Origin of the sequence: Planctomonas sp. JC2975 (genome assembly GCF_012985205.1) — a bacterium.
Lineage (GTDB): Bacteria > Actinomycetota > Actinomycetes > Actinomycetales > Microbacteriaceae > Humibacter.
Window position 1 is genome coordinate 115,038 of the sequence record NZ_JABEKS010000002.1, and the last position, 57,671, is coordinate 172,708.

A 57,671-nucleotide genomic window follows, 5' to 3' on the forward strand; every position below is an offset into this window, starting at 1 on the left:
CAGACGGACGGTTCGTGCCGATCGACGAGCAAGACCCGCAGCTGTGGAACCGCGAGCTGATCGCGAGCGGGGAGCGGCACCTGCTCACGGCGAGCAGACTGGCGATCAGCGGGGCCGGAGACCTGCGCCGGGTCGGACGGTTCCAACTCGAGGCAGCGATCCAGTCCGCGTACGACGATCGTGCGCGCACCGGAGACGTGGATCGTCGGATGCTCGTGACCCTGCACCGCGCGCTGGTGGCCGCCCAGCCCACTCTCGGCGCCAGGGTCGCGCTTGCCGCGGCGATCGGCGAGGCCGACGGCGAGGCAACGGGCCTTGCGGAGCTGGACGCCATCGAGGACCCGGCGCTGACTCGGTTCCAGCCGACGTGGGCGACACGTGCGCACTTGCTGGCCGGTGCGGGACGCAGGGAGGAGGCGGATGCCGCCTACCGACGCGCCATCGACCTCACGGTCGATCCCGTGATGCGCGCGCACCTCGTGCGCCGTCGGGCTCAGGTCGGCGGAGGATGATGGGCTCGCGCCGGCGCCAGCCCCGTCAGGCTCGCCCGAAGTCGTCCTCGAGTCGCACGATGTCGTCTTCACCGAGGTAGTCGCCCAGCTGGACCTCGACGATGACCAGAGGCACGTCCTGATCGTTGACGATGCGATGCGGTTGCCCGACGGCGATGGTGATGGTCTGGCCGAGCTCGGCGGTGACCGTCTCGCCGTCGATGACGGCCGATGCTGTCCCCGCTGCCACGACCGAGACCTCTGCCCGGTGCTCGTGCGTCTGATACGACAGCCGTGAGCGGGGACTCACCTCGATCCGCTTCACCTTGAAGGCGGGGCCCTCATCGAGGATGGTCCAGCTTCCCGACGGACGCTGGTCGGATTCTCCGATCACGCGTGCTCCTTCGGTCCGGTCGACTCGTCAACACTAGGGGCGCGCGGACCCGTCCAGTGCAGGTGTCGCTTTGTCTCCGGCGCGTCCCCGCCAGGCTCCTTGGAAGCCCACCGGGCGAATCCTAGGCTTGCACCACCCGGCAGGGGCGTCCGAGGAGGTGCGATGCCGTCGAGCGACGACGCGGTGATCGATCCAGGACCCCAGGCGGAGACCGCGGGGCCGGTGCCGGAGCGGATCGATCGTGCACTCGTCGCGGATTCGGGCACGGCCGCCGAGGTCCTCCATGCCTGGTGGCTCTCGGAGGTCGGCGACCTCGTCGGGTTCGAGGCGCGGACGCGATCCGGTGAGGTCGACGCGCTGCATCAGGCGAGGGTGCGCGTGCGGGCTTTGCGCAGCGTGGCATCCGTGTATCGCACAGCGTTCGATCGCCGGGCTCGACGCGGGCTCGACGGTCCGCTGGCGGCATACGGCGCCGTGCTCGGCGCAGCGCGCGACGCGGAAGTGCGGGAGCTGGCGCTCGGAGAACTGCGGGACGACGTCCGGCAGGACGATCCGCGTCATGACGATCTCGTCGCCGCTCTCGACGCGCTGTGCAGTGACGCGCGCTCAGAGGCCGACAGCGCGACCCGACGAGTGCTGACACGACTCGACAGCGCGGATCACGCATCCCTCATGCTGCGACTGGCCGCACTGGTCGTCGACGCACCCGTCGGATCCGCTGCGACCGACCCGATGGAGGTCGTGGCTCGCGATGCACTGGGCAGGGCGGCTAAGCGTGTCACGGATCGCGCGGTGATCGCCCTGCGACCGACTGCGACTCTCGAACAGCTGCACGCACTCCGCAAGGCGTCCCGGCGGCTCCGGTACGCCGCAGAGGCTGCCGGATCCTGGGCGGAGCAGCTGTCCCGCGCGGCGGAGGCGGTGCAGAACGCGCTCGGCGACCATCGCGACGGCGTGCTCCTCGCCGGGGAACTGCGGGCGCGGGCCGACAAGGAGAAGTCGGCTGCGGCATCCGCTCTCGAGGACCTCGCCGAGGAGACGGATACCGCTGCGCGCAACTCCCTGTCGGGTTGCGCCGAGCTGATGGCGGCGCTCACCGCGGCGATCGCCGACGTGCGCTGACACGGATTGATCGGCCCGTCCTCCCACCGTGCGCCGGGCCCTGCGCCGCCACCGTAGGCTGGTGCGATGAACGTCGAAGAAGCCGTCATCATCGATGTCGTGCGCACGCCCAGCGGCCGCGGCAAACCTGGGGGTGCCCTCAGCGGCATCCATTCCGTCGATCTGCTGGGTGATCTGCTCGCCGAGCTGGTTCGACGCAACGATCTCGATCCCGGCGTCATCGACGACGTCATCGCGGGATGCGTCGGGCAGGTGGGTCAGCAGTCCTTCAACACTGCGCGCAACGCCGCGCTCGCCGCAGGTTTTCCGGAGCACGTGCCTGGCACCACGCTCGATCGTCAGTGCGGATCCAGCCAGCAGGCCGCCCACTTCGCCGCCCAGGCGATCATGGCGGGTGTGCAGGACGTGGTGATCGCGTGCGGCGTCGAGTCGATGAGCGCGATCCCCATCGGAACCTCCACGATCGGACGGGATCCCTACGGCACGCGCTTCAAGGCTCGCTATTCGGAGGGCCTGGTGAGCCAGGGCGTTTCGGCCGAGCTGATCGCTCAGAAGTGGGGCTTCTCGCGCGACGACCTCGACGAGTTCAGCGCCCGTTCGCACCGCCTGGCGGCGGAGGCGACGCAAGCCGGAGAGTTCGAACGCGAGCTCGTGCCTGTTCAGGTGACGGATGCGGACGGCGCCCAGCGCGTCGTCGCGGCCGACGAGACGGTCCGTGCGACCACCACCGTGGAGGGTCTGGCCGGACTGAACCCGTCGTTCCGCACCGATGCCCTCGCCGATCGCTTCCCGGAGCTCGAGTGGAAGATCACGCCGGGCAACTCGTCGCCGCTGACCGACGGCGCATCCGCCGCGCTGATCATGAGCGCCCGCCGCGCCGAGCAGCTCGGGCTGACCCCGCGCGCTCGGTTCCACTCCTTCACCGTGACGGGCAGCGATCCGCTGTACATGCTCACCGGGATCATGCCTGCAACGGCGCGGATCCTGAAGCAGACCGGCCTGAACCTCGACGACATCGACGCGTACGAGGTGAACGAGGCCTTCGCCTCCGTGCCGCTGGCGTGGCTGCGCGAGCTCGACGCGGATCCGGATCGCCTCAACGCCGACGGCGGGGCGATCGCGCTCGGGCATCCGCTGGGCGCGAGCGGCACGCGCCTTCTGGGCACCCTGCTCGCCCGGCTGGAGCACACGGGTGGTCGCTACGGGCTGCAGACCATGTGCGAGGGCGGCGGAATGGCCAACGCCACCATCATCGAGCGGCTCTGAGTCGTCGTGCGCGCCGTTGACCCGCCGGCCGAGACGAGCGTCGGCGCTGGCATCGCGGTGGAGGCCGGAAAATGCCTCCACTCCTAGCTCGAGCTCCCCGGCCCGGCGCGCCGCAGTCGGCCGAGTACATGGCGTACGACTCGCTCGCCCAACGGTACAGAAGCTACAACGGAGGACATATGCAGATTCAGGAATGCAGTGCGATCGTCACCGGCGGCGCATCGGGACTCGGTAACGGTACGGCGAGAGTGCTCGCGGAGGCGGGCGCCAAGGTTGTGATCGTCGACCTGCCGTCCTCCCGTGGCGAGGAGGCGGCCGCGGAACTCGGCGGCGTCTTCGCGCCCGCCGACGTGACCGATGCCGCTCAGGTGCAGGCCGCCGTGGACGCCGCGCAGGCGCTCGCGCCGCTTCGCATCACGGTCAACTGCGCCGGCATCGCGACTGCTGGAAGGACCGTCGGACGCGAAGGGCCCCTCGGCCTGGATGGATTCGAGCGCACGATCCGCATCAACCTCATCGGCACGTTCAACGTGATCCGGTTGGCTGCGGCAGCAATGTCCGCGAACGAGCCCGTCGAGGCGCAGTCGCTGTCCGGCGTCCCGGCGACGCGGGAGCGCGGGGTCATCGTGAGCACGGCATCCGTCGCCGCCTTCGACGGACAGATCGGCCAGGCCGCGTACTCGGCATCCAAAGGCGGAGTCGCAGCGATGACCCTGCCGGTCGCGCGGGACCTCTCGAAACTGTTGATCAGGGTGATGACGATCGCGCCGGGCATCATGCAGACACCGATGATGGCGGGCATGCCCGAGGACGTGCAGCGGTCGCTCGAAGAGCAGATCCCGCATCCATCCCGCATGGGGACTCCCGCCGAATATGCGGCGCTCGTGCGGCACATCGTGGAGAACCCGCTGCTGAACGGCGAAGTGATCCGGCTCGACGGCGCGATCCGCATGCAGCCGAAGTAGCGCACTGGAGCGGGGAGCGAAGGCCTGGTCGGCCTTCGTCGCAAGGCCGGCGCCGAGCGCGCTATGCCGATGCTTCCCAGCGCGCTATTCGCCCAGCGGACCCGAGTGGGCGTCGAGGAACGCGTACAGCTCGGCATCGTCCACGCCGGGGAACGCGCCGGTGGGCAGCGGGGACAGGATGTGCGAGTGCAGCCTCGCGCTCGGCCACGCCTTCTCCGCCCACGACGTCTCGAGCGAGGCGTCGGCGATCCGACAGCATGACGGATCCGGACACGTCGACACCGCGCGCACCGTGGTCTCCCTGCCGCGGAACCACTTGGCATCCGCGAACGGGACGCCCGCCGTGATCGTGAAGCTGCCGTCGTCGCCGCGTCCGGTCTGAGTCGCGCACCAATAGGTGCCGGCGGGGGTGTCCGTGTACTGATAGAGCTCGGTGGTGCGGTTCGTCTGCGTGAACGCGTCCCTCGCACTCCACTTCTTGCAGACCAGCTGGCCCTCGATGGCGCCCGTCACGTCGGTGGGCAGCGGCAGACCGTCGTTCTCGTAGCCTTTGTAGAGGGCGCCGTCCTCGCCGACGCGCAGGAAGTGCATCCGGATGCCGAGGTGCACCGTGATGAGGTTGGTGAGCCTGAGAGATGCCGCCTCGTGTGTGACGCCGAACGCGTCGCGGAAGTCTTCCACCGCGAGATCCCGATCCCTCTTCGCCTCCTGCAGGAAGGCGACCGCCGCGTTCTGCGGCATGAGGCAGCACGCGGCGAAGTAGTTGATCTCCAGGCGCTGGCGTAGGAACTCCGCGTAACTCGTGGGTTTCTCGTGCCCGAGCACGCGGTGTGCGAGCGCCTGCAGCGCCATGGACCGCAGCCCATGGCCACCCGGGATGGACGCGGGCGGAAGGTAGATGCGTCCGTTCTCGAGATCGGTGATGGACCGCGTCGAGTTCGGCAGGTCGTCCACGTAGACGAGCTGGAACCCGAGGCGCTTGGCCATCACGCTCACCTCGCGGTGAGTGAGGGCGCCGGAGACGTGACCGGACGCCTTCACCTGCTCCTCGGCCACCGCCTCGATCTCGGGCACGTAGTTGTCGCGGCCGCGCATCTGCTCGCGAAGCTCCGTGTTGGCGCGCCTGGCCTCCTCGGGCGTCGCGATCGCTTTGCTGGCCTGCCGAGCCAGCTCGCGGTGCAGGCCGACGAGCGCGGCCAACGTCTCGGTCGGCGTGCCCTTCGTCGGGCGCACGTCGGGCAGCCCGAGCGTCGTGTACAAAGCGGACTTCTGCGCCTTGCCGAGCTCGATCTCGTATGCGGTGCGCTCGTCGGGCGGCTCGGCGACGAGCAGGGTCGCGAGGTCGACGCCGATGGCGCCCGCGATCGACTGAAGCGTCGTGAGCTTGGGCTCTCGCTTGCCGTTCTCGATCATCGACAGCTGGCTCTGCGACAGCCCGACCAGCTCGCTGACGCGCTCGAGCGTGAGTCCGTGCTGGGTGCGGAAGTGGCGTATGCGGTGCCCGATCGTGGCGATGTCTGCGGTGTCGGCATCCATTCGTTCACGGTAGCAAAAGAATCGTAATTCTTTCGCGCGGATCCGCCATGTCACGCGCTTGAAGTGCCGTGAGAGTGAAGACAGCACCGCTGACGTGGGCAGGGCGAACTCCCGAAGCGTCGGCGCCGACGACGAGAGTAGGCGAGCATGACCATCACGCAGCGGCCCCGCACGCACCGAATCCCGACGACCGAGAACGCACAGGACTCGACGAAGGCGCAGAGAGCCCGCGTCGCCACCTCCCAGACCACACAGACCAGCCGGGCGGATGCTGAGGGCACCGACGTCCGCCCGGCTTCTTCTTCGAACGCCGGCCATGACGGCACCCTCTGGGCGGTCGGCACCACGGATTCCGCGCTCGCCGAATGGGTGCTCGGCATCGCCGAGCTCACGCAGCCCGATGAGATCGTGTGGTGCGACGGATCCCGCGCCGAGGCCGACCGTCTCTTCAAGCTGCAGGTCGCGTCCGGCCAGCTCATCCGGCTCAATCCCGAGTGGCGGCCAGGCAGCTACCTCGCGCGTACGGATCCGGGCGACGTGGCCAGGGTCGAGGCGCGCACATTCATCTGCTCCGACCGCGAGAGCGATGCCGGCCCCACGAACAACTGGCGCGATCCGGAGTCGATGCGCGTCGAGTTGAACGCGGTCTTCGCGGGCAGCATGCGCGGTCGCACGATGTACGTGGTGCCCTTCTCGATGGGCCCGGTCGGCGGGGCCATCTCGCAACTCGGCGTCGAGCTCACCGATTCGCCCTACGTCGTCGTGTCTATGGGCATCATGACCCGCATGGGGCGTGCTGCGCTCGACCTGATCGAGGCCGGCCGGCCGTGGGTGCGTACTGTGCACAGCGTCGGATACCCGCTGAGGGATGCCGCGGGCAGCCGCCGCAATGACGTCGCGTGGCCGTGCAACGAGACGAAGTACATCGTGCAGTTCCCGCGGGATCGCGAGGTCTGGTCGTACGGATCCGGATACGGCGGAAACGCCCTGCTCGGCAAGAAGTGTTTCGCACTGCGGATCGCCTCGCAGATGGCCAGGGAAGACGGCTGGCTCGCCGAGCACATGCTCATCGTCAAGGTGTTCTCACCGTCCGGACGAACGCATCACATCGCGGCGGCATTCCCGTCGGCGTGCGGCAAGACGAACCTCGCCATGCTGCGCTCCCAGCTGCCTGGATGGCGCGTCGAGACCATCGGCGATGACATCGCGTGGCTGAAGCCGGACTCCACAGGTCGTCTGCGCGCCATCAACCCCGAGCGCGGTTTCTTCGGCGTGGCGCCCGGAACGGGGGAGTCCACGAACCGGTCTGCCGTGGAGACGATGTGGGGCAACACGATCTTCACGAACGTCGCGTTGCGCGACGACGGGGATGTCTGGTGGGAAGGCCTCACGGAGACCCCGCCCGCGCACCTCATCGACTGGCGCGGCGAGGACTGGACGCCGGATTCGGGTCGCACGGCGGCGCATCCGAACTCGCGGTTCACGGTGCCGGCGGAGCAGTGCCCGACCATCGCTGACGACTGGGAGGACGCGGACGGCGTTCCCATCGACGCGATCGTCTTCGGCGGTCGTCGCGCGACCAACGTGCCGCTGGTGCTGCAGGCCAGGGACTGGAAGCACGGCGTGTTCCTCGGTGCAACTGTGGCATCCGAGCAGACAGCGGCCGCTGAGGGGACGGTCGGTGAGCTGCGTCGGGATCCGTTCGCGATGCTGCCGTTCTGCGGCTACAACATGGCGGATCACTGGGCGCACTGGCTCGACATCGGTGAGCGACTCGGATCCGCGGCACCCGCCGTGTTCCAGGTGAACTGGTTCCGCAAGGGGCCGGACGGCTCTTACCTGTGGCCGGGGTTCGCGGAGAACATGAGGGTGCTCGCCTGGATCGCCGAGCGGCTCGAGGGCACAGCTGCTGCCGTCGACGCGCCGGTCGGCAGGGTGCCGGCGCGGGCATCCCTCGATGTCGACGGGCTCGCGCTGGCTCCGGATGCCCTCGACCACCTCTTCGAGATCGACCCGGCGGCATGGCTGGCCGAGTGCGACCTCACGGAGGACTTCTTCGCGCGATTCGGTGGCCGGGTGCCGGCAGCGCTCGGGGCGGAGCTCGCCTCTTTGCGCTACCGGCTGCGGCACTGACGTACCGCTGCATGCGACCAGCGACAGGTCACACCAGCAACTGGTGCTTCGCGAGGTCTCTGTACAGCGGTGTGGTCTCGACGAGCTCGGAGTGCGTGCCGGTACCGATGACGCGCCCCTGATCGATCACCACGATCTGATCCGAGTCGACGACAGTGGAGAGCCTGTGCGCGATGACGATCATCGTGCGGTTCTCCGCAACGGCATCGATCGCCTCGCGCATCAGCTGCTCGTTGCGTCCGTCGAGGCTCGACGTGGACTCGTCAAGCAGCAGGATCGGCGGAGCGGCGAGCAGGGCCCTGGCGATCGCGAGACGCTGGCGTTCGCCGCCGGACAGCATCACGCCGCCCTCGCCCACCGGGGCATCGAGCCCCAGAGCGGTGCGCTCGAGAACCTCGGTGAGGTTGACGGCGTGCAGCACGTCGATGCACTGCTGTTCGGTGGCGTGCGGGGAGGCGAGCGTGAGGTTGTCGCGCAGGGATCCGGCGAGCGCCGGCGCATCCTGCTCCACGTAGCCGATCTGAGCGCGCAGCTTCGTGCGGTCGACGGTGCGGATGTCGAGCCCGCCCATCGAGATGGATCCGCTGTCCGGGTCGTAGAACCGCTCGATCAGGGCGAGGATCGTGCTCTTGCCCGCGCCAGACGGACCGACCAGTGCTGTCCGCTTGCCGCGCTGCGCCGCGAAGCTGACGCCGTGCAACACGCCCGCTTCCGCGATGGCGTCGGATGCCGTCAGCCCACTCACCGACGCGCCTCGCGGCAGTGAGATGGCGACCGTTTCGATGAGCGCTTCCGGAAGCGGCAGGGCGCCTGCAGCGGCACTGTCGTCCGCAGCGCTCCGCATGTCGGAGGCGTTCTCGAGCGCCGTGTCGCCTTCGAGCACGGATTCGGCCTCTGCGGCTCGTGCCGCCCTGGCGGCGACGACCGCGTCCGGGTAGGAGAACCGCACGTCCGTGAACGCGATGGCCGGAGCGCCCGGGTTCACGGCCGCGTTCGCCGGGCCCACGATCACTGCGCGCTGGTCGACGGGAAGATCGTTCGCGTCCTCGCTCGGCAGATCGACGATCTCCTGGATGCGTCCCAGCGCGCCGAGCGCCGAGTTCACCGAGGTGAATGCGCCGAGCGCCTGGCCGAGCGGAAGGATCATCATGAAGAGGAACAGGATGAACGCCACGAGGTTCGCCACGGTGATGGCGCCGCTGGCGACGCGGTATCCGCCGACGCCCAGCACCACCAGGAACGACACCTGCATGGCGATACCCGCAACGGGAACGACGAGAGCCGAGATCTTCGCGACCTTCACGCCCATGCGGTAGGCGGCAGTGGCATCGGTTTCGACGCCGTCGATCTCTCGTTCCGTGGCACCAGAGGCGCGAATGGTGCGCACCGACGTGATCGCACGCTCGACGGATGCCGCCAGGTCGCCGACGCGCTGCTGCGCCTTGGTGCTGGCCACCCGGATGCGCCCGGAGAGCAGCACGACGACCACGATCGAGACCGCGATGACGAGCACGGTGAGTCCGAGGAGCACCGGATCGATGATGAGCATGGCGATCAGTGCGCCGATGAACGTGAGCGCTCCGCCGACCGCTTCGACGAGACCCTGGGTGAGCACCGCGCGCAGCAGGGTCGTGTCGCTGCCGACGCGTGAGACCAGGTCGCCGGTGCGCCGGGCGTCGAACTCGCTGATCGGCAGGTTCAGCATCCGCGCGACCAGCCGCTTGCGCGAGGAGAGCACGACGCTCTCACCCGTGCGCTGCAGCAGGTAGTGCTGGTAGCCCGAGATGAGACCGGACACGATCACGAGCGCGACCAGCGCCCAGACGAGGCCGCCGAGCGTCTCGCCCTTCTGCACGATACCGATCACCTGGCTCACGAGCAGGGGCTGCGCCAGGCTTGCGGCGGCGCCGAGCACGCTCAGCACGATGACGACCGCCATCGTGCCCTTGTGCTCGAAGATGTAGGGGAGCAGCTGTCCGAACGTGGCCCTCGGCCCGTCGTCCTTGGTGGGACGGCCGAACCGGCGGCGGGCGGGCGCGGATGAACTCGGGGCGGATGCACTCATGAGGACTCCATAACAAGGGGGCGCCGAAAGGGTATCAACGCTGGCTGGGCCGGACATCAGACGCGGGTACCGCTGTGTGGACGGATCGCGGCGGCGTCCGGCCGGGCCGACGCAGCGTCCGGTCCGGTCCGTGCTCGGGCAGGATGGACTAACGGCAGACGAAGGGTGCGCGGTGCTCAGCAGCGAACGGGATGGGGTGCCCGCGGCGGATCGTGTGATCGGTACGGGGGCGCTCGGGGCCACTCTGCAGGCTCTCGTCGCCGAGGTGCAGAGGTCAGGTCCGCTCTCACGGGCTGAGCTCGGCGAGAGGCTGGGGCTCCCCACCGCCACGACAGCGCGCGTCGTCGCGCGGCTGATGCGAGAACGCGTGCTGGCGGAGGCAGGCATCCGTCGGAGCGGCAACGGGCGGCCGTCACGGTTGGTGGGGCTGAATCCGGCAGCCGGATCCGCGATCGCCGTCGACGTGGGCGCCAGCCTCGTGACGACCGCGTTCGTGGACGTCGCGGGTGGCATCCGTCAGCTCGACGTGCGCTCTGTCGATCCCGCTTCCTCGCCCGAGCTGCGTGTCGATGTCGTCGTCGACGCGATCGACGAGGCGCTCGCGGTCGCACGCCGCGATGACGAGCGTTGCCTTGCGCTCGGTGTCTCCGTGCCCGCGGGAGGGTCGGCGTCGTTCCCCGACGCTCTGGCGGACCGTCTCGGTGCACGGTTCGAGCTGCCGCTGACCATCCAACGCGATGCCGACCTGCTGGCCATGGCCGAAGCACGCTGGGGCACGGGCAGCCGCGGCCGTGTCGTCGTCGCCCTGGCGTGGAGCTGGGGCGTCGGCGCGGGGGTCGTCGTCGACGGCGACGTGTACCGGGGGTCTGCGGGACGGGCGGGAGACATCGGCAGGCTCCTCGTGGGTTCTGTTCGCGACGAGGTGAAGGGGGCAGGGGCGCAGCGGGGATCAGGTGCTCCTGAGCCGCTCACCCTCGAGCAGCGGATCTCGGTGGCGGCCTTGTCGAGACGGCTTGCGCACATCGAGGGCCGCGGGTTCGATGAGCTCCACGTCGTCGATCTGCTCGCAGGAGCGGCGAACGACGTGGGAGATTCGTCGGCCGGGGTACGTGACCTCCTGGAGTCGATGCTCGACGACGTCGCCGCGGCGATCGCGACTCTGACGCTCGTGCTCGATCCGGACGTCATCGTCTTCGCCGGGGTCGTCGGCAGACGGATCGATGCGTTCGCGCCGCGCCTGATGCCCAGGCTGGAACGGACTCTGCCCGCGGTTCCGCGACTGACGGCATCCGGTCTCGGGCAGACCGCGTGGCTGTCCGCGGCAGGGCTCACCGCCATCGAGTCGGCCGGGCCCCTGCTGGCGGTGCTGCACGGCGGTTGAGCCTGTTTTTCGGACGTCCCTGGCCGTGGCCACGATCTGGATGCCTTACAGGACTCGCGCGAAGTACTCTCGCGAGAACACCCGAAAGTAGAGGGGCCGCGGGATGGTTCCGAGCAGCGGCTGCACGTCCTGCATGACGGCCCTCTGCGTCGCGTGAGCATCGATCGCCGCGAGCTTGCGGCGGGCGGCGCGGGCGATGGACACGCACGTCGTCGGTGTGGGAGGGGTGGCGCCGGCCTCCGCCGACGCGCGTTGGAAGACGGGCGAGAACCGCCGCGCCAGCGACACCTGTCGGGTGGGGAGAGTCGCCTGGAAGAGCCGGAGTCCGTGTCCGGCGGCGCGAGCGCCGAGCACGGCACGTCGTGCTGCGGCCGCCGACGCCACGTGGTCCGGATGTCCATACAGGCCGAGGGCGTCATCCAGCGACACGACGAGCGTCGGACGCCACTCGCGGATGACGCCCTCGAGCTCCTGGACAAGCTCGTCCACGTGAGAGGCGAGGGTGCCGTCGACCCACGTGCCGATGGATACGGATCCCAGTCCGAGGGCTGCCGCCGACCGCCGCAGCTCTTCGTGTCTGATATCGGCGAGCCCGGCAGCACCGATCTGGTCGGCTCCCGTGCGCCCGCGCCACTGCGCCGAGCGACTCGCCTCACCACGAGTGAAGCAGTGCAGGGCCACGGATGCTCCCGAGGCCGCCGCGATGGCGAGGGTGCCGGCCATGACGATCTCATCGTCGGGGTGGGCCGTGACGACGAGCATCCGGTCGCCTTTGCCGGCCAGCGTGCGCAGTCTTCGTGGCGTGAGGTCGTTCACCGTGATCCAGCTCGCAGCGAACAACGCGCACGGCACGGCGATTGTCATCGCTGCAGCGAGTCCGACGCCGATGCGGATTCGCCGGCCCCTTGTCGACACCCCCGAGTCTCTGGACACCTCGTCACCGTACCGTCACGCTGAGGGACGCACCGCCGAGCGAGAAGGTGATGTCCGCATCGCGCTCGGCGTGCGGGTCCGCGTCGTCCGGGCATGCAGGTGAGTCGAACCGGCGCGAAGGGGAGGCGACGTGTGCTCCGTCCACGGTGAAGCATCCGGCGTAGTCCGCCTCGATGTGGTTCCCGTTCGGGGCGGTCCAGCACAACCAGGGCTCACCGTGAGCGTCGATCCCGTACTCCGGATCCGTCAGGGAGCGGATGAAATCGGAGAGCGAGCCGCGCTCGTCGACGGATCCGATCGTCGCGACGTACCAGAGACCCGCGCGGCGAGGCATCCACTCCTCACCGGCCTCGTCTCCGCGCGCAATGCGCTGGAATCCGCCGTCCGTGGCGACCACGACCAGGCCGTGTCCGAGGCGCCCGCCGATCCAATCACCTTCGACGATCACCTCGTCGAAGTGCGATGACGGGAACCAGAGGTGAGTACGACCCGTCGGATCAGCCACGGGAATGCGGTGCAGGGCGATCACGGATCCCTCGTGCCTCCGCGCTCTCGGCAGCACGCGGTGGCCCGACCACGCGTTGGGTCGCACGTCACCCGATCGCGACGACGTCGCCGGATGCGTCGCGAACACCTGCGTCTCGGGTCCGAGCGTGACGCCCCAGACGTGCTCCTGCAGTCCTGGCAGCCCCACCCGGTAGTCCTCGACGCAGGCGATGGCGGCGTGCGGTGTATGGAATCCGGTGACGACGGAGCGGAACGGGCGGTCCAGAAGGTCGGTCTCGGGTCGAAGCCGTCCACTGTTCACGGTCGAGTACGACCAGTCACTCGATGACGCCCTGGCGATCTCGCGCACCACCTGAGGCACGTGATACGCCCGAGTGGTGGCCAGGGCGACAGCGGGCGCTGCCGCGGGATTGAGCGACCCCGTGCCCCAGCACAGCCACATCAGCGGGCCCGTCTCCTCGAGTCGGGCGGTTCGCAGCATCCGTGTGTACGAGCGGCCGTGGGCCGTGGCGTGGATGCCGCGCCACGATGCCGTCGCAAGCGAGCAGAGCAGCAGGTCGAGCAGTTTGCGCGCGGAGGCGGCCAACTCCTGGTCGCCCAATTCGGCCAGCGCGACGAGCGAGAAGCAGTTGATGGCGGCGTATGCATTGGACTCGAATTCGCTGAAGCCTCCGGCGAGCTTGGCGCTCAGCCACTCGGCGGCGAGCCGCGCCCCGTGTTCGGCGTGCCGTGCGCCGTCCCATCCTGTGCCCGTGAAGGTCTGGCCGGCGAAGCGGCGGCCTGCCAGATGCTCGGCGACGTGCCACACGAACTGATGGTTCTCGGTGAAGTAGCACTGCGCGTCGACTCCTGGCTGGTCGATCCAGTACTTGAACCCGAGCAACGCGTCGACAGCGGCCTGGCGGACACCCGGCTCCCAGCGCGAGTCCGGAACCCTGTGCAGTAGAAGGAGGATGCCCACCGCCTCGAAGTCGGAGCAGTCGCCTCGCTCGATGATCAAGCCGAGCGCATGCCTCAGATCGACGTGCCGGACGGTTCCGCCCGCGTCGGCGTGTGCCAGGGCCGAGGCGATTCCCGGATCCAGCACGCGTGCGTAGTCCAGAAGGTCGGTGCGCCAGTCCTCCGGAGTTCCCGTCGCCACCCGTCGCGTCGGAACCTCGGATGCATTGATCAGCGGAAAGGTGCGCGACAGTCCGTTCCGGGATCCGGTCTCGCTCAGTGTGATCAGAGCCTCGTACGGCAGGTGGTGGACCCCGGCGCGGATCGCGGGCAGCGCCACGACGGCGAGCCCCGACGCGTCGGGGGTCACGACCGCCTCGCGCACCTCCTCGACCGCAGCACCTCCTCCTGTGCCGGGCACCGAGATGCCGTGCACCCGTGCCGTGAGCGAGATGCCCGGCGTGCTGCGGAACGCGAGCTTCCCGGCAACGATCGTGGATCCTTCGAAGGCTATAGCGTCGAGCCGGGACTCCTCTGCAGCCGCCGTGTACTCGTCGGCGTCGGGCTGGTGGACCACGACCGCGACCGGCTGGCCCAGCACCCTCAGACCGACCACGTGTCGGCATTCGCGGAGGGCGAGTTGCCAGCTGGCGATTGTGACGGTCGTGATTCCGGCCTCGAGGCGTAGTCGGAGGCGATGCCGGCTGGGCTCCATGTAGGTGATGTCGTCGAACACGGCTGCGCAGTCGCCGTTCACCCACACCGCCACCGGACCCGTGCTGTGCACCTCGAGGTCGCGCCACTCTGCCTGGTCGACCTCCAGCTGAGTCACCGCAACGGCGAGGCGATACTGCGGTGTTCTGGCGAAACCGCTCCAGTCGACGAGGCCATCGGTGCCGGTGTGCGTGCGAGACAGTTCGCCGTCGTGCCTGCCGGCGTGCGACGTCCAAGCGAAGGACGCTCCCGCCGCGGCGTGCGGCATCCGCTGGTCTTCCACGAGCGGATGCCGTCGGTACAGTGCCGACTTCACCGGCGCGGCATCCGGCCCGTTCGTCAGGCGCCAGCGCGCGAGACCGTCGGGCTGCGCATCCTTCTCCCACGGTGATCCGGTGGGGGAGACGACGGCGTCGAGATCGTCGCATGGCCACTCCCAGAGCGGACCGGTCAGCCAGTCGCGCACCATGCCGTCTGCCGAGAGGCGATGTACCGTTCTGCCTGTCGCTTGCCGCACCGAGACCTCGGTGGGGTCCCCGGCGATCGTCGGAGCGGGGAGGAGGGGCGTGGACATCGTGGTTCCTGTCTCGTTTCGGCCTGGCGCTGGTTTGCCTTCTCAGCTTCTCTCTGGCAGAGTCTGCTGAACTCCGCAGTTTTCGTCAAATTGAGAAAAAGTGGCGATGACGGCTCATCCCCACACCTACCCGAGCGAGGAACCAGGAATGGCAGACACCGACGTCACCGTCCCGTCCAGCGCACCAGACGCCTCTGCGTCCTCCGTGCAGGAGCCCTTCGTCGAGCCCGTTCGGCCGACGAATCCTGCACGCTACGCACTGGGGATGTTCGCCGGCTCACTGATGAGCCCCATGGTGTCTACGTATGTCGCCTTCTTCTACGTGGACCGGCTCGGCATGTCGGCCATCGCCTTCGGTGTCGTGATGGCGATCTACGGAGTGCTCGACGCGATCGGCAATCCCATCTACGGATACCTTTCCGATCGCACTCGCACGAAGTGGGGTCGCCGGCGTCCGTGGATCCTGATCGGCGCGCCGCTGTGGGCGGTGGTCTTCATCGCCCTGTTCTGCGCGAGTGGCGCACTTCAGGGCGCGGCCCTCATCGCGTACTTCGCCGCCTTCATCGTGCTCACCCAAAGCTTCGACTCCCTGGTCACCGCGAACTACGAGGCCCTTCTCCCTGAGATCTTCACGAGTGAGCGCAAGCGCTCCATCGCGAATTCTCTTCGACAGGGATTCCAGCTGGTCGCGATGGGAGTCTCCGTCGCGCTCGTCCCGCTCATCGCGTCCGCGATCGGATACGCCCTCACGGCCACGGCGCTCGGCGTGGTTGCTGCCATCGTGCTCGTGTTCGTGGCACTCGGGGCCCACGAGGATCCGCGTCACTACGGCGATGCCGCACCCAAGCCGTCCCTGGCATCCAGCCTCCGATCGCTCGCCCGAAATCGGAACTTCTGGATCATCGCCGTCGCGAACGCCTGCTACGCCTCGGTCATCACGTTGCTCATGGCCGGTGTCGCGTTCTTCGTGAAGTACGTGCTCGGCGACGTCAAGGGAGGCAGCGCCACGTACATCCTCGCGACCGTGCTCGTGATGTCGATGGTCTTCCTCATCGGATGGACCTATGCGGTGCGTCGCTTCGGCGCCCTCGCGGTCTGGCGGGTCGCGCTCGTCGTTCTGACCTTCTCTTTCGTGCCGATGTTCTTCGCCCACACCCTCGTCGCGGCGATCGCTTCCGGAGCGGGCATCGCTTTGGGCTACAGCGGTGTGATCGCGACGACGGACCTGCTGATCGCTCGACTGATCGACGGCGACTCAGCACGCACCGGAGTGCGCCGCGAAGGCATCTTCACCAGCGCCTTCGCCTTCACGAAGCGCAGTTCTGTGGTCGTCAAGGCGCTGGCCTTCGTGGCGATGACCGGGCTCTTCGGCTACGTCAGCGGTGACGATCCCGGCCGGCACGCCGCGGATGCCGCGCGCTTCCTCATGATCGTGCTTCCCTGTGTGCTTTGCGCCGTCGCGGCCGTGTTCGCCTGGTTCGTCCGCTTCTCGCGCGAGGAACTGGTCGCCGCCGACACGGACGCCTGATCGGCTCCTCTGCGGGCACCGCCGCGGCAGGCCGAGCTCGTACCGAGAACAACCGCCGTTGTCGCCCGTGTGGGTTACGTTGTAACGCGTGCCATCACCGGTGATAGTCGCGTCAGACCTCGTCAAGCAGTACGGGGAGGTGTCCGCCGTCGGAGGCATCTCGTTCGAGGTCGCACCGGGCGAGTCGTTCGGGCTGCTCGGGCCCAATGGTGCCGGCAAGTCGACGACGATGCGCATGATCGGAGCCGTCTCCACCCGCACCAGCGGGCGCCTGGAGATCCTCGGGCTGGATCCCGACCGCAACGGGCCGGAGATCCGTGCCCAGCTGGGTGTCGTCCCGCAGTCGGACAACCTCGACGAGGAACTGCGTGTGCGCGAGAACCTCATCGTGTACGGCCGTTACTTCGGGTATCCGATGGCCAGGGTGCGCAGCAAGGCCGACGACCTGCTCGCGTTCGCCCAGCTGCAGGACAAGGCGAAGGCCAAGGTGACCGATCTCTCCGGCGGCATGAAGCGTCGGCTCACCATCGCGCGCGGCCTGATGAACGATCCGCGCATCCTGCTGCTCGACGAGCCGACGACGGGGCTGGATCCGCAGGCCAGGCACATCCTCTGGGACCGGCTGTTCCGCCTGAAGGAGGAGGGCACCACGCTCGTGCTGACCACTCACTACATGGACGAGGCAGAGCAGCTCTGCGACCGCCTCATCGTCGTGGACAAGGGCACGATCATGGCGGAGGGGACCCCGGCATCCCTCATCCGCGAGTACTCGACGCGTGAGGTCCTCGAACTGCGTTTCGGCGCCGATCGCAACGCCGAGATGGCCGAACGACTGAAGGATGCCGGCGATCGCGTCGAGCCGCTTCCCGATCGCGTCCTGGTCTACACGGGTGACGGCGAGGCCGAGCTCGCCCGCCTCACCGATGCCGGCATCCGGCCGCTCACCTCACTGGTGCGCCGCTCGAGCCTTGAAGACGTGTTCCTGCGGCTGACAGGAAGGTCGTTGATCGAATGACAACCTTGGACCACTCTTCGACGGATGCCGTCAGCCGCGTCGCCGTGAAGCCGCGCCGGTTCGGCGCGTGGTACGTCGCGGAGCACAGGCTGCGCGTGATGCGCTCCTATGTCTCGACCGTGCTCGTCGGCGCCGTCGGCACCCCGCTGCTCTACCTCTTCGCCATGGGCGTCGGGCTCGGAGCCCTCGTGAGCGCCAACCTCGGGCCGCACGCCGTCGACGGCGTCAGCTACCTCGAGTTCGTCGCTCCGGCGCTCCTGTGCACGGCGGCGGTGACGGTCGCATCCGAGGAGTTCACCTACCCGATCATGCTCGGATTCAAGTGGAATCCGACGTTCCTCGGCATCAGCTCGTCGCCGATCACCCCCGGCCAGATCATCGACGGCATGGTGATCTCGGTGATCGTCCGGCTCGTCGCCACCAGCGTCATCTACTGGCTCTTCATGCTGGCGTTCGGCGCGACGCCTGCAGGCACTGCGGTCCTCTCCGTGCTCATCGCCAGTCTCGTCGGGCTCGCGTTCGGCACGCCCATCATGGCGTACGTCGCGACACTGCAGACGGATACCGGGCAGATCGCCATGCTGATGCGTTTCGTCCTGCTGCCGTTGACGCTGTTCTCCGGCACCTTCTTCCCTCTGACGGCGATGCCCATCTACCTGCAGTGGATCGGCTGGCTCTCACCGATCTGGCACGGCACCCAACTCGCACGAGACGTCACGTACGGAGCGGTCGAGCCAGGATGGCTGGTCGCCGTGCACGTGCTGTACCTGCTCGCGCTGGTGGCGCCGAGCTGGCTGTTGTCCCGACGTACCGCAAGACGGAGGTTGTACTCGTGACCGGCGTTGAGGTTCGGACGCGAGCACAGGCGCCCGTCGGACGGCGTCCCATCCGATCGCTCTACGCGGGCAACGCGCGATCCGTCATGTACCGCGGGTGGCTGGCCACGAAGTCGACGAACTGGCTGGTCGTCGTCTCCGGCGTGTTCGAGCCGGTCTTCTACCTGCTCTCGCTCGGGATCGGTCTCGGATCGTTCGTCGGCACCGTGACCGCAGCAGACGGACGCCCCATTTCCTATGCCGCCTTCATCGCTCCGGCGCTCCTCGCCACCGCCGCGATGAACGGCGCCATCTACGACTCCACCTGGAACGTGTTCTTCAAGATCCGTTTCGCGAAGCTGTACGAAGGCATGCTCGCCACATCGCTCGGCCCGCTCGATGTCGCGATCGGGGAGATCTCGCTCGCACTGCTCCGCGGGGCGGCGTACGCGGTGGCGTTCATGCTCGTGATGCAGGTCATCGGACTGAATCTGTCGTGGTGGGCGATCCTCGCCCTGCCGGCCGTGCTGCTGGTCGCCCTCGCTTTCGCCAGCTTCGGCATGGGCATCACGAGCTACATGAAGTCCTTCCAGCAGATGGACATCATCAACTTCATCATGCTGCCCATGTTCCTGCTGTCGGCGACGTTCTATCCGCTGTCGGTGTATCCACCGGGCATCCAGGTCGTGATCCAGGCACTGCCGCTGTGGCAGAGCGTCGAGCTCGTGCGCTCGCTCACGACAGGAGCGGTGAGTGTGGGCATCCTGTGGCACGTGCTCTACCTGGCGGTGATGGCGATACTGGGCATGATCCTGACCACCAGGCGGCTGCGGGCACTGTTCCTCGATTAGCAACCCGGCACAGGAAAGCGACAGGGTGTCGCGAATGCGTTCAGAACGCCGCTAGGCTGGCCACATGAACGTGGCGAGCGTGATCTTCGACATCCTGCACGTGGTGGCAGCGGTGTTCATCGTCGGGCCGATGGCCATCCTGCCCATGACAGCGATGAGGGCCATTCGAGCGGGGCACGCCGGTCAGGTGCGCAGCCTGGCGAGGTCGACCAACGTCTTCAGCCTGCTGTCGTTGCTCACCGTGATCCTCGGATTCGGGGCGATGGGGCTCTCGGATCCGAAGTACCACACGACCATCGCGTCGACGTGGATCTGGCTGTCCATCGTCTTCTACGTCGTTGCGCTCGGCCTGACGCTCTTCGTCGTCGTTCCTGCCATGCGCCGCGCGGCCGACAACCTGGAGGGCGAAGAGATCGTCGAGGCGGAGGACCCGGCGGCCAAGGGCGCTTCGAGCGCCCAGACCGGCGGTTACGGCGCCATCGCGGGTACCAGCGGAATCGCCAGCCTGCTGCTCGTCGCCATCGTCGTTCTCATGGTCTGGAAGCCCTAGCTCCGCTCGAGCTGACGAAGGGGCGTCCGGTTGCCGGACGCCCCTTCGTGGCGCAATGCCCTCTCATGGCGCAATGCCCTTTCGTGGCTCTCCGCCCCCTCTGGGCTCCGCCCCGACCGTTTTCAGGAGCACGGGTCACCCGAGGCGATGTGCGAGCCCAAATGGCCGATTCGTCCTGAGAACGGTCGGTAGGTCGGGGATCCGCACGAGGCGGGCACCGATCAGTCGCGCAGCTCGCGCAAAACGATCGCCGTGCGCAGTGCCGCGTGCGCAGCCTCGGCGCCCTTGTCCTCTTTCGAGCCTGGCAGGCCGGCCCTGTCGATGCCCTGTTGCTCGTCATCGAGGGTGAGCACGCCGAATCCGACCGGCTTGCCGGTGTCCAGTGCGACGCGCGTGAGGCCGTCGGTGGCGGCCGATGACACGTACTCGAAGTGCGGAGTCCCGCCGCGGATGATCACCCCGAGTGCCACGACCGCGTCGGCACCGGCATCCAGCGCGGCCTTGCTCACAACGGGCAACTCGAAGCTTCCGGGCACCCGCACGAGCGACCACGTCGCCCCGGATGCCGTCAGCTCACGCTCGGCCCCCGCGATGAGCCCGTCGGTGATGGTGTCATGCCAGGTCCCGGCGACCACCATCACCCTCAGTCCGTCGGCGTTCAGAGTGTCGTGTTCGGGTGCGCCGGCTCCGCTCATCGGGTCGCGCCTTTCTGGTCGGGGGTGTGCAGGGAGGAATCGGGACGCGATGCACCGCGGTCTCCATGCGGCGCGGCGACGTGGTGCGCCAGCAGCTCGTCGTCGGAGGTCGCCGCTGCGTTCTGCTCGAACGCGTCGTCGAACTCCGGCAGTTCGGAGTCCGCGACGGGCAGCAGGTGCCCGAGCCGGTCACGCTTCGTGGCCAGGTACTGCTCGTTGAGCGCGCCGAGGCCGACGATGAGCGGAACGCGCTCCTCGACGGTGACGCCGTGCTCGGTGAGCTGGTTCACCTTGTCCGGGTTGTTGGTGAGCAGGCGTACCGAGGTGATGCCGAGATCGGCGAGGATCGCGGATGCCGCACCGTAGTCGCGTGCGTCGATCGGCAGTCCGAGCGCGAGGTTCGCGTCGAGTGTGTCGAGTCCGTCTTCCTGCAGCCGGTACGCGCGCAGTTTGTTGATCAGGCCGATGCCCCGGCCCTCGTGGCCGCGCAGGTAGATCACGACCCCGCCGTCACGCTGGATCGTGTCGAGCGCGGCGTCCAGCTGGGGTCCGCACTCGCACTTCAGGGATCCGAACGCCTCGCCCGTCAGGCACTCCGAGTGCACGCGCACCAGGGATCCGGCCGCCGCGGGGTCTCCTGCGATGATCGCCACGTGGTCGGCTCCGGTCATGCGGTCGCGGTAGGCGCGCATCCGGAACGGACCGTGCGTGGTGGGCACCATGGTCTCCACCTCGAAGATCACGCGAGAGGATTCGGGGACCGGGACCACGGCATCCGGGTGTCCGTCGGCGTGGAACTCGTTCAGATAGTCGATCAGTGACTCGATGGTGATCACCGGAACGCCCTCGCGGTCGCCGAACTCGATCAGCTCCGGCAGCCGCATCATCTCGCCGTCGTCGGCGACGACCTCGCCGATCGCGCCCACCGGCTTCATGCCGGCGAGCTTCAGCAGGTCGACGGTGGCCTCGGTGTGTCCGTCGCGCTCGCGCACGCCGCCGTCGACGGCCCGCAGCGGCACGATGTGGCCTGGCCGGTGGAGACTCCTGGCGGTCGATGACGGGTCGGCGAGCACGCGCAGGGTGTGGGCGCGATCCGCGGCGCTGATGCCGGTGGAGAGCCGGTCGGCGGCATCGACGGTGATCGTGTAGTTGGTTCCGCGGTCGTCCTCGTTGTCCACCACCATGACCGGCAGCTCGAGCTTGTCGGCGAGCTCATTGGTCAGCGGCGCGCAGATGAAGCCCGACGAGTGACGCACCAGCCAGGCCACCCACTCCTGCGATGCCGACTCGGCGGCCAGCACGATGTCGCCCTCGTTCTCACGGCTCTCGTTGTCGGCCACGAGCACCGGGCGTCCGGCGCGCAGGGACTCGAGCGCCTCGGGGATGGTTGCCAGCGTCATGCGTTGCTCCTCACATCGGAGTCGGTGTTCCTTGTGCCGGCCGGGCCGGCGGATGCCCCACTCGGGGCACGGAAATCGGAGTGACGCGGTTCATCGGATGACTCGCCGACGGCGAGCATCCGCTGCACGTGCCGCGCCAGGATGTCCGTCTCCACGTTGACCCGATCGCCCACCTCGCGCCGCCCCAGCGTCGTGGCGGTCAGGGTCTCCGGGATCAGCGACACTTCGAACCATTGCTGAACGGCGTGCGGATCGCTCACCGCTGAGACGGTCAGCGAGACACCGTCGACCGCGATGGATCCCTTGCGCACGACGAGTGAGGCGATGTCGGGGGAGAGGCTGAAGCGCAGCACGCGCCAGGCTTCTCCGGGGGTTACGGCCAGCAGCGTGGAGATGCTGTCGACGTGGCCCTGCACGATGTGCCCGCCGAGCCGATCGCCGACGAGCGCCGCACGCTCGAGGTTCACCCGGGTGCCGATCCTGGCGTCGTCGAGCGTGCTCACGGCGAGCGTCTCCGCCATCACGTCGGCCGTGAACGTGCCAGGGCTCTGGTCGACGAGCGTCAGGCACACTCCGCTCACCGCGATCGAGTCGCCGTGATTCGCCCCCTCGAACGCGACGGATCCGCTCACGGTGAGGCGGGCGGCATCCGCCGTGCGTTCGACGGCGAGGATCTCGCCGACCTCTTCGATGATTCCAGTGAACATTGTCATGCTCCTCGGGGTGTGCTGAGCGGGGGTGCGGAACGTTTCGTGTCGCCGGGGCGAGCCGCGGTCGTGGAGTCTGAGCGGTCCGGCCCTGGCTCGGCTCCGGCCGCCTCGGCCGTGTCGGAGTCACCTGGCGCGAGGTCGAGCCGTCGCGCGGCCTCGTCGCGCGCGACGATCAGCACGTCGTTGCCCAGCTGTGCGACGTGCGCCAGCCTGAGTGTGAGCTGGTCGGCGATGGTCCCAACGCCGATGTCGGTGAGCGCGACGCGCGGCCCTCCGAGCAGCGTCGGCGCCAGGAACACGTGGAACTCGTCGACGAGCCCGTCGCGCACGAACGCACTGGCCAGCGTCGGCCCTGCCTCGACGTAGGCGGTGCGGATGCCGCGCTCGCGCAACTCGACGAGCGCCGCGGCGAGGTCGTGCCCACCGAGGACGATGGGGGTTCTCGGATGCCGCAGCACAGCGGCATCGTTCGGCACCGGTCGGTCGCCGAGAACCACGGGGACCGGCTGTCGTGCCAGCAGCTCACCGGCGTCACCCCGCGCCGTCAGCGCCGGGTCGTCGGCGAGCACGGTGCCCGTGCCGACGATCACGGCGTCGGATGCCGCCCGCTGCTCGTGCACGTGCTGCCGAGCGGCGGCGCCGGTGATCCAACGGCTGGTGCCGTCGGCGGCGGCGGTGCGGCCGTCGAGGCTGCTCGCCCACTTGAGGGTCACGTGCGGCCGGCCAAGGCGCGCCGCGGTGAGCCAGTCCTCGATGAGACGGGTGGCGGCATCCGCCTCCACGCCGGAGATCACCTCGACGCCCGCGTTCAGCAGACGGCGGGCGCCGCCGTGCGAAGCGTGGCCAGGATCCTCGACCGCGTACACAACGCGGGAGATGTCGGCGGCGATCAGAGCCTCGCTGCACGGGCCGGTGCGGCCGGTGTGATTGCACGGCTCCAACGACACGACCGCCGTCGCGCCGGACGCCTGTTCCGGCTGGAGCTTCGAGAGTGCGTCGACCTCGGCGTGCGGTGTTCCCGCGCCCCGGTGCCATCCTTCGGCGAGCACCGAACCTTCGGGGGAGAGGATGACGCAGCCGACGCGCGGATTCACGCCCTCGGCGGGCCCGAGCGTGGCGAGCTCGAGCGCTCGGCGCATCGGCGCCTCGAACCCCGTCTCGATCATCCCGGTCTCCGTCTGTCCTGCTCGGTCCTTGACCGAGTCCCTGTCACTGCCGGTTCTGCGAACCGGTCCGGACGGACTCCGGGGAAGTCGGCCAACGCCGACGGCACGGATGCTGACACATCCGTGCGCGTGCTGCCTCCCATCCGGACTCTGCCGCACCAGAAGAACTGGATGCGTCATCACCGTCGGTGCCGGAATTCCACCGGCTCAACCTCGGCTTACGACCGGCCTTCGATGCGGATCCTCGCGGACTCGCCTTTCCAGCAGGCTCTCAACCTCGGCTCGCGGACTTTCACCGCCGGTTCGGACTCTCACCGACCCCGGAGCACTACGTACACCCTACCCAACACGCCCGACGCCCCCGTATTCCCGCGTCACGACCGCCGCGGCGGTCCGATTCCCGTCGCCGACCGCCCACAACCCTGGTCCCGGACGTGCCCGTTTCACCTCCCGAACGTGCCCGTTTCGCCCCCCGAGGGTGCCCGTTTCGCCCCCCGAGGGTGCCCGTTTCGCCCCCCGAGGGTGCCCGTATCTCCTCCCGAGGGTGCCCGTTTCGCCTCCTGAGGGTGCCCGTTTCATCTCCTGAGGATGCGAGTTCCGCCTCCCGAGAGTGGCCGTATCTACTCCCGAGAGTGCGCGACTCCGTCCCGGACGCCCTACCTCGCCGGCACGAACGGGATGATCCGCCGGAACTTCCCACCCGCTTCGCGTTGCGGCGCCTCTGCCGCACGCTCGACGACGGCATCGGCCACACCGTGCTCGGCGAGGGCGCGCACGATCGCGTCATGCACGCTGGACCACACGGAACTCTCGAACTCGGATGGTCCACCCGTGCTCAAGCGCACCCGCAGCGTATGCGGATCCGTCTGCAGCAGCTGGTATTGCTGGACGCCCGGCAGGCGGTCGAGCAGCGTGCCGAAGAGCATCGGGGACAGCTCGACGCGGCGCCCGCAGTCGTCCGTGAACGACAGCATGTCCATGGCCCTGCCCTGCACGCGCACGGCTGGGAAGATGCTGCCGCACGGGCAGGCATCCGGCCGCATGACGATGCTGTCGCCGAGGTCGTAGCGCAGCACAGGCTGCACGCGGTTGGCCAGGTTGGTGAGCAGCGCCGTGTGCGAGAGCGTGCCGGGCGCGACCGGCCGGTGGTTGGCATCCACCGCCTCTAGCACGGCCCAGTCGGAGTTGATGTGATACCAGCCCTCCGAGCAGCCGATGCCGAGGTAGCTGCACTCGGTCGCGGCGTATGCCGCGCGCACTGTTGCACCGAACGATGTCGTGAGGCGGTCGCGAACCTCCGGTGTGAGCGTCTCGCCCCCCGGGATGACGACCGCAGGATGGATGCGCAGCCGTCCCGCCTGCCGCTCGCCTGCCAGGATCGTGAGCATGCCGAGGAAACCGCTGAGCATCGCGGGATCGAACCCGTTCAGCTGGTCCACCAGCCGATCGAGGGGCTGCGCGATCGAGAAGACCTGCATCCGCTTGCCGAGCGCAGGGTGGTCGAGCTGGAAGCGGCGGGTCCCCGCCACGGTGAAGAAGTGGCCGCCGGGCGCGGTGACCACCGCGGTGCGTGCACCCTTGGCGAGCATCCGGATGACATCCCGAGCGCTGAGCAGTCCACTCGCCCGTGATCCGAGCGCGCTCTCCATCGCCAGAGCACGCTCGTCGAACACGAAGAGTCCACGGATCCCGCTCGTGCCCGACGTCGTCGCCACGAGATACCTGTCCAGGAACGGATGCCCCACCAGCTCCGGATCCGCCGCGAACGCCTCGACCCGCTCCCGCGTCACGTCCCGATCGGTGACCCAGTCGTCGAAGTGCGCCATGAGCTCGCTCTTGCGCGTGACCGGCAGGACGGACGTGTCGTCGACGCGATCGGGGAGCCCACGGTACAAGTCGCGGTAGTAGGGCGAGCGCTCGCGCGCGAACGCGACGAGGTCCGCAACGCGATCGCGTTGCCGGCGGCGGATGCCCTCTTGCCCTTCGCGAACCGAACGTCGTGCGTCTCTGGCGAGGTCTCGTGTGGTCGCGGTCATACGCTCACACCCCTCGCCGCGACCTCGAGCGCCCGCTCTGCGGCATCCCACAGACCGTCCTGGGCGAGGCCGAGTCGCGCACCGGTCAGGGTGACCTGCTGGATGGATCCGATCACTGAGCCCGTGATCGCGGCCGCCGTCACGGCATCGAGGTCGTCCGGGAAGGCATCCAGCAGCCGGTCGGCGATGCGCTGCTGGAGGTCCAGCAGCAGGTAAACGGTCTTCGTCCGAAGCGCCGGCGTCGTCAGTGAAAGACGTGCCATGGCCGAGGTCTCGATCGCCTCGCGTCTCGGTGCGCTCGCACGCACGTGTCTCGCGTACTCCCGCACGGCGCGCACCAGCGCCTCGCCCGGAGTCTCGCCTGCGTCGCTGCGGCCGATGGCATCCAGCAGGACGTCGACGTCGAGGTCGAGCTCGTTGAAGAGCACCTCGTCTTTGCTCGGGAAGTAGTTGAAGAACGTCTTCGGGTCCACGTCGGCGGCTGCGGCGATCTGCGCGACCGTCGTCTTGTCGTAGCCCTGTTCGTCGAAGAGCCTGACCGCAGCGGCGACGATGTTCGCCCGGGTCTGCTGCTTCTTGCGTTCGCGTCGCGTGGCATCCACCCGAACAATATACACACGATGGAAAAATACAGTGAGTGGAAAAATCTGAGTTCGCCCACTCCCGCCTCAGCGCCGGACGTGGAAGGCGGCCGCGGTCAGGAGAGCAACGCCGGCAGCTGCGCCAGCGAGCCGATCCGCAGCACGCCGACCGCGTCCGCCGTCTCGGATGCCTCCGGCGTCACCTCGACCGCGTGCCGGTCGATCCACACACCGGTCAGCCCGGCTTGGGCCGCGCCGATCGCATCCGTCGCGAGACGGTCGCCGACGTACACGGCCTCGGCGGGCTGCACGCCCAGCCGTTCGCACGCGAGCAGGAAGATCCGCGGACACGGCTTGGTCACCCCGACGTCGCCGGAGGCGATCACCTCGGCGATCTCGTCGCCGAGGCCGACCGCGTCGATCTTGCGCAGCTGATAGTCGAGCTCACCGTTGGTGATGATGCCGAACCTCACGTCGGGCGAGTTCGCACGCAGCGCGTCGAGACACGGGCGCACGTCTTCGTGCAGGTGCCAGCTGTCCACGTAGTGCTCGAAGTACCGGTCGAACCAGGCCATCTCGTCTGCCGAGGCGAGGGATGCTCCGTGCCGCGACGCGAAGTCCCTCGCGCGCGACTTGCGCTGTTCGTCGAAGTCGACTTCACCGGCCAGATACCGGTGGTAGTGCAGCTCCTCCAGCCCGCGCCAGGCCTCGACTTCGGCCGCGGCATCCGATGCGTCGTACGGATGCCCGAGCGAGCGCACGTGCGCCACGATCGCCACGGCGACCGCTTCGCGGTGTGCGAAGAGCGTGTCGTCGAGGTCGAAGAGCACGGCCCGGATCGTTGTCATGTGCGGGCTCCGATCAGCTCTGCGAAGGAGACTCCATCGCGATCGCGTGGCATGCCGTTCTCGCGGTGCGCGACATGCCGTGCAACCGTCTCAGAGTCGCACGCGCCGCAGGAACCCAACGGCCTCGTACGCCTTGGCAAGAGTCGCCTCCGCCACCTCGGCGGCGCGGGCCGCGTTCGCGGCGAGCAGGCGGTCGAGCTCCGCTGGATCGGCGAGCAGCTCGAGCGTGCGAGCGCGAACGGGCTCGAACTCGCCGATCACGACCTCCGCGAGGCCCTTCTTGAGGTCACCGTATCCGCGGCCCTCGTACTCGTTCGCGACGGTCTCGAGACTCTGACCGGAGAGGGCGGAGTAGATCGCCAGCAGGTTGGACACGCCCGGCTTGGCCTCACGGTCGAAGCGGATGACGGCGTCCGTGTCGGTCACGGCCCGCATGATCTTCTTGCGCGTGACGCCCGGCTCGTCGAGCAACAGGATGAGACCGGCAGCGGAGTCGGCGGACTTCGACATCTTCGACGTGGGATTCTGCAGGTCGTAGATGCGGGCGGTGTCCTTCTGGATCATCGCCTTGGGAACCACGAACGTCGTGCCGAATCGCGAGTTGAACCGCTCGGCCAGGTCGCGGGTGAGCTCGACGTGCTGACGCTGGTCGTCACCGACCGGCACCACCTCGGCGTCGTACAGCAGGATGTCGGCGGCCATCAGCACGGGATAGGTGAAGAGACCGACGCTGGTCGCGTCGGTGCCGTAGCGCGCCGACTTGTCCTTGAACTGCGTCATGCGGCCGGCCTCGCCGAACCCGGTGATGGTGTTCAGCACCCAGGACAGTTCGGCGTGCGCGGGCACGTGCGACTGCACGTACAGCGTGGACGCGGTGGGGTCGATCCCCGCCGCGATGTACTGAGCGGCCGTTCGGCGCGTCTTCTCGGCGAGCTCCTTCGGATCCTGCGCCACCGTGATGGCGTGCAGGTCGACGACGCAGAAGAACGCGTCGTGGTCCTTCTGCAGCTCACGCCACTGCAGCAGTGCGCCGATGTAGTTGCCGAGGTGCAACGAATCACTCGACGGCTGGATGCCGGAGAAGAGGCGGGGCTTGCTCATGCGCTGTTCTTTCTACTGCTGAGGTATGTCTGTTGGGCGCTTCTGCGACGAGGGTGCAGAACTGCTGTGTCGCACCGGTGTTCTCTCGCACCCGTGAGTCTTCCCGATTCTGGCGAATCGTGAGACCGGGCGGCAGAGAGACGCGAAGCGGTCAGATCGCGTAGTCGACGACGACGGGGGTGTGGTCGGACCATCGCTCCTCGTAGGAGGGCGCCTTGTCGACGTGGTACTCGACCATTCTGGACGCCAATGCCTGAGTCGCGAGCTGGTAGTCGATGCGCCATCCGGTGTCGTTGTCGAACGCCTGACCGCGCCAGGTCCACCAGGTGTACGGACCGTCCACCTCGCCGGCGCTCTTGCGACCGAGGTCGATCCAGCCGTAACCGGCACCGTCGTTGTAGTGCTCGTCGTCTTCTGCGCCCATGAAGTGGTCGAAGTACGCACGCTCCTCCGGCAGGAATCCGGCGCGCTTGACGTTGCCCTTCCAATTCTTGATGTCGAGCGTTCGGTGCCCGACGTTGAGGTCGCCCATCACCGCAGCGAGTTCGCTGTGCTGGGGCAGGGCCTTCATGCGGGCATCCATCGCGTCGAGGAACCGGTACTTGTACGTCTGCTTCTCGGTGCCGGCCTCGCCGGAGGGCACGTAGGCGCTGACGACGGTGACGATCGAGCCGTCGACCTCGTAGTCGGCCTCGAGCCAGCGTCCTGCGGTGTCGAAGTCCTCTTCGCCGAGCGCGACCCGGTGGATGGATGCCTTGCCGCGGCTCGCCAGCGCCACGCCGGCGCGACCCTTCGCGGTCGCCGCGTCGTGCAGGATGTCCCATTCGTCGCCGAGGAGCCCCGTGAGGTCGTCCGTCGAGGCACGCACCTCCTGCAGCGCAAGGATGTCCACCCCGCGCCCGTCGAGCCACGCGCCCATGCCGCGGCGGAACGCGGCTCGAATGCCGTTGACGTTGACCGTGGCGATGCGCAGCGTGCGGCGTGGGGGCATGGGTCAGAGTTTAGTCGGCGCCTCCGACACGACCGGCCGAGCGCTTGGCCGCCTTCGCCGACCGACCGCCGGTCTGCGCTGTCGTCGGCGACGGATCGGGGCCCGGCGTCGCCAGCCACCAGCTCTGCTTCTTCGGTGGTACCGGCCGGGGCTCGTTCTCGATCCTTTCGAGTTCGGTGTGAGCATCGCGAACCTGGCGGTTCGCGAACCACTTCGCGAGGCCGCGCACGCTTGCGGCGTGCCGTTCGGCATCCTCGACCGCGGTCTGCGCCACCAGCAGCCGCGCCCTGTACTCTGCGAGCGCCTTCTCGTACGAGATCTGTTCAGGAGTGCGCTTGCGCGGCTCGACACCGTGGTCGAACATGCTGACCGCGATCCACGCGGCGGCCAGCAGAATGACGCGGCAGATCCAGTTGAACAGCAGCAGCATGCCGACGAAGACCGCGAATGTCGCCAGCAACGGGTTCTTCGACGCGCCACCGATCAGGAGACCGCTCAATGCACTCAGCCCGACCAGGGCCGCACTGCCCAGCAGCGGACCGGCCACCAGGTAGCGCCACGGGATCACCACGCGGGAGAGCACTCGGTACATCGCCGTCAGCACGAGGTAGTTCAGCGCGATCGCGACGGCGAAACCGACAGTCCGGCCGAAGAAGTTCACCCAGAACGAGTTGCTCTCGATTCCGACATAGTCTAGGAAGTTGTTCATCGCCTCGGTGGTGATCACCGTGACGATCGCGGAGATGATGAGGACGACACCGAAAGCGATCGCCAGCGCCAGATCGGTGATCTTCTGCAGGGCGTAGTTGCGCTCGTCTCTGGCGAGACTGAACATCGCACGAACGGCCTGTCGCGTGTAATAGAGCCAGGCGATCGCGGTCCAGATCAGTCCGATTGCCGCGATGATGCTGGTCCAGCCGAATGCTGTGCCGAGGCCCGTCAGAGTCTGCTGGCTGATGACCCCGTTGTTGGTTGTCGCCGACGTGCTGATGAGGCCCGGGATCGCTTCGTCGATCAGCCCTACGAGCGCATTCATCACGTTGGGGTTGGAGGTCAGCCAGATGCCCGCGATCGAGAAACCGACCCAGATCGCCGCGAACACGGCGAACAAGGACTGGTACGACATGCCCGCCGTGCGCAGGTTGCCGTCGTTGTGCGAGAACTGGTTCCACACCCGGTAGGGCTTGAGGCCCGAGACCCACTTCCACCAGCCGTTCACGGTGGTGACCGGTTTTCGCAGTCGATCCCGCAGCGGGTCGGCCAGCACTTCCAGCCGATCCGTCAGCTCCTCGCGGTCGTGTTCCGCGTGGACCTTCAGCTTGTCGAGTTCGATGTCGCGCGCGGAAACGGATGCCTGTGCCTCGGTGTCCGCATCTGCGTGCCGGGGCACGGCACCCGTCTTTTTCGCGTTCCCCCGCGCCACGCCTTCAGCCTAGGGGCGATCGGGGGCCTGAGCGGTGCAGCCGCGACAGGGCGATCGAGGGCGCCGGCGGCGAGCGAGCCCGCCTCCGCACGCCGTGCGAGCCCAGGCTGCAAAGCCGCGATGGCCGGCCCGACCTGACGAGTTCTCGCGACCGGAGCTGCCGATCACACCAGTGGGTTCGGTGGCGCAAGAGGGCACCGACGGCATCCGGGATGCGAACGCATGCGCCAGTCGGCATAAGGTGGGAGCGTGTCGATCCAGATCTCGGGCATCGGCGTAGGTCGCGGTGTCGCCGTCGGCCCAGCGCTGCGCATGCCGGACCCGATCGGCGAGCCGCCGGACGCTGAGTCGCAGGCGGAGGCGTCCACCGAGTACCGTCGCGTCGACGAGGCGCTGAGCACCGTCACCGGTGAGCTCGTCGAGCTCGGACACAAGGCAGGCGGCGACGCGGAGGGAATCCTCGAGGCTCAGTCGCTCATGGCGCAGGACCCGGCCGTCGTCGACGACATCGCTCGGCGCATCGGCGATGGGAAGACGTCAGAGCGCGCCGTCTTCGAGGCGTACGAGGAATACGCGACAGTCCTGGAAGGACTGGGGGAGAACCCCGCTGCACGGGGCGTTGACGTGCGCGACGTCGCGCGCCGGGTCATCGCACGGCTCCGCGGTGTCGCGTTGCCGACGGTGCCGGACTCCGATGCCCCTTTCGTGCTGGTTGCCAACGATCTGGCGCCCGCCGACACCGCCACTCTCGACCTCACGAAGGTGCTCGCTGTGGTCACCCGCGACGGCAGCACCTCCTCGCACACCGCCATCCTCGCCCGCAACAAGAACCTCGTCGCCGTCGTCGGTGCGAAGGGAAGCGACGCCATCGTCAACGGCCAGACGGTGATCGTCGACGCGGAGCAGGGGATCGTGGTGGTGGATCCCACAGCGGACGCCGTCGTGGCGGCCGCAGAACGCGGCGGTCGCGTGGTCGCCCCTCAGCCTCTGACGCCCGGCACTCTGGCCGACGGCACGCGCGTGCCCCTCCTCGCCAACGTCGGATCCCCGGAGGAGGCCGCCCCCGCAGTCGCGCTCGGGGCAGAGGGCGTCGGCCTCTTCCGCACCGAGTTCCTCTACCTGGATGCCCGTAGCGCGCCGCCCATCGATCTGCAGCGCTCTCGTTACCGCGACCTGATGTCCGCATTCTCCGGTCGCAAGGTGGTCGTGCGCGTGCTGGATGCCGGCGCAGACAAGCAGCTCGCCTTCCTCGGCCACACGCACGAGGAGAATCCTGCACTGGGCCGACGCGGCATCCGTGCGCTGCGCGAACACGAAGGCGTGCTGCGCGATCAGCTCACCGCTCTCGCCGGGGCGCAGGAGGATACCGGAGCGGATCTCTGGGTGATGGCGCCGATGGTGGCAGACGTCGACGAGACCGAGTACTTCGTGTCGCTGGCGAGATCCCTTGGCCTGCGCACCGTCGGGATCACGGTCGAGGTGCCGTCCGCCGCCGTTCTGGCGGATCAGATCGCTCCGCTCTGCGACTTCGTCAGCATCGGCACGAACGACCTCACCCAGTACACGCTCGCGGCCGACCGCCAGTTGGGCTCGGTGGCTCAGTACCAGGACCCTTGGCATCCGTCCGTGCTCCGGCTCATCAAGCTGATCGGGGATGCCGCGGGCGCGTCCCGCACGCCGGTGGGTGTCTGCGGCGAGTCGGCATCCGATCCGCTCATGGCCGTCGTGCTCGTCGGGCTCGGCGCCGACGACCTCTCCATGTCACCCGGAGCACTGGCAGATGTGCGCGCCACGCTTGCACGCGTCACGCTCCAGCAGGCCAGGGAGCTGGCGGCCATGGCGCTCGTGCAGCGCAGCGCAGCGGATGCCCGCGCGGCCGTCGCGGACGCCATCGGCTGAGTGCTGAAGGGGACCGCACCGGAAGCGGCCCGGCCATAGTCTGATGGGATGGACACTCGCCGGCTTCCCCTGGACCGAATCTCGAGTGATGCGCTGGCCGCATCCGGACTGCGCTACGGCCTGGTCGACGGATCCGATCGCGACGCGCTCGCCGCATGGGACGAGGCGGACTCCCGCGGCTTCCACGACCGACGGCCCGATCCGGAGGCGATCACCGAGCACTCGCAGCATGTCGCACACCGCAGGATCACGGGTGTCTGGGACGACGGCATCCCGGATCCGCACGTTCCGGTCGCCACGGTCGCGAGCTGGGTCGGCGCGTTGAGCACTCCGGGCGGCAGCGTGCCGTCCTGGGCGATCAGCTCGGTCACGGTGGCGCCGACGCACCGCCGTCGCGGCGTCGCACGGGCACTTCTGGAGGGCGAGTTGCGCACGGCCGCGGCCGCAGGCATCCCGATGGCGTCGCTCACGGTTTCGGAGGCGACCATCTACGGGCGCTTCGGATTCGGTCCGGCAACTCTGAGCGCCGACCTGTCCGTGGAGACCAAGCGCGCCGGATGGGTGCCGGCGGCATCCGGCGACAACGGACGACTGGCGTTCGTGTCACCGCAGATCGCGTACGAGAGTTGCAGAGGACTGGTGGATCGCGCCGCCGCCGGCACGCCCGGCGACTTCGAGATCGACGACTATCACTGGGGCAGGCTCGTCGGGCACTTCGGCGATCGCGACAAGCGGTCGGCATCGATCCGCGTCGTCCGGTACGACGATGCGGCCGGTGAGCCGCAGGGCGTTGTCGCGTACCGGATGGTCGCCGACAAGACCGACTTCACCAAGCACACGGTCGAGATCGACTACATCCGCGCGGCGACGGACGATGCATACGCCGCGCTCTGGAAGTACCTGCTCGAGCTGGATCTCGTGACGAACGTGCGTTACGACGTGGCGTCGGCCGACGAGCCTGTGCTCTGGATGATCCGGGATCAGCGCGCCGCCCGGGTCGCGACGAGCGACCACCACTGGTTGCGCATCCTCGACGTGAAAGCGGCCCTCGAAGCCCGCACCTACGGTGCTCCTGGCGCATTGACACTCGGCATCGACGACCGACTCGGAACGGCGACAGGCGTGTACCGACTCGAGGTGGCCGCCGACGGCTCGGCCGAGGTGAGCACGACGGATGACGCGCCCGACCTCACGCTCGACGTCGCGTCGCTGTCCGCCCTTTACCTCGGTGCGTGGCGTGCATCGACGTTCGTGCACGCTGCGCGGCTCGTCGAGCGCACGGATGGAGCCGCGTCACGCCTCGACGCGATGTTCCGCAGTCCGGAGACCCCGCTGCTCAGCTTCTGGTACTGACGCCCGACAGCACGATGCGCCGGCGGGAACTCGTCGTTCCGGCCGGCGCATCGGAGGTGAGTCGCTTCAGCGCTCCCTCGCAAGCACAGCTCGCTCAGCGGAAAGCGCGAAGGGGGCCCACTGGGTCTCCTTCGCCTAGCGCTTTCCGCCTAGCGCTTTCCGCGCATGATCGCCTGCTTCACCTCGGCGATCGCCTGCGTGACCTGGATGCCGCGGGGGCAGGCATCCGTGCAGTTGAAGGTCGTGCGGCAGCGCCACACGCCTTCCTTGTCGTTGAGGATGTCGAGGCGCACCTGCGACGCGTCATCGCGCGAGTCGAAGATGAACCGGTGGGCGTTGACGATGGCCGCGGGGCCGAAGTACTGGCCGTCGGTCCAGAACACCGGGCAGCTGGACGTGCACGCCGCGCACAGGATGCACTTGGTCGTGTCGTCGAAGCGCGCGCGGTCCGTGACGGACTGGATGCGCTCCTTGCCCTCCGGCGGCGTCGAGCTCGCCTGAAGGAACGGCTGCACCTCGCGGTAGGAGGCGAAGAACGGCTCCATGTCGACGATCAGGTCCTTCTCAAGCGGCAGGCCCTTGATGGCCTCCACGTAGATGGGCTTCTGCACATCGAGATCCTTGATCAGGGTCTTGCACGCCAGGCGGTTGCGCCCGTTGATGCGCATGGCATCGGATCCGCACACGCCGTGCGCGCACGAGCGGCGGAACGTCAGGGATCCGTCCTGTTCCCACTTGATCTTGTGCAGTGCGTCGAGGATGCGGTCCGTCGGGTACATCTCGACGTCGTAGTCCTGCCAGTGCGGCTCGGTGTCCACGTCCGGATCGAAACGCCGGATGATCAGCGTGACGATGAACGACTTGATCTCTGCGGGGGCCTCGGATGCCGGTGCGTCAGCGACGGCGGTGGACATCAGTACTTCCTCTCCATCGGCTGGTAGCGGGTGACCACGACGGGTTTCCAGTCGAGCTTGATGTGGTCTGCCGGATTCGACGAGTGCGGGTCGCCGGTGAGGTAGGCCATGGTGTGCTTCATGTAGTTCTCGTCGTCGCGCTTCGGGAAGTCGTCGCGCATGTGGCCGCCACGGCTCTCCTTGCGGTTGCGGGCGGAGAACACGACGACCTCGGCGAGGTCGAGCAGGAATCCGAGTTCCACGGCCTCGAGCAGATCGGTGTTGAACCGCTTGCCCTTGTCCTGCACCTGCACGTTCTTGTAGCGCTCGCGCAGCTGGTGGATGGTCTCGGTGACCGCTGCGAGCGTTTCGTCGGTGCGGAACACCTGCGCGTTGCGGTCCATTTCGTCCTGCAGCTCCTTGCGGATGGCTGCGATCCGCTCGGTTCCGTCGGAGTTGCGAAGTCTCTCGAGGAGGTCGCGCACACCGGCTGCAGGGTTCTCGGGCAGCGGCACGAAGTCCGCCGTCTTCACGTACTCGACCGCGTTGCGTCCGCTGCGCTTGCCGAACACGTTGATGTCCAGCAGCGAGTTCGTGCCGAGGCGGTTGGAGCCGTGCACCGAAACGCACGCGCACTCGCCGGCCGCGTAGAGGCCGGGGACCACAGTGGTGTTGTCGCTGAGCACCTCGGCGTTGTTGTTCGTCGGGATGCCGCCCATGGCGTAGTGCGCTGTCGGCATGACCGGCACCGGCTCGACGACCGGGTCCACGCCCAGGTACGTGCGGGCGAACTCCGTGATGTCGGGCAGCTTGGTCTCCAGCACCTCGGCGCCGAGGTGCGTGCAGTCCAGCAGCACGTAGTCCTTGTTGGGACCGGCGCCGCGGCCGTCGAGCACCTCCTGCACCATGCTGCGGGCAACGATGTCGCGGGGCGCGAGGTCCTTGATGGTCGGCGCGTAGCGCTCCATGAACCGCTCGCCGGATCCGTTGCGCAGGATCGCGCCCTCGCCGCGAGCACCCTCGGTGAGCAGGATGCCGAGCCCGGCCAGTCCTGTCGGGTGGAACTGGAAGAACTCCATGTCTTCCAGCGGAAGTCGGCGGCGCCACACGATGCCGACGCCGTCACCGGTGAGGGTGTGGGCGTTGGAGGTGGTCTTGTAGATCTTGCCGAATCCGCCGGTCGCGAAGATCACGGCCTTCGACTGGAAGACGTGCAATTCGCCGGTCGCGAGCTCGTACGCGACCACGCCGGCGGGACGACGCTGGCCGTCGACATCCGTCATCAGCAGGTCGAGCACGTAGTACTCGTTGAAGAAGTTGATGCCCAGCTTGACGCAGTTCTGGAACAGCGTCTGCAGGATCATGTGGCCGGTGCGGTCGGCCGCGTAGCAGGCTCGGCGCACGGCGGCCTTGCCGTGGTCGCGGGTGTGGCCGCCGAAGCGGCGCTGGTCGATCTTGCCGTCCGGCGTGCGGTTGAACGGCAGGCCCATGTTCTCCAGGTCGATGACGGCGTCGATCGCCTCCTTCGCGAGGATCTCCGCCGCGTCCTGGTCGACCAGGTAGTCACCGCCCTTGACGGTGTCGTAGGTGTGCCACTCCCAGTTGTCTTCCTCCACGTTCGAGAGGGCGGCGGCCATGCCGCCCTGCGCTGCACCGGTGTGCGAGCGGGTGGGGTAGAGCTTGGAGATGACGGCGGTCTTGGCGTGCGGCCCCGCCTCGATGGCGGCGCGCATGCCACCGCCCCCCGCGCCGACGATGACGATGTCGAACTGGTGGTAGTGCACGCCGTCGATCACGGCTCCGTCTGCGATCTGTTCAGTCACGTGGATGTCCGTAGCTTTCGGTTCGTTTCAGTAGTGCTGACGCTCGGTGGTGCCCTCGCCGCAGCGGGTCACTTGGTGATGGTGGAGCAGAACTGCGGCAGCAGATGGGCCGGAGCGCCGCTCGGGCACGGGTCGAAGAAGGTGACCGTGTAGGTGCCCAGCAGGATCAGCACGACAACCGCCGCAAGGATCAGCACCTTCAGCGTCACGTTCACCGTGCGGTTGTGCGCGTAGTCGTTGACGATCGTGCGCATGCCGTTTCCACCGTGGATGAGAGCCAGCCACAGCATCAGGCCGTCCCAGACCCGCCAGAAGGGATCCGCCCACTTTCCGGCCACGAATCCGAAGTCCACGGCCTTGATGCCCTCGCCGAGAACGAGGTTCACGATGAGGTGGCCGAAGATCAGCACAACGAGGAGCACGCCGGAGGCGCGCATGTAGATCCAGCCCCACTTCTCCCAGTTCGTGCCCTTCGAACGGGCGGGACGGGTTGGCGTGCGGGGCGCCTCGATGGTGGTCACGAGGCGGTCCCTTCGCTGAAGACGTTCATGAGGTGGATCGGGGCGAAGCCGAGCATCAGCACGACCCATACGACGATCACGGTCCAGAACATCAACTTCTGGTACTTGGCGCCCTTGCTCCAGAAGTCGATCAGGATGATGCGGATGCCGTTCAGCGCGTGGAACGCGATGGCCGCGACGAGCGCCGTCTCACCCAGACCCATGATCGGGTTCTTGTAGGTGCCGATCACCGCGTTGTACGCCTCGGGGCTGATGCCCAGCACGACGGAGTCCAGGATGTGGACGAGCAGGAAGAAGAAGATGGCCACGCCGGTGATGCGATGCAGCACCCACGACCACATGCCTTCCCGACCCCGATACAGCGTTCCCCCGGGCCGATTCTTGGTCGGCTCGAGAGTGTCTGCCGTTTCTGCTGGCACGGACAACCCTCCCTGGTGTGTACTCGCGGGCGCGCCGATGCAGCGTTGGAAGCATGCGGATTCGGCGCGTACCCAGTTTACGTCCCGCTCCCGGCGGTCGCTGCTAAGGCCACCCTAACTGTCTCGACGTCGAGATATTTCCGCCGCTGCGCCCTCTCCTGTCGTTCAGGTCGCGATGGTCGCCCATTCTGGCGGCTGATAAGGGCCACCATCGCGACTTGAACGGTCGGCTGCCCGGCTGGTCGGCCAGCCGATCGGAGGCGGAGGTCAGCGGGTGAGGGCCGCGCGCACGCGGCGCACGAGCTCGACGGGGTGAGCGAGCAGCGGGGCCGTGACCTCGATCACGACCCAGCCGGCAGCACGGAGCGCTGCGAGTCGTTCAACATCGCGTGCCCAGGATGCCCCGTGCAGCATCCCGAGATACTCCACGATCACATGCTGTTCGCGGTAGAGCATGTCGACACAGCCCGGGAAGGCTCCCTTCGAGTCGAAGAGGTCGACGTTCAACTCGGGTTCAGGCAGCCCGCCCTGCACGAGTAGATACCGCAGCGCCGACTCTCTCGGGGACCAAGAGTCTTCACGGATGTGCGCCAGCGCCTCACGCAGATTCGGAGCACCGATTCGCCTGCCCGCGTCGAGTGCCCGCCGTAGCTGGTCGATGCTCGCCAGCGGAGGTCGCCCCGCGCTCCGCCTCCCAACGCCGGCGCGCCATCGTCGGGCGAAGTAGTCGCCAAGAGCGATCAGATCCGACAGCGGCAACATTCCCAGGCTGGCCCATGTCGAGGCGGCCGACGAGACAGGCATCCCTTTCACTTGGCGAACAACCGTCATCGATGGCTGCGCTCGGTGGTGGACGATTCCGCTGGTTCGCGGGATTGCACCACGGCCGAGAACGCTCACGTGCAGGTCGAGCTGATCGAGCTCTTCGACGACGCCGGCGTCGTCGAAGAGCAACGGAAGCGGGGCGCCGTACAACGCCGCAGCGGTTTCGTGACTGAAGAAGTGCGTGGGACGCAGGAGAGGGGCGTACTGCCGTGCCCGGGTGACACGGTGCATGCGTTGCCGCTCGAAAGGATCCGTCGGCTGGGCTGCAGCGGACTGCTGCCACGAAGCCAGACTCCGTGCGCCGTAGAACGGACGCGCCAGGTCCTCACTACGAATCCGCTTCCGTGAGACCCCGGCCGCCATGGCCTGTCCGGCGCTGAACTCCGTGCCGAGGTGCAGGGGCAGTGGGTCGTGGCTTCTCACCAGCCCACACTGGCCGCCGCTGTCCTCGTTTGCCGTATTTGTCCACAGCATCCTTCTGTTCAGGTCGCGATGGTGGCCATCATCAGCACGTATAAGGGCCACCATCGCGACCTAGACCCGGTGGACAGGCTGCAGGATCGAGGTGCGACGATGCATGCTCGAGGCATGACGCGTGCGGATGTCTCCATCGGTGTTGCAGGACTCCTCGGAGCGGATGCCGTCGGCCGGCTCGCTCCCGTGATCGAGCAGTGCGGCTTCCGATCCCTCTGGGTCAACGACACTCCGGGAGGGGACTCGCTCGCCGCACTCGCGGCGGCAGCGGATGCCACCACCCGGCTCGGTCTCGCGACCGGCGTCATCCCGGTCGATCGGCGCCGCGGCTCCGAGATCGTGGATGCCGTGCAGCGGATGCAGTTGCCTGAGCACAGACTGGTGCTCGGCGTCGGATCCGGTGGCGCCCGCAAGGGCGCACTCGCACTCGTCGGAGAGGCCGTCGACACTCTGCACGAGGAGACCTCGGCGCGGATCCTCACCGGTGCCCTCGGACCGAAGATGCGCGAGCTCGGCGCACGCGAGGCGGACGGCGTGCTGCTCAGCTGGCTCACGCCCGAGGTCGCGGCGGAGCAGGCGGAATCCGCGCACGCCGTGGCATCCGATGCGCACGTCGCCCTGTATGTGCGCACCGCCGTCGATCCGTCGGGCGTCGCCCGGCTCCGCGAGGAGGCCCGGCGCTACAGCGGGTATCCGGCCTACGCTGCGAACTTCGCGCGGCTGGGAGTCGAGGCGACCGACACCGTGCTCGAGCCGGAGACCTTCGTGGGTCGGATCGCGGAGTACCGCCGGGCGGTGGACGAGGTCGTGCTGCGCGTGATGACGTCGGGCGACACCGTCGAGGAGCACGAGCGGTTCATCCTGCGGGCGGCCGAACTGCTCGCCGACTGAGCCCCGCTCACCGCGGTCGGAGTCGTATGTCAGTGCCGGTGCCGGTGCCGGTGCCGGAGGGCGCTACAGCCAGTGCCGCTTCTTGAACACGAGATAGAGCGCCCCGCCGAGCAGCACCATGAGGCCGATCGCCATCGGGTAGCCCCACACCCAGCTCAGCTCGGGCATGACGTGGAAGTTCATGCCGTAGATCCCGGCGATCAGGGTCGGTGTGAAGAGGATCGCCGCCCATGACGAGATCTTCTTGACGTCCTCGCCCTGTCGGTAGGTCGTCTCGGCGAGACTCGTCATCCGGATGTTCTGCCGCTCGCTGACCAGCGTGGCGTTCACGGTGAGGATGTCGCGCAGCATCCGCTTGAAGTCGTCGACGCGCTCGTTCACCTGCGTGAGGTGGTCGGCGACGTCGCGCAGGTTGCGTTGCAACTCCTGGGTCACGCCGTACTTCTCGCTGCCCAGCTCGAGTGACTCCATCACAGCCGTGAGCGGATGCGTCGCCCTCTGGAAGTCGATCACCTCGGTGGAGAGGTCGTAGATGCGACGCGAGACGTTCGCATCGCCGTCGAACACCTGGGTCTCGATCTCGTCGATGTCGTTGGCGAGACCGGCGACGACAGGGGCGTACCCGTCGACGATCGCATCGATGATGGCGTACAGGATGCTCTGGGTCCCCAGCGCGAGCAGCTCGCGATCGTGCTCCATCCGGGTGCGCACCTGCGAGAGGTCTGGCGACTCGCTGTGCCGGACCGTGATCACGAAGTTCGGACCGACGAACACGTGGACTTCGCCGAACGACACCTCTTCAGGCACGTCCAGGTAGTTGGCGGCACGGAGCACGACGAACAGCACGTCGTCGTAACGCTCCAGTTTGGGTCGCTGATGCGCCGCGATCGCGTCCTCGATGGCGAGCTCGTGCAGGTCGAACTCCCTGGCGAGGGAGTGCAGCTCCGCCTCGCTCGGACGGTACAGCCCGATCCACGCGACACCGCCCTGTGTCTCGTGGAGGGCGCGATACGTCTCGGCGAGAGTGGTCGGGGAGGAGATGCGGCGTCCGTCGGCGTAGACGGCCGCATCCACGATCGTGCTGCGTGTCGGGCCGTCCGCCACCGGGACCGGAGCGGTTCCGGGAGCTGTGGCGACCCCGCGTGATCGTTGCATGAACGGGATCGGAATGACGCGTCGTCTGCGTTCGGCCATGGGTTCGCCTCCGTTCGAGAGCGGGATTCCACGGGACGGAAGACGTCCCGACACACCTTAAGCCCCTGCAGCTGTGCGGATCCGACGCCGGGCCAGCGTCCGACCCCTTGGGATCGAGCGCCGTCAGCGCGGGAAGGCGTCGATCCGCCGCATGCATCCGACGGAAATCGCGGTCGATCTCAGAGTTCGAGCGCCCGCTGCAGCCGTAGTCCAGCGGCCGCGCGGTGCGCGATGGCGGTCTCGTAGTGCTCGAGCAACAGGTCGCAGAGATCCGTCCACGACGATCTCAGCACTGCTCGCCGCCCGGATTCGCCCATGCGCCAGCGCAGCGAGCCGTCGTCCACGAGGGTCTGAACGGCATCTCGCAGCTGTCGATCCGTGTCGACCAGGAATCCGTCGACGCCGTGCCTCACGAGATCCACGGGTCCTCCGGCGTTCGGCGCGATCACAGGGATGCCCGTTGCATGCGCCTCCTGCACCGTCTGCCCGAACGTCTCCTCGGTGCCGGTGTGCACGAACACGTCCATCGCGGCATAAGCAGCGCCCAGCTCTGAACCGCCACGGCGGCCCAGCCACGAGACCGGCATCCTTCGCAGCGCGCGCCGCGCCGTCACCTCGCCTGGGCCGTCGCCGACGATGGCGATGCGGATGCCGTCCATTCCGCGCAGCGCGGACAGCCGCTCCACCTGCTTCTCCGGTGCGATCCGGCCGACGTACCCGACGACGACCTCGCCGTCGGGGGAGAGCTTCTCGCGCAGCGCGACGGTGTCCGCGCGGGATCGGTTGTTGGGGTGGTACCTCACCAGATCCACGCCTCGGCCCCAGCGCCGCACGCGAACGATCCCCGCCGTGGCGAGATCGTGCGCGGATGCCGTCGATGGTGCGAGCGTGAGGTCTGCGCCGTTGTGCACCCACCTCACATAGCGCCAGGCCAGGTTCGTCGTGAGGCCCAGCCTGTTGCGCTTGGCGTACCCGGCGACATCCGTCTGATAGATCGCCACCGTTGCCACTCCCAGCCGCCCGGCGGCCGCGATGGCCTGCGCCCCGAGCAGGAAGGGGGATGCCGCGTGGAGCACGTCGGGCGCGAAATCGGCCAGCACGTGCTGCACCTGCGCGCTCGGCATGCCGAGCGGGAACTGGCGGTAAGCGATGGACGGCACGGCGTGCACCCGGAAGCCGGCGTACTCGGAGGGGGCGTCTGGGCCGGGGCAGATCACCGTCGCCTCGTGGCCTCGTGCCTTCAGCTCGTCGAGCACTCGGCAGACGCTCGTTGTCACGCCGTTGACAGTCGGCAGGAAACTCTCGCTCACGATGGCGACCCGCATGCTCCACACGGTAGGAATCCGCCGTGGCTGCCGAGTGAACCCTGCCTGAACCTGGCCGGTCGTCCTTCGGAAGGATCGGCGGATGCGACGCCCGACTCGACCTATCCTGAGGGCATGAGCGCTTTGCCACTCGACGACTTCTACTGCGTCATCCCCGCCGGCGGGGTCGGATCACGGCTCTGGCCGCTGTCCCGGGCGGATGCGCCGAAGTTCCTGCACGATCTCACCGGATCGGGATCGACCTTGCTGCGCGCGACGTGGGATCGACTGGCCCCACTGGCCGGCGCGCAGCGCGTGATGGTGGTCACAGGACGGGCGCATCGCGCTGCAGTCGAGGCGCAGATCCCGGCGCTCGCCGACCACAATGTCGTTCTGGAAAGCGAGCCGCGCGACTCAACGGCCGCCATCGGCCTCGCTGCGGCGATCCTCGAGCGTCGGGAGCCCGGCGTGATCATCGGATCCTTCGCTGCGGACCACGTGATCGGCAACGAGCCCCTGTTCCGGGCGGCTGTCATCGAGGCGGTCACCGCCGCGCGCGCCGGCTACATCACCACGATCGGCATCACGCCGACCGAGCCCGCCATCGGGTTCGGCTACATCCACGTGGGCGACCCGCTGGGAATCGATGGCGCGAAGTCGGCGCGCAAGGTGCTCTCCTTCGTGGAGAAGCCGAACCTGAAGACCGCGACGAAGTATCTGGCGAGCGGCGACTACCTGTGGAACGCGAGCATGTTCATCGCCAAGGCGTCTGTGCTGCTCGAAGAGATCGGGAAGTCGGAGCCCGAGCTGCTGGCCGGCCTCCTGGAGCTCGCGGAGGCGTGGGACGACCCGGCCACCCGCGGTCCCGTCGTCGATCGGATCTGGCCCGGCATCAAGAAGGTCGCCATCGACTACTCCGTCGCTGAGCCGGCCGCGGCGGCCGACAAGCTCGCGGTCATCCCCGGCCACTTCAGCTGGGACGACATCGGCGATTTCGCCTCCCTCGCCAAGCTCAACAGCGGGGGACGGGCGACCGATCTCGCCATCTTGGGCGAGCACGCCCGCGTGCTGTCGGATGCCTCGAGCGGCATCGTAGTCAGTCAGACCGGCCGCGTGATCAGCCTGATCGGCATCAAGAACGTCGTCGTGGTCGACACCCCGGATGCCCTGCTCGTCACGACGAGCGAGAACGCGCAACGGGTGAAGTCCGTCGTGGAAGCACTCAGGCTGACGGGTTCGACCGAGGTCCTCTGACCGCTGCGCATCTGCTGATTGCAGGCGGATCGCTCTGCACTTTTGAGCAGCCCTCTATCCCAGAATGCTCAAAAGAAACAAGATGATAACGGCGACGTTAAGAAGTCCATACCGCAATCAGAGGCATTCGTAACGTTGGGTAACGTCGCACCACGACGACTCGCGCGTTCGCGCAGATCTTCTTCACCACGGAGGACAACGTGACATTCAAAGTTCGCAAGGTTGCGCTCGCGGGACTCGCCGCAGCGAGTGCGCTCGCCCTGCTCGCCGGCTGCGGCCAGGCTCCGTCCGACAACGGATCGACCACCAAAGCAGCGTCGAAGTTCCTGCCATGCATGGTCTCCGACAACGGCGGATTCAACGACCACTCGTTCAACCAGCTCGGTTATGAAGGCCTCGTCGCCAGCGCCAAGAAGCTCGGTACCACGTACAAGACCGCCGAGTCGAAGACCGCGAGCGACTACGCGCCGAACATCAACAGCATGGTCGATCAGAACTGCAACCTGATCATCACGGTCGGCTTCAACCTGTCTGACGCCACCAAGAAGGCCGCGAGCGCGAACTCGAGCACGAACTTCGCGATCATCGACGATAACGAGTTCACTGCGCCGAATGTGAAATCGATCATCTTCGACACCGCGCAGGCTGCATTCCTCGGCGGCTACGCAGCTGCCAGCTTCTCCAAGACCGGCGTCGTCGGCACGTTCGGAGGCATGCAGATTCCGACCGTGACCATCTTCATGGATGGTTTCGTCGACGGCGTGAAGTACTTCAACCAACAGAAGGGCAAGAACGTCCAGGTCGTCGGCTGGGATGTCGACAGCCAGAAGGGCTCCTTCACCGGCGGGTTCGACGCCAACGACACCGCCAAGCAGGTGGCGCAGGGCATCATCGACCAGAACGCCGACGTCATCATGCCCGTCGGCGGCCCGATCTACCAGTCGGCGGCGCAGGCGATCGACGAGGCGAACAGCTCCGGCAAGAGCATCTCGATGATCGGCGTGGACGCGGATGTCTACAACACCGACAAGACCGTGCGGCCGATCCTTCTCACCTCGGTCATGAAGGGCATCAAGCCGTCGACCTCTGCGGTCATCGAGCAGTCCGCCGCTGGCAAGTTCTCCAACTCTCCGTACGTCGGAACGCTGAAGAACGACGGTGTCGGCCTCGCCCCGTTCCACGACTTCTCGTCGAAGGTCGACTCCAACCTGAAGTCCGAGCTCGACACGATCAAGTCGGGCATCATCGACGGATCCATCAAGGTCACGTCACCGGCATCGCCGAAGTCCTGATCCAGATCGTTCGCTGATCGGGTCGGGAGGTCGTCTCCTCACGGAGATGGCCTCCCGACTTTGCGTGCGGTCGCCCATGAGAGACCCCACTGCTCCACTCCCGGACGGGCCGTAGCCCTCTCCGAGTCCGCCCGAATCGTCCGCGATGCAGCAGACGGCGAAAGGTAGATTGACCCCTATGAAGCTCGAACTTCGCGGCATCACCAAGCGATTCGGCTCCCTCACCGCGAATGATCGCATCTCGCTCATCGTCGAGCAGGGAGAGATCCACTGCATCCTCGGTGAGAACGGTGCCGGCAAGTCCACCCTGATGAACGTGCTCTACGGGCTGCTCGAGGCGGACGAGGGCGAGATTCTGCTCGATGACGTCGTTCAGCACTTCTCCGGACCCGGCGACGCAATGAAGTCGGGCATCGGAATGGTGCACCAGCACTTCATGCTGATCCCGGTGTTCACGGTGGCGGAGAACGTCATGCTCGGTAATGAAGACACCGGATTCGCCGGATTCCTCAACCACGGCGAAGCACGAAAGCGTGTGCGCGAGATCTCGGCACGGTTCGGATTCGACGTCGATCCCGATGCGCTCATCGAGAATCTGCCAGTCGGTGTGCAGCAGCGGGTGGAGATCATCAAGGCGCTGTCTCGCGACGCCAAGGTGCTCGTCTTCGACGAGCCGACAGCCGTGCTCACGCCGCAGGAAACCGACGAGCTCATGGCGATCATGAAACAGCTGCGCGATGCCGGTACAGCGATCGTGTTCATCACGCACAAGCTGCGCGAGGTGCGCGAGGTGGCCGACCGTATCACGGTGATGCGGCTCGGCAAGGTGGTTGGTGAGGCATCCCCGACCGCGAGCAATGCCGAGCTGGCTTCCCTCATGGTGGGTCGCTCCGTCGAGCTCACCGTGCAGAAAGAACCTGCGACGCCCGGTGAGCCGGCGCTGCAGGTACGCGGGCTCACAGTGATCGACCACATCGGGCAGCTCATCGTCAACGACGTCGACTTCGACGTCAGAGCCGGCGAGATCCTCGCGATCGCGGGCGTTCAAGGGAACGGCCAGACCGAATTGACCGAGGCGCTCCTCGGTCTGCAGGACCACGTCGAGGGTGAGATCGTGCTCGATGGCAAGAAGCTGAGCGGCCTCGGGGTCCGCAAGGTTCTGGATGCCGGAGTCGGCTTCATCCCCGAGGACCGCAATGAAGACGGTCTGGTCGGAGGATTCTCGATCGCGGAGAATCTCATGCTCGATCGCTCGGACACGGCTCCGTTCGTCAGAGGTGGCAGTCTGCAGCTGAACTACCGCGCGACGTTCGCCGCCGAGAAGGTCCGCGAATTCGACGTGCGCACGCAGAGCATCGACAGTCAGGTGGGCACACTCTCCGGCGGCAACCAGCAGAAGGTGGTGCTCGCGCGCGAGCTGAGCCGCGACCTTCGTCTTCTGGTGGCGGCGCAGCCGACCCGCGGTCTCGATGTCGGATCGATCGAGTTCGTGCACAAGCGCATCGTCGCGGCCCGCGACTCGGGCATCCCGGTGGTCGTCGTCTCGACGGAGCTCGATGAGGTGGACGCCCTCGCCGACCGCATCGCGGTGATGTACCGCGGAGGCATCGTGGGTATCGTCCCCGCCGGAACGGACCGCGAGACCCTCGGCATCATGATGGCTGGCGAGAATCCGGATGCGCCTCACGAGCCCCCGCCCGCCGACCACGAAGCCGGAGCCGACTCGAGAGGAGAGGCCGCGTGAGCGACCAAGCGGCCGGCGGGAAGGCCCCTGAAGATGTGACTGACTCACCCGCTACTCCGGCCGCGGCCGATGCTTCGTTCGATATCGCGGGCGAAGCGGATGTTGCCGGCGAAGCGGATGTCGCGCTCGAGACGGGCACGCAGGTCGCCCCCGACGAGCCGGAACCGAACCGCTGGAACGAGGCACTGCGGCAGATCGCCGGCGGAAGTGTCGTCATCTCGATCCTCGCCGTGGTGCTCGCGCTCGTCGTCGGCGCGATCCTCATCGCTGTGACGGATCCGAGCGTGCAGAAGGCCGCCGGGTACTTCTTCGCCCGTCCCGGTGACACGTTCCAGGCGATCTGGAACGTGGTCTCCGGCGCATACAGTTCTCTGTTCCAGGGCGCGATCTACAACTTCGGCCGCCCGACCTTCCTCACTGGCATTCGTCCCTTCATGGACACCTTGACGTACGCGACGCCGCTGATCGTGGCCGGTCTCGGTGTTGGTCTCGGCTTCCGCACCGGCATCTTCAACATCGGCGGTCAGGGCCAGATGCTGATCGCCGCGGCATTCTGCGGCTGGATCGGCTGGTCGTTCGACCTGCCACCGGTGCTGCACCTGGTCGTCGCGATCGTTGCAGGGTTCGTCGGCGGAGCGCTCTGGGCCGGCATCGCCGGCGTGCTCAAGGCGAGGACCGGCGCGCACGAGGTGATCGTCACCATCATGCTCAACTGGATCGCCTTCTACCTCATCTCCTACCTGCTGCGTACGCCGGGGGCGCTGCAGCAGCACGGCACGAACAACCCGAAGTCGCCGGCGATCCTCCCGAACGCGATCCTCCCACCGCTGTTCGGACCGCAGTACCAGCTGCACTGGGGATTCGTGATCGCCGTCGTCGCGACGATCGCCGTGTGGTGGCTGCTGGAGCGATCGAGCCTCGGCTTCAAGTTCCGGGCGGTCGGTGAGAACCCGCACGCCGCGCGGGTCGCCGGCATCAGCGTGAATTCCGCCATCGTGTGGTCCATGGTCATCGGTGGTGGGCTCGTGGGCCTCGCCGCCGTCGATCAGGTGCTCGGGACGACGACCGGCGGGTTCGGCTCGTCGATCGACGCTGGCATCGGATTCGACGCCATCACCGTGGCGCTGCTCGGCCGCTCGCGTCCGCTCGGCATCTTCGTCGCCGGCGTGCTGTTCGGTGCGTTCAAAGCCGGCGGATTCCTCATGCAGGCGGCCAACAGCATCCCGATCGACATCGTGCTCGTTGTGCAGTCGCTCATCGTCCTGTTCATCGCAGCGCCGCCGCTGGTGCGAGCGATCTTCCGTCTGCCGACCCCCGGCAAGCGTCCGCCCTCGAAGAAGTCGCCGGCCACGCCGGCATCCGTGGCCCCGAAGGAGGTGGCAGCCAAGTGACGACCACCATCGACCACACGATTCCGGATGCCTCGCCGATCGTCCTCGAGAAGACCGTCGTTCGCAGCTATAAGACGCCGATCATCCTCACGGTCGTCGCCGCGCTGTCGATTGTCCTCTTTGTGATTTTCCGCCGTGGCGGAGACACCACGTTCACATTCGCTGGCGGACGCATCGCGCCCAGCCTTCCGCAACTGGTCGTACCCACCACCGCGACGTGCGTGGTCCTGACGATCGTGCTCGTGGTCATGGCTGGTCTCAGCTGGTGGCTGACGGCGCGCTTCGCGAGGGTTCCACTCTGGTACTCCTCGGTCTTCTCTTTCCTCTTCGTCGTCACGTTTCTCACCTGGGCTGCCGGCGCGAACTCGCGGCCTCTGCCGATCACCAGCCTGCTGCTCGGAACGGTGAGCCTCAGCGTGCCGTACATCTTCGGCGCACTGGGCGGTGTGATCTCCGAGCGCAGCGGCGTGGTCAACATCGCGATCGAGGGTCAGCTGCTGGCCGGTGCCTTCCTCGCCGCCGTCGTCGCGAGCATGACGGGATCGGTGTGGCTGGGACTGCTGGCGGCACTGATCGCCGGTGTGCTTGTCTCGTTCGTGCTGGCGGCATTCGCCATCAAGTACTACGTCGACCAGGTGATCGTCGGCGTTGTGATCAATGTGCTGGTACTCGGGCTGACCAACTTCCTGTACAGCCAGGTGCTGTCCAAGGATGCGAGCTTCCTCAACGAGCCGCCATTGCTGCCCGCGGTGCCCATCCCCGGGCTCAGCGCCATCCCTGTCATCGGGCCCGTTCTCTTCGACCAGTCGATCATCGTGTATCTGATGTACATCGCTGTGGCCGCTGTCTACATCGGGCTGTTCCACACGAGATGGGGACTGCGTCTGCGATCGGTGGGCGAGCATCCGCAGGCGGCGGACACGGTAGGCATCAACGTGACGGGAACCCGCTTCTGGAACGTCTCGCTGGCGGGCGCCATCGTCGGCCTCGGCGGCGCGTACTTCACGCTCGGATCGGTCGGATCGTTCACCGAGGACATGACGGGCGGTCAGGGCTATATCGCCCTCGCCGCGGTCATCTTCGGCCGGTGGGATCCGATCAGGGCCACACTTGCCGCCCTTCTCTTCGGCTTCGCCAGCAACCTGCAGTACACGCTCGCGGCGGTCGGATCCCCTGTGCCCAGCGAGTTCCTGCTGATGCTGCCGTATGTCGTGACGATCCTGGCCGTCGCCGGCTTCGTGGGATACGTACGCGGGCCCGCGGCATCTGGAAAGCCCTACATCAAGTCGTGATCCGTGTGCAGTGAAACGGGTGGCGGCCGGACGACGAACCATGACCACAACACGTACCGAGTGACTGCAGCCGAGTGACCGGCACCGAGTGACCGAAACCGAGTGACGACAAGATGAGCGACGATACGGCGACCTTCTCCGGCGATGTCGACTGGGGTGCGCTTCGCACCCAGGCCGAGGAAGCGATGAGGCGGGCGTACGTCCCGTACTCGCACTACCCGGTCGGTGCGGCTGCACTCGCAACGGATGGCCGCATCGTCTCGGGCTGCAACGTGGAGAACGCGAGCTACGGCCTCACCCTCTGCGCCGAGTGCTCGCTCGTCTCCGACCTGCACATGTCGGGCGGCGGCCAACTCGTCGCGTTCGTTTGCGTGAACGGCGATGGCGACGTCATCATGCCGTGCGGGCGATGCCGTCAACTGCTCTACGAGCACTCAGTCTCGGGGATGCTGCTCGAGACCGTGTCCGGCATCCGCACGATCGACGAGGTCATCCCTGATGCCTTCGGTCCCAGAGACCTGGAGGCCTTCAGTGGCTGAATGGTTCGACGCAGCGCGCTGGAGCTGGGAGCAGAGGGCCGGTGGGCCTCTGCCGCGACGCCAGCGCCTCGGCGGCTATGCCGACGAGGAAGGAAGCCGGACTGATGGCTGAACGATTCGACGCAGTCGACGTCATTCGCGCGAAGCGCGACCACGGGGAGCTGTCCACGCCGGAGATCGACTGGCTGGTCGATGCCTACACGCGCGGATACGTCGCCGACGAGCAGATGTCCGCGTGGGCGATGGCGGTGCTCCTGAACGGCATGTCACGGCGCGAGATCCGGGACCTGACGCTCGCGATGATCGCCAGCGGCGAGCGGATGAGCTTCGCCTCCCTCGGCAAGCCGACGGTCGACAAGCACTCGACGGGTGGCGTCGGCGACAAGATCACGCTGCCGCTCGTGCCGCTCGTCGCGTCCTTCGGGGTCGCCGTGCCGCAGCTGTCAGGGCGCGGCCTCGGTCACACCGGCGGCACGCTCGACAAGCTGGAGAGCATCTCCGGCTGGCGCGCATCCCTGACTGCAGACGAGCTCTTCGCGCAGCTTCGCGATGTCGGTGGCGCGATCTGCGCCGCCGGGCCAGGCCTGGCACCCGCGGACAAGAAGCTCTACGCGCTGCGCGACATCACCGGAACGGTCGAGGCCATTCCGCTCATCGCGTCGTCCATCATGAGCAAGAAGATCGCGGAGGGGACGAGCGCGCTCGTGCTCGACGTGAAGTTCGGTTCTGGCGCCTTCATGCGCGATCTCGACAAGGCGCGCGAGCTCGCGCGCACCATGGTGGATCTCGGGCAGGATGCCGGGGTCGCCACCTCCGCGCTGCTCACCGACATGAATGCACCACTCGGCCGTGCGATCGGCAACGCGAACGAGGTGCGGGAGTCCGTCGAGGTGCTCGCCGGCGGGGGACCTGCGGACATCGTGGAACTCACGGTGGCGCTCGCTCGCGAGATGCTGCGCCTTGTCGGGCAACCGGATGCGGACGTCGAGGAGGCGCTGCGCTCCGGCCGTGCCATGGACAGCTGGCGCTCGCTGATCCGCGCGCAGGACGGCGATCCTGATGCCCCGCTCCCGCACCCGCGCGAGACCCACACGGTGACGGCACCGCGTTCCGGCGTGGTGTCCCGACAGGATGCCCTGGCGTTCGGCGTCGCCGCATGGCGGCTCGGGGCCGGAAGGGCGCGGCAGCAGGATCCGGTGCTGCACGCGGCCGGGATCGACCTGCACGCCAAGGTGGGCGAGTCCGTCGCTGAGGGCGATCCGCTCTTCACCTTGTCGACGGATGACCCGGTGCGGTTCGAGCGTGCCCTCGATTCCCTCGTCGGCGCCTGGGACATCGCAGATGCAGCTCCGCCGCGGGCCGGCCTCGTCGTCGAGCGCATCGGCTGACCGTCGCCGTCAACGAGCGACCGATCGCCAAGATTCGCTAAGAGGGGCAGCGGCGCGCGGCACTCGCCGCAGATAACCTTGAGCAATGAGCGCAGAGTCGTCTGGCCCCACGGAGCCTCCCAGTACCACCGCCCACCTCGTCGACGGAGTCGACGTCCGCGTCCTTCCCAAGGTGTCGCTGCACGACCACCTGGACGGCGGACTCCGACCGCAGACCATCATCGAGCTCGCCGACGACATCGGCCTCGACCTGCCTGAGACGAATGCCGACGCGCTCGGCGACTGGTTCTCCACGCAGGCGAACTCCGGATCCCTCGTCGAGTACCTCAAGACGTTCGATGTGACCACCGCCGTCATGCAGACCAGGGACGGCCTGGCGCGCATCGCACGGGAGTTCGTGCTCGACCTCGCCGCGGACGGCGTCGTGTACGGCGAGATCCGCTGGGCGCCCGAGCAGCACCTCGGCAGAGGACTCTCACTCGACCAGGCCGTCGATGCGGTGCAGAGCGGCTTGGAGCAGGGAGTGGCGGATGTGCGCGCGAACGGCGCGAGCATCCGCGTCGGCCAGCTCGTCACGGCCATGCGCCATGCGGACCGGGCACTGGAGATCGCGGAGCTCGCGGTACGGCACAGGGATGCCGGCGTCGTCGGGTTCGACATCGCCGGCGCAGAGGCCGGCTTCCCGCCGAGCAACCACCGCGTCGCGTTCGACTACCTCGCGGAGCAGTACCTCCCGACCACGGTGCATGCCGGCGAGGCGGACGGTCTGGCGAGCATCCAGGGCGCGCTGCTCGACGGACGCGCGTTGCGGCTCGGTCACGGCGTGCGGCTTGCCGAGGACATCACCATCGAGCGCCAGGACGACGAGAACATCTACGTGTCGCTCGGCCGCCTCTCGCAGTGGGTGAAGGATCGTGAGATCACGCTCGAGCTGAGTCCGTCTTCCAACCTGCAGACCGGGGCGATCGCGGCATGGGGCGACGAGCTCGTCGACCATCCGTTCGACCTGCTCTATCAGCTCGGATTCCGGGTGACGGTGAACACCGACAACCGGCTCATGAGCAGCACGACGCTGACGCGTGAACTCGGGCTGCTGTCCGAGGCGTTCGGATACGACCTCGATGACCTCGAGACCTTCCAGCTGAACGCCGCCAGGTCGACGTTCCTCCCTCTGGAGGATCGCGAAGACCTGGCAGAGGCGATCTCGGCCGGTTTCGACGCGGTCTGAGGACGCTCGTACGACGCATCAGTGTCCATGGAGGACACTTTCAGCGAGCCTTGATGAACCGGCGCGATACGCTTGTGATCATGTCGCTTCCGCCGCTGCCCGACTCTGCCATCGACCTCGGTGTGCACGCGGCGGACTGGCGCGCCGCGGTCCGGTTCGCCGGGTCGGCACTGCGTCGTTCGGGTGCGACTCGTGACAGCTACACCGAGCGGATGATCCAGGTCATCGACGAGTTCGGCGCGTACATCGTGATCGCCCCCGGACTGGCACTCGCTCACGCTCGCCCCGGTCCCGACGTCCTCGCCGATGGTCTCTCGGTCGTGACGCTCGCGACTCCGGTGTCCTTCGGGCATCCGCACAACGACCCCGTTCGTGTGGTCGTCGGGCTCGCCGTCGCGACGCCGGATGCGCACGTCAACTCGGTCGCGGAACTCGCGAACATCTTCAACGACCCAGAGTCGATCCCCGCGCTCGCCGATGCGACGAGCCCGGATGACGTCTGGCGCGTCATCGGGGCACCGAATGTGCACGACGACGCGTCGGTGAGCGCTCGATGAAGATCGTCGCCATCTGCGGGGCAGGCGTCGGCACGTCCGGCATCCTCAAGGTGAACGCGGAGCGTGTACTCGACCGACTCGGCATCTCGGCCGACGTCAGCGCGACGGATGTCGCCAGCGTCGCGACGACGGGATCTGATGCCCAGGTCATCCTGACCTCGCCCGAGCTCGTTCCGCGGATCCCGCCGACGAACGCCGACATCGTCGTCATCGACAACTACTTCGACCTCTCGGAGCTGGAGCGCAAGCTCGAGGACGCCCTCGGCTGATCCCCTCGAGCCCGCAGCCCTCTGTCGCCGATGGTGCCCGTTCCTCCACCCGAGCGTGCCCGTTCCTCCACTCGAAAGTGCGCGTTTCTCCCAGCGAGGGTGCGCGTTCCCCCGCGCGAGAGTGCCTGTTTCTCCGCGCAAGCGTGCGTTTTCCCGAGTGCGCGTCCTCAGACGCGAAAAGGCGCCATCGTGGACGGCCGGTTCAGCGACTACAGGGCGTCGGTGAGCGCGCGCATCGCGTCGGCGAGCGTCTGCACTCTGGTCTGTGCTGCGGCACGGCGGGATGGGACATCCGCTCCGTCGTCGTCGAACGCATCGATGTAGATCTTCAGCTTCGGCTCAGTGCCGCTCGGACGCACCATGATGCGGGATCCGTCGTCGAGCACGATCCTGAGCACATCGCTCGGCGGCAGGTCAGCCGACCCCGGCCGCAGGTCGTCGATCCGCATCACCCCGATGCCGCCGACCTCCGCGGGAGGGCCCGCCCGCAGCGCGGCCATGATGCGGCCGATGCGGTCGAGATCCGTGACCCGTAGGGAGATCTGGTCGGAGGCGTACGCGCCGAACCGTGCGGTGAGCTCGTCCAGCCGATCGCCGATCGAGCGCCCGTCCGCGTGCAGCTCCGTCGCCAACGTCAGGGCGACGGTCGCGGCGGAGATGCCGTCCTTGTCCCGCACGGTCTGCGGGTTGACGAGGTATCCCAGCGCCTCCTCGTACCCGTAAACCAGTCCGGGCACGCGGCTCACCCACTTGAAGCCGGTGAGGGTCTCCGCGAAGCGCAGACCGTACGCACCCGCGATCGCGCGCAAGGCGGGGGATGAGACGATGGATGCCGCGAGCACCCCGTCGCCGCCCCCCGCCTGGACGTGTTCCGCCGCGACCCATCCGAGCAGGGTCCCCACCTCGTTGCCGCTGAGCCTGCGGTAGCCGTCAGCCGTCGAAGGATCGGGGATGCCGATGGCCAGCCGGTCCGCATCCGGATCGTTCGCGATGACGAGGTCCGCGTGCTCGGCACGTGCGAGCGCGAAGGCGAGGTCGAGCGCGCCGGGCTCCTCCGGGTTCGGGAACGCGACGGTCGGGAAGTCGGGATCCGGTTCGGCCTGTTCCGGCACGGTGACCGGGGTCGGAAGGCCGGCGGTGGCGAACACCGCTCGAGCGGTCTGCCAGCCGACACCGTGCATGGCCGTATAGACGACGGTGAGGCCTGAGCGAACCGCGACGGAGGTGTCATCGCCACTCGCCGCGACGGTGCCGCGATTCACTGCGGGCCCCGCCACGGAGGCCGTCTCGGCGATGTACGCGTCGACGAGCGAGTCGTCCGCGATCTCGAACTCGTCGGAGCGAGGGAGGTCGGAGACGCGACCCCGCGCTATCCGGTCGATCTGAGCGGCGATGTCGGCATCGGCGGGCGGCACGATCTGGGAGCCCTCATCGGTGCCGCCGAGATAGACCTTGTATCCGTTGTCGCGTGCCGGATTGTGGCTTGCGGTGACCATCACGCCCGCCGACGCGTCGAGATGCCGAACAGCGAACGCCAGCACGGGAGTCGGCAGAAGCCGCGGAAGCAGGATCGCGCGCACGCCCGCGCCGGCCATCAGCTCGGCCGTGTCGCGCGCGAAGACCTGCGAGTTCTTGCGTCCGTCGTAACCGATGACGACCGACGGCGTGTCGCCGTCAACGGCGGAGGCCTGCTCGTTGAGATAGGCGGCGAGGCCTGCGGCGGCTTGGGCCACGAGCATCCGGTTCATGCGGTTCGGGCCGGCGGCGAGCTCGCCGCGCAGCCCTGCGGTGCCGAAGGAGAGTCGGGTGTCGAATCGTGAGTGGAGTTCGTCCAGCGCCCTCTGCGACCCGGCGACCGCCTCGTCGACGATGGCCTGCAGTTCGGCCCGGGTCTCGGCATCCGGATCATCGGCGATCCAGGCGCGTGCGCTGTCGAGGACGTCCACGTTCTCGCTCACAGCTCAGCCACGATACGGGCGAGAAGATCGCTGATGACGGCCTCGGCCGCGACGCCGGCGGCGATCACCTCCTGGTGGTCAAGGGGCGTCGGCGAGATGCCTGCTGCCGGGTTGGTGATGAGCGACATGCCCAGCACCTCCATGCCGGAGTGGCGTGCTGCGACGGCCTCCATGGCCGTCGACATGCCGACGATGTCGCCGCCCATGCGTCCGGCCATCCGCACCTCGGCCGGGGTCTCGTAGTTCGGACCGTGGAACTGCACGTACACGCCCTCGTCGAGGCTCGGATCCACCGTGTGCGCGATGTCCCTGAGACGCTGCGCATACAAGTCGGTGAGGTCGACGAAGGTCGCGCCCTCCAGCGGAGACACAGCCGTCAGATTGATGTGGTCGGAGATGAGCACGGGTGTGCCCGGCGCCCACTCCGGCTTGAGACCGCCGGCGCCGTTGGTGAGGATCATGATCTTCGCGCCGGTGGCGGCGGCCGTCCGCACGCTGTGCACGACCCGACGCGCGCCGAAGCCCTCGTAATAGTGGGTGCGCGCTCCGATGACCAGCGCGCGCTTGCCGGAGGGCAGGAGCACGGAGCGGATAGTCCCGACGTGTCCGACAACGCTGGGACGGCTGAATCCGTAGATGTCGGTGGCGGGGATGGATGCCGTGGTCTCGCCGATCAGATCCGCAGCCCTGCCCCATCCGCTGCCCAGCGTCAGAGCGATGTCGTGCTGCTCGACTCCGGTGCGTTCGGCGATCTGTTCCGCCGCGATCCGCGCGATCTCGAACGGATCGGCCGAGCGGTCGTCGAAGGGATTCACTGCGTCGTCGGATGCCATTGCAACAGCATATTCGCGCCTCTCGCGCTTGCTCATCCGTGGTTTCGCCGGTGCTCGTTCGCGCAGCCGCGCAGTCAGGCGTCGGCCTCGGCTGAAGGGCGAAGGGATCCATCGCCTTGGGACGCGGCCCGCACTGGCGGTCATCGAGACACGCGACGAAGCGAGGCGCTCACCGTCGGAGGCCGTGGCATCCGCGGCGGTCGGCAACGTTTGAGACAATGGACGCATGGCCTTCGAGTTCGAGCGTAAGCAGAGGATCGCTGTACTCGGAGGAGGTCCCGGCGGGTATGAGGCGGCGCTCGCCGGCGCCCAGCTCGGCGCCGAGGTGACGCTCGTCGAGCGGGGCGGGGTCGGCGGCTCAGCGGTGATGACGGATGTCGTCCCCTCCAAGACGCTGATCGCGACCGCGGATGCCACGCGATCCATCGGCGAGGCCGCAGATCTCGGTGTGCAGTTCTTCGGACGCACCGAGAGCGGCAAGCCCATCCGCCCCGAGGTCGCCGTCAACCTCTCCGCCGTCAACAAGCGCCTCCTCGGGCTCGCCCGCCAGCAGTCCGAGGACATGCGCAGCGAGCTTGTGCACGCAGGTGTGCGGATCGTCACAGGCGAGGGTCGGCTTGACGGACCGAACGCGCTGATCGTCTCCACTGCGAAGGACAAGGGCACGGACTTCGACCGCGTCGAGGCGGACACGATGGTCATCTCCGTCGGCGCGAGCCCACGGCTGCTGCCGTCGGCGATGCCGGACGGCGAGCGGATCCTCACGTGGACCCAGCTCTACGGCCTCAATTCCGTGCCTGAACACCTGATCGTTGTCGGATCCGGCGTCACAGGCGCCGAGTTCGCCAGCGCATACACGTACCTCGGTGCGAAGGTGACGCTCGTCTCCAGTCGTGACCAGGTCCTGCCAGGCGAGGATGCGGATGCGGCAGCCGTGCTCGAGAAGGTCTTCAAGCGCAATGGCATGACCGTTCTGTCGAAGTCGCGCGCCGAGTCCGTGCAGCGCACGAAGACCGGCGTCATCGCAACGCTGAGCGATGGGCGGACCGTCGAGGGATCCCACTGCCTGATGGCCGTCGGATCCATCCCCAACACGGCCGACATCGGGCTGGAGGGCGCAGGCGTGCAGCTCACCCCGAGCGGCCACGTTCGCGTGAACCGCGTCGCCCGCACGTCGATGCCGAGCATCTACGCGGCGGGGGACTGCTCGAACGTGCTGCCGCTGGCATCCGTCGCGTCCATGCAGGGGCGCACGGCCATCTTCCACGCGCTGGGCGACTCGGTGACGCCGATCGAGCTGCGGAACGTGGCATCCAACATCTTCACGTCGCCCGAGATCGCGACGGTCGGGTGGAACCAGCGCGAGATCGAAGAGGGCATCGCGCAGGGCGACATCTACAAGCTGGCGCTCAAGTCGAATCCGCGCGCCAAGATGCAGGGCATCCGTGACGGATTCGTCAAGCTCTTCGCCCGCACCGGCAGCGGCACCGTCATCGGCGGCGTCATCGTGGCGCCGCGCGCCAGCGAACTGATCCTGCCGGTCGCACTCGCCGTTGAGCACCGGCTCACCGTGGACGAGGTGGCCCGCGCGTTCTCCGTG

The 57,671-nt window shown here is 67.7% G+C and carries 49 protein-coding genes (2 of these 49 cut by a window edge); 25 read left to right on the forward strand and 24 right to left on the reverse strand.

Annotation, left to right across the window (positions count from 1 at the left end; all coding sequences use genetic code 11):
- Window positions 1-512, forward strand: the 3' end of a protein-coding gene (locus tag HII28_RS14010) for a DUF6596 domain-containing protein (protein WP_205864940.1). The gene continues 772 nt to the left of window position 1, outside the view; only the last 512 of its 1,284 coding nucleotides appear in the window; its start codon lies off the left edge, out of view; it ends in the stop codon at window positions 510-512.
- 25 nt (window positions 513-537) lie between these two features.
- Here HII28_RS14010 and HII28_RS14015 read toward each other — a convergent pair whose 3' ends face one another.
- Window positions 538-885, reverse strand: coding sequence for a phosphomannose isomerase type II C-terminal cupin domain (locus tag HII28_RS14015; RefSeq protein WP_170026229.1), 348 nt, complete (start codon window positions 883-885; stop codon window positions 538-540).
- Between the two features lie 162 nt (window positions 886-1,047).
- Here HII28_RS14015 and HII28_RS14020 point away from each other — a divergent pair, with 162 nt between their 5' ends.
- The 3 genes from HII28_RS14020 (at window position 1,048) to HII28_RS14030 (ending at window position 4,238) form a co-directional block, all read left to right on the forward strand.
- Complete coding sequence (locus tag HII28_RS14020; protein WP_170026230.1) at window positions 1,048-2,007, forward strand: CHAD domain-containing protein; 960 nt, start codon at window positions 1,048-1,050, stop codon at window positions 2,005-2,007.
- 66 nt (window positions 2,008-2,073) lie between these two features.
- Entirely contained in the window at window positions 2,074-3,273 is a 1,200-nt protein-coding gene (locus tag HII28_RS14025) for a thiolase family protein (protein ID WP_170026231.1), read from the forward strand.
- Window positions 3,274-3,452: 179 nt separating this feature from the next.
- Window positions 3,453-4,238 carry an SDR family NAD(P)-dependent oxidoreductase gene (locus tag HII28_RS14030; protein WP_170026232.1) on the forward strand — a complete coding sequence of 262 codons (786 nt, stop codon included), beginning with the start codon at window positions 3,453-3,455 and terminating at the stop codon, window positions 4,236-4,238.
- An 84-nt stretch (window positions 4,239-4,322) separates the two neighbouring features.
- On the opposite strand, the gene HII28_RS14035 is transcribed toward HII28_RS14030, so the two are convergent.
- Complete coding sequence (locus HII28_RS14035; RefSeq protein WP_170026233.1) at window positions 4,323-5,774, reverse strand: helix-turn-helix domain-containing protein; 1,452 nt, start codon at window positions 5,772-5,774, stop codon at window positions 4,323-4,325.
- Window positions 5,775-5,921: 147 nt separating this feature from the next.
- Here HII28_RS14035 and HII28_RS14040 point away from each other — a divergent pair, with 147 nt between their 5' ends.
- The gene (locus HII28_RS14040; protein ID WP_170026234.1) at window positions 5,922-7,907 is read left to right on the forward strand and encodes a phosphoenolpyruvate carboxykinase (GTP); all 1,986 of its coding nucleotides are present in this window, start codon (window positions 5,922-5,924) and stop codon (window positions 7,905-7,907) included.
- Between the two features lie 28 nt (window positions 7,908-7,935).
- Here HII28_RS14040 and HII28_RS14045 read toward each other — a convergent pair whose 3' ends face one another.
- The gene (locus HII28_RS14045; RefSeq protein WP_170026235.1) at window positions 7,936-9,972 is read right to left on the reverse strand and encodes an ABC transporter ATP-binding protein; all 2,037 of its coding nucleotides are present in this window, start codon (window positions 9,970-9,972) and stop codon (window positions 7,936-7,938) included.
- 172 nt (window positions 9,973-10,144) lie between these two features.
- Here HII28_RS14045 and HII28_RS14050 point away from each other — a divergent pair, with 172 nt between their 5' ends.
- Window positions 10,145-11,353, forward strand: a complete 1,209-nt coding sequence (locus tag HII28_RS14050; protein WP_170026236.1) for an ROK family protein — start codon at window positions 10,145-10,147, stop codon at window positions 11,351-11,353.
- 45 nt (window positions 11,354-11,398) lie between these two features.
- Here HII28_RS14050 and HII28_RS14055 read toward each other — a convergent pair whose 3' ends face one another.
- The gene (locus HII28_RS14055; RefSeq protein WP_170026237.1) at window positions 11,399-12,286 is read right to left on the reverse strand and encodes a PIG-L family deacetylase; all 888 of its coding nucleotides are present in this window, start codon (window positions 12,284-12,286) and stop codon (window positions 11,399-11,401) included.
- A 4-nt stretch (window positions 12,287-12,290) separates the two neighbouring features.
- On the reverse strand, window positions 12,291-15,020 hold the full coding sequence (locus tag HII28_RS14060) for a hypothetical protein (RefSeq protein WP_170026238.1): 2,730 nt from the start codon (window positions 15,018-15,020) through the stop codon (window positions 12,291-12,293).
- A gap of 148 nt (window positions 15,021-15,168) precedes the next feature.
- On the opposite strand from HII28_RS14060, the gene HII28_RS14065 reads away from it, so the two are divergent.
- The 5 genes from HII28_RS14065 to HII28_RS14085 all read left to right on the forward strand — a co-directional run bounded on the left by HII28_RS14065 (window position 15,169) and on the right by HII28_RS14085 (window position 19,779).
- Complete coding sequence (locus tag HII28_RS14065) at window positions 15,169-16,548, forward strand: MFS transporter (protein WP_170026239.1); 1,380 nt, start codon at window positions 15,169-15,171, stop codon at window positions 16,546-16,548.
- 88 nt (window positions 16,549-16,636) lie between these two features.
- Complete coding sequence (locus HII28_RS14070) at window positions 16,637-17,563, forward strand: ABC transporter ATP-binding protein (RefSeq protein ID WP_170026240.1); 927 nt, start codon at window positions 16,637-16,639, stop codon at window positions 17,561-17,563.
- The gene (locus tag HII28_RS14075; RefSeq protein WP_170026241.1) at window positions 17,560-18,399 is read left to right on the forward strand and encodes an ABC transporter permease; all 840 of its coding nucleotides are present in this window, start codon (window positions 17,560-17,562) and stop codon (window positions 18,397-18,399) included. Before HII28_RS14070 ends, HII28_RS14075 begins: the two co-directional genes overlap by 4 nt.
- The gene (locus HII28_RS14080) at window positions 18,396-19,229 is read left to right on the forward strand and encodes an ABC transporter permease (protein ID WP_346769338.1); all 834 of its coding nucleotides are present in this window, start codon (window positions 18,396-18,398) and stop codon (window positions 19,227-19,229) included. Before HII28_RS14075 ends, HII28_RS14080 begins: the two co-directional genes overlap by 4 nt.
- 64 nt (window positions 19,230-19,293) lie before the next feature.
- The gene (locus HII28_RS14085) at window positions 19,294-19,779 is read left to right on the forward strand and encodes a DUF2269 family protein (RefSeq protein ID WP_170026243.1); all 486 of its coding nucleotides are present in this window, start codon (window positions 19,294-19,296) and stop codon (window positions 19,777-19,779) included.
- 221 nt (window positions 19,780-20,000) lie between these two features.
- Here the strand turns inward: HII28_RS14085 and ribH are convergent, their stop codons facing one another.
- The 10 genes from ribH to HII28_RS14135 all read right to left on the reverse strand — a co-directional run bounded on the left by ribH (window position 20,001) and on the right by HII28_RS14135 (window position 30,697).
- Window positions 20,001-20,474, reverse strand: a complete 474-nt coding sequence (ribH, locus tag HII28_RS14090) for a 6,7-dimethyl-8-ribityllumazine synthase (RefSeq protein ID WP_170026244.1) — start codon at window positions 20,472-20,474, stop codon at window positions 20,001-20,003.
- The gene (gene ribA, locus HII28_RS14095) at window positions 20,471-21,874 is read right to left on the reverse strand and encodes a GTP cyclohydrolase II (RefSeq protein WP_170026245.1); all 1,404 of its coding nucleotides are present in this window, start codon (window positions 21,872-21,874) and stop codon (window positions 20,471-20,473) included. The genes ribH and ribA overlap by 4 nt, the downstream gene beginning before the upstream one ends.
- Entirely contained in the window at window positions 21,871-22,581 is a 711-nt protein-coding gene (locus tag HII28_RS14100) for a riboflavin synthase (protein WP_170026246.1), read from the reverse strand. Before HII28_RS14100 ends, ribA begins: the two co-directional genes overlap by 4 nt.
- Window positions 22,582-22,583: 2 nt before the next feature.
- Window positions 22,584-23,750, reverse strand: coding sequence for a bifunctional diaminohydroxyphosphoribosylaminopyrimidine deaminase/5-amino-6-(5-phosphoribosylamino)uracil reductase RibD (ribD, locus tag HII28_RS14105; protein ID WP_240977984.1), 1,167 nt, complete (start codon window positions 23,748-23,750; stop codon window positions 22,584-22,586).
- A 656-nt stretch (window positions 23,751-24,406) separates the two neighbouring features.
- A complete protein-coding gene (locus HII28_RS14110) occupies window positions 24,407-25,786 on the reverse strand; it encodes a phenylacetate--CoA ligase family protein (RefSeq protein WP_170026247.1) in 1,380 nt (459 codons plus the stop codon).
- Entirely contained in the window at window positions 25,783-26,388 is a 606-nt protein-coding gene (locus tag HII28_RS14115) for a TetR family transcriptional regulator (RefSeq protein WP_205864941.1), read from the reverse strand. The genes HII28_RS14110 and HII28_RS14115 overlap by 4 nt, the downstream gene beginning before the upstream one ends.
- 95 nt (window positions 26,389-26,483) lie before the next feature.
- Window positions 26,484-27,215 (reverse strand): HAD family hydrolase, encoded by a 732-nt coding sequence (locus HII28_RS14120; protein ID WP_170026249.1) that lies wholly within the window; start codon window positions 27,213-27,215, stop codon window positions 26,484-26,486.
- A 90-nt stretch (window positions 27,216-27,305) separates the two neighbouring features.
- A complete protein-coding gene (gene trpS, locus HII28_RS14125; RefSeq protein WP_170026250.1) occupies window positions 27,306-28,316 on the reverse strand; it encodes a tryptophan--tRNA ligase in 1,011 nt (336 codons plus the stop codon).
- A 151-nt stretch (window positions 28,317-28,467) separates the two neighbouring features.
- The gene (locus HII28_RS14130) at window positions 28,468-29,307 is read right to left on the reverse strand and encodes an exodeoxyribonuclease III (protein ID WP_170026251.1); all 840 of its coding nucleotides are present in this window, start codon (window positions 29,305-29,307) and stop codon (window positions 28,468-28,470) included.
- Window positions 29,308-29,317: 10 nt separating this feature from the next.
- Window positions 29,318-30,697: a YihY/virulence factor BrkB family protein gene (locus HII28_RS14135; protein ID WP_170026252.1), complete on the reverse strand. Its 1,380-nt coding sequence runs from the start codon at window positions 30,695-30,697 to the stop codon at window positions 29,318-29,320.
- Between the two features lie 288 nt (window positions 30,698-30,985).
- Here HII28_RS14135 and ptsP point away from each other — a divergent pair, with 288 nt between their 5' ends.
- Together ptsP and HII28_RS14145 are read left to right on the forward strand one after the other, a co-directional pair.
- A complete protein-coding gene (ptsP, locus tag HII28_RS14140; protein WP_170026848.1) occupies window positions 30,986-32,629 on the forward strand; it encodes a phosphoenolpyruvate--protein phosphotransferase in 1,644 nt (547 codons plus the stop codon).
- 48 nt (window positions 32,630-32,677) lie between these two features.
- Window positions 32,678-33,982, forward strand: coding sequence for a GNAT family N-acetyltransferase (locus tag HII28_RS14145; RefSeq protein ID WP_170026253.1), 1,305 nt, complete (start codon window positions 32,678-32,680; stop codon window positions 33,980-33,982).
- 149 nt (window positions 33,983-34,131) lie between these two features.
- On the opposite strand, the gene HII28_RS14150 is transcribed toward HII28_RS14145, so the two are convergent.
- The 5 genes from HII28_RS14150 to HII28_RS14170 form a co-directional block, all read right to left on the reverse strand.
- The gene (locus HII28_RS14150) at window positions 34,132-34,896 is read right to left on the reverse strand and encodes a succinate dehydrogenase iron-sulfur subunit (RefSeq protein ID WP_170026254.1); all 765 of its coding nucleotides are present in this window, start codon (window positions 34,894-34,896) and stop codon (window positions 34,132-34,134) included.
- The gene (gene sdhA, locus HII28_RS14155; RefSeq protein WP_170026255.1) at window positions 34,896-36,698 is read right to left on the reverse strand and encodes a succinate dehydrogenase flavoprotein subunit; all 1,803 of its coding nucleotides are present in this window, start codon (window positions 36,696-36,698) and stop codon (window positions 34,896-34,898) included. Before sdhA ends, HII28_RS14150 begins: the two co-directional genes overlap by 1 nt.
- A gap of 68 nt (window positions 36,699-36,766) precedes the next feature.
- Entirely contained in the window at window positions 36,767-37,219 is a 453-nt protein-coding gene (locus tag HII28_RS14160) for a succinate dehydrogenase hydrophobic membrane anchor subunit (RefSeq protein WP_346769339.1), read from the reverse strand.
- Complete coding sequence (gene sdhC / locus HII28_RS14165; RefSeq protein WP_170026257.1) at window positions 37,216-37,638, reverse strand: succinate dehydrogenase, cytochrome b556 subunit; 423 nt, start codon at window positions 37,636-37,638, stop codon at window positions 37,216-37,218. The genes HII28_RS14160 and sdhC overlap by 4 nt, the downstream gene beginning before the upstream one ends.
- Window positions 37,639-37,905: 267 nt before the next feature.
- The gene (locus HII28_RS14170; RefSeq protein WP_170026258.1) at window positions 37,906-38,886 is read right to left on the reverse strand and encodes a hypothetical protein; all 981 of its coding nucleotides are present in this window, start codon (window positions 38,884-38,886) and stop codon (window positions 37,906-37,908) included.
- 165 nt (window positions 38,887-39,051) lie between these two features.
- Between HII28_RS14170 and HII28_RS14175 the strand changes: the two genes are divergently transcribed.
- A complete protein-coding gene (locus HII28_RS14175) occupies window positions 39,052-39,828 on the forward strand; it encodes an LLM class flavin-dependent oxidoreductase (RefSeq protein ID WP_170026259.1) in 777 nt (258 codons plus the stop codon).
- 63 nt (window positions 39,829-39,891) lie between these two features.
- Here the strand turns inward: HII28_RS14175 and HII28_RS14180 are convergent, their stop codons facing one another.
- Together HII28_RS14180 and HII28_RS14185 are read right to left on the reverse strand one after the other, a co-directional pair.
- Window positions 39,892-41,022 carry a magnesium and cobalt transport protein CorA gene (locus tag HII28_RS14180; protein ID WP_170026260.1) on the reverse strand — a complete coding sequence of 377 codons (1,131 nt, stop codon included), beginning with the start codon at window positions 41,020-41,022 and terminating at the stop codon, window positions 39,892-39,894.
- 179 nt (window positions 41,023-41,201) lie between these two features.
- Window positions 41,202-42,347: a glycosyltransferase family 1 protein gene (locus HII28_RS14185; protein WP_205864943.1), complete on the reverse strand. Its 1,146-nt coding sequence runs from the start codon at window positions 42,345-42,347 to the stop codon at window positions 41,202-41,204.
- 114 nt (window positions 42,348-42,461) lie between these two features.
- Here HII28_RS14185 and HII28_RS14190 point away from each other — a divergent pair, with 114 nt between their 5' ends.
- The 10 genes from HII28_RS14190 to HII28_RS14235 all read left to right on the forward strand — a co-directional run bounded on the left by HII28_RS14190 (window position 42,462) and on the right by HII28_RS14235 (window position 53,280).
- Entirely contained in the window at window positions 42,462-43,580 is a 1,119-nt protein-coding gene (locus tag HII28_RS14190; RefSeq protein WP_170026262.1) for a mannose-1-phosphate guanylyltransferase, read from the forward strand.
- A gap of 200 nt (window positions 43,581-43,780) precedes the next feature.
- Window positions 43,781-44,872, forward strand: a complete 1,092-nt coding sequence (locus HII28_RS14195) for a BMP family ABC transporter substrate-binding protein (protein ID WP_170026263.1) — start codon at window positions 43,781-43,783, stop codon at window positions 44,870-44,872.
- A 178-nt stretch (window positions 44,873-45,050) separates the two neighbouring features.
- Window positions 45,051-46,616, forward strand: coding sequence for an ABC transporter ATP-binding protein (locus HII28_RS14200; protein WP_170026264.1), 1,566 nt, complete (start codon window positions 45,051-45,053; stop codon window positions 46,614-46,616).
- A complete protein-coding gene (locus HII28_RS14205; protein ID WP_346769340.1) occupies window positions 46,613-48,007 on the forward strand; it encodes an ABC transporter permease in 1,395 nt (464 codons plus the stop codon). The genes HII28_RS14200 and HII28_RS14205 overlap by 4 nt, the downstream gene beginning before the upstream one ends.
- Complete coding sequence (locus tag HII28_RS14210; RefSeq protein ID WP_346769341.1) at window positions 48,004-49,299, forward strand: ABC transporter permease; 1,296 nt, start codon at window positions 48,004-48,006, stop codon at window positions 49,297-49,299. Before HII28_RS14205 ends, HII28_RS14210 begins: the two co-directional genes overlap by 4 nt.
- Window positions 49,300-49,412: 113 nt before the next feature.
- Window positions 49,413-49,838, forward strand: a complete 426-nt coding sequence (locus HII28_RS14215; protein ID WP_170026265.1) for a cytidine deaminase — start codon at window positions 49,413-49,415, stop codon at window positions 49,836-49,838.
- Window positions 49,839-49,942: 104 nt separating this feature from the next.
- On the forward strand, window positions 49,943-51,226 hold the full coding sequence (locus HII28_RS14220) for a thymidine phosphorylase (protein WP_170026266.1): 1,284 nt from the start codon (window positions 49,943-49,945) through the stop codon (window positions 51,224-51,226).
- Window positions 51,227-51,311: 85 nt separating this feature from the next.
- Entirely contained in the window at window positions 51,312-52,454 is a 1,143-nt protein-coding gene (locus HII28_RS14225) for an adenosine deaminase (protein WP_170026267.1), read from the forward strand.
- A gap of 80 nt (window positions 52,455-52,534) precedes the next feature.
- Window positions 52,535-53,011, forward strand: a complete 477-nt coding sequence (locus HII28_RS14230) for a PTS sugar transporter subunit IIA (RefSeq protein ID WP_170026268.1) — start codon at window positions 52,535-52,537, stop codon at window positions 53,009-53,011.
- Window positions 53,008-53,280: a PTS sugar transporter subunit IIB gene (locus HII28_RS14235; RefSeq protein WP_170026270.1), complete on the forward strand. Its 273-nt coding sequence runs from the start codon at window positions 53,008-53,010 to the stop codon at window positions 53,278-53,280. Before HII28_RS14230 ends, HII28_RS14235 begins: the two co-directional genes overlap by 4 nt.
- Window positions 53,281-53,489: 209 nt before the next feature.
- On the opposite strand, the gene HII28_RS14240 is transcribed toward HII28_RS14235, so the two are convergent.
- Window positions 53,490-55,238, reverse strand: coding sequence for a phospho-sugar mutase (locus HII28_RS14240; protein ID WP_170026272.1), 1,749 nt, complete (start codon window positions 55,236-55,238; stop codon window positions 53,490-53,492).
- Complete coding sequence (locus HII28_RS14245; RefSeq protein ID WP_170026274.1) at window positions 55,235-56,071, reverse strand: purine-nucleoside phosphorylase; 837 nt, start codon at window positions 56,069-56,071, stop codon at window positions 55,235-55,237. The genes HII28_RS14240 and HII28_RS14245 overlap by 4 nt, the downstream gene beginning before the upstream one ends.
- A 226-nt stretch (window positions 56,072-56,297) precedes the next feature.
- On the opposite strand from HII28_RS14245, the gene HII28_RS14250 reads away from it, so the two are divergent.
- Window positions 56,298-57,671, forward strand: partial view of an NAD(P)H-quinone dehydrogenase gene (locus tag HII28_RS14250; protein ID WP_170026276.1) — the 5' portion only. The gene runs 60 nt beyond the window's last position; only the first 1,374 of its 1,434 coding nucleotides appear in the window; it begins with the start codon at window positions 56,298-56,300; the stop codon falls past the right edge of the window.

What these genes read in the sequence shown, in the direction of transcription:
- HII28_RS14020 (WP_170026230.1), top strand. Translation starts at nt 1,048, where the DNA reads ATGCCGTCGAGCGACGACGCGGTGATCGATCCAGGACCCCAGGCGGAG.
- HII28_RS14025 (WP_170026231.1), top strand. Translation starts at nt 2,074, where the DNA reads ATGAACGTCGAAGAAGCCGTCATCATCGATGTCGTGCGCACGCCCAGC.
- HII28_RS14030 (WP_170026232.1), top strand. Translation starts at nt 3,453, where the DNA reads ATGCAGATTCAGGAATGCAGTGCGATCGTCACCGGCGGCGCATCGGGA.
- HII28_RS14035 (WP_170026233.1), bottom strand. Translation starts at nt 5,774, where the DNA reads ATGGATGCCGACACCGCAGACATCGCCACGATCGGGCACCGCATACGC.
- HII28_RS14040 (WP_170026234.1), top strand. Translation starts at nt 5,922, where the DNA reads ATGACCATCACGCAGCGGCCCCGCACGCACCGAATCCCGACGACCGAG.
- HII28_RS14045 (WP_170026235.1), bottom strand. Translation starts at nt 9,972, where the DNA reads ATGAGTGCATCCGCCCCGAGTTCATCCGCGCCCGCCCGCCGCCGGTTC.
- HII28_RS14060 (WP_170026238.1), bottom strand. Translation starts at nt 15,020, where the DNA reads ATGTCCACGCCCCTCCTCCCCGCTCCGACGATCGCCGGGGACCCCACC.
- HII28_RS14065 (WP_170026239.1), top strand. Translation starts at nt 15,169, where the DNA reads ATGGCAGACACCGACGTCACCGTCCCGTCCAGCGCACCAGACGCCTCT.
- HII28_RS14075 (WP_170026241.1), top strand. Translation starts at nt 17,560, where the DNA reads ATGACAACCTTGGACCACTCTTCGACGGATGCCGTCAGCCGCGTCGCC.
- HII28_RS14085 (WP_170026243.1), top strand. Translation starts at nt 19,294, where the DNA reads ATGAACGTGGCGAGCGTGATCTTCGACATCCTGCACGTGGTGGCAGCG.
- ribH (WP_170026244.1), bottom strand. Translation starts at nt 20,474, where the DNA reads ATGAGCGGAGCCGGCGCACCCGAACACGACACTCTGAACGCCGACGGA.
- ribA (WP_170026245.1), bottom strand. Translation starts at nt 21,874, where the DNA reads ATGACGCTGGCAACCATCCCCGAGGCGCTCGAGTCCCTGCGCGCCGGA.
- HII28_RS14100 (WP_170026246.1), bottom strand. Translation starts at nt 22,581, where the DNA reads ATGTTCACTGGAATCATCGAAGAGGTCGGCGAGATCCTCGCCGTCGAA.
- ribD (WP_240977984.1), bottom strand. Translation starts at nt 23,750, where the DNA reads ATGATCGAGACGGGGTTCGAGGCGCCGATGCGCCGAGCGCTCGAGCTC.
- HII28_RS14110 (WP_170026247.1), bottom strand. Translation starts at nt 25,786, where the DNA reads ATGACCGCGACCACACGAGACCTCGCCAGAGACGCACGACGTTCGGTT.
- HII28_RS14120 (WP_170026249.1), bottom strand. Translation starts at nt 27,215, where the DNA reads ATGACAACGATCCGGGCCGTGCTCTTCGACCTCGACGACACGCTCTTC.
- trpS (WP_170026250.1), bottom strand. Translation starts at nt 28,316, where the DNA reads ATGAGCAAGCCCCGCCTCTTCTCCGGCATCCAGCCGTCGAGTGATTCG.
- HII28_RS14130 (WP_170026251.1), bottom strand. Translation starts at nt 29,307, where the DNA reads ATGCCCCCACGCCGCACGCTGCGCATCGCCACGGTCAACGTCAACGGC.
- HII28_RS14145 (WP_170026253.1), top strand. Translation starts at nt 32,678, where the DNA reads ATGGACACTCGCCGGCTTCCCCTGGACCGAATCTCGAGTGATGCGCTG.
- HII28_RS14150 (WP_170026254.1), bottom strand. Translation starts at nt 34,896, where the DNA reads ATGTCCACCGCCGTCGCTGACGCACCGGCATCCGAGGCCCCCGCAGAG.
- HII28_RS14175 (WP_170026259.1), top strand. Translation starts at nt 39,052, where the DNA reads ATGACGCGTGCGGATGTCTCCATCGGTGTTGCAGGACTCCTCGGAGCG.
- HII28_RS14180 (WP_170026260.1), bottom strand. Translation starts at nt 41,022, where the DNA reads ATGGCCGAACGCAGACGACGCGTCATTCCGATCCCGTTCATGCAACGA.
- HII28_RS14185 (WP_205864943.1), bottom strand. Translation starts at nt 42,347, where the DNA reads ATGCGGGTCGCCATCGTGAGCGAGAGTTTCCTGCCGACTGTCAACGGC.
- HII28_RS14190 (WP_170026262.1), top strand. Translation starts at nt 42,462, where the DNA reads ATGAGCGCTTTGCCACTCGACGACTTCTACTGCGTCATCCCCGCCGGC.
- HII28_RS14200 (WP_170026264.1), top strand. Translation starts at nt 45,051, where the DNA reads ATGAAGCTCGAACTTCGCGGCATCACCAAGCGATTCGGCTCCCTCACC.
- HII28_RS14215 (WP_170026265.1), top strand. Translation starts at nt 49,413, where the DNA reads ATGAGCGACGATACGGCGACCTTCTCCGGCGATGTCGACTGGGGTGCG.
- HII28_RS14220 (WP_170026266.1), top strand. Translation starts at nt 49,943, where the DNA reads ATGGCTGAACGATTCGACGCAGTCGACGTCATTCGCGCGAAGCGCGAC.
- HII28_RS14225 (WP_170026267.1), top strand. Translation starts at nt 51,312, where the DNA reads ATGAGCGCAGAGTCGTCTGGCCCCACGGAGCCTCCCAGTACCACCGCC.
- HII28_RS14230 (WP_170026268.1), top strand. Translation starts at nt 52,535, where the DNA reads ATGTCGCTTCCGCCGCTGCCCGACTCTGCCATCGACCTCGGTGTGCAC.
- HII28_RS14235 (WP_170026270.1), top strand. Translation starts at nt 53,008, where the DNA reads ATGAAGATCGTCGCCATCTGCGGGGCAGGCGTCGGCACGTCCGGCATC.
- HII28_RS14245 (WP_170026274.1), bottom strand. Translation starts at nt 56,071, where the DNA reads ATGGCATCCGACGACGCAGTGAATCCCTTCGACGACCGCTCGGCCGAT.